We start from the raw sequence: 57,671 nt of genomic DNA, 5'->3' as shown, positions 1-57,671 counted from the left end.
AATGCTTTCGAAAAGAAAAAATCCTTTATCAACTTTGCTCAAAACATTGTACCTATTGATGTTTTTGATCTTACTCCTACCTTTATAGACAATCTTTTAAAAAATATACAAAAAGGAAAAGGTAATATATGTTTGTTAGGGTATGTATCTGCTTTTGAAAAAATATGCAAACATTTGGATAGAACAAATCCAAACTTTCGTTCTAATGCTGTAAAATCCACCATTACGATTTCGGAAAAACTCAACGAATACACAAAAGAATCCATACATAAATATTTCCGCATAATACCAATTTCCAGATATTCTAATATCGAAAATGGGATTATCGCACAACAACCCAAGGGTAAAGACTATTTTGTAATTAATGAAGCTAGTTATTATATCGAAATCCTAAATATGGAAAATGACGAGCAACAACAAAAGGGAGTACTTGGAAGAATTATAATTACAGATCTTTTTAACCAATATAATCCAATGATTCGTTATGACACTGGAGACTTAGGAATGATAGAAGAGATTAACAACAAAAAAGTACTTACCCAGATAACCGGAAGAAAAATTGATGCAATTACCAATACAAATGGCAAAATCATCACATTTAATATTGTACTCATTGTAAACAAGTATTTACAATTAGCACAATGTCAATTAATTCAAACAAACCACAAGCACTACACATTAAAGCTAAATGCACTACAATATTTTGAAAAAGAAAATGAACTTATCGCAGATTTCAAAAAGTATTTAGGTAATGATGCGGTTATAAAAGTGGAATATGTTTCTGAGATTCCCCTCTTAGCATCTGGAAAAAGAAGAGTAATGGTTAATCAAATGATACAATAACATCAGCACTAAAAAGCTTAAAAAAAGAATTTCTAATATTTTGACATAAATACTCCTCGATTTAAAAACAGCAAAGCTTAGCTTACGGCAACCAATTTTCACAATAAAAGTATTTAATATCTATCAAAGGTTTACTTCTTTATTTATAATATATTTGTTTAAACTGTATTTAAATTAGGATATTAGAATATTTAAAATACTATGCATGCATAGTATTTTAAATATAAATTGTAACTTCCACCAAAATAAAGACATTATAAGATATAACATATGAGCTATACTGATAAAATGCTTCGAGACGGAGCACTTGAAGGAAAAAACATTGTAGTTACCGGAGGAGGTAGCGGACTTGGAAAGTCTATGACCAAGTATTTTATGGAGCTTGGAGCAAAGGTGGCAATAACTTCACGTAATCTTGAAAAATTACAAGGTACGGCTAAGGAGTTGGAGTCAGAAACTGGAGGTACTTGTCTTCCACTTCAATGCGATGTAAGACATTATGATCAAGTAGAAGCTATGAGAGATCAGGTTTTAGAGGCATTTGGAACCGTAGATATACTATTAAATAATGCCGCTGGAAACTTTATTTCACCTACAGAACGTTTATCCGCTAATGCTTTTGATACGATTATTGACATTGTATTAAAAGGAACAAAAAATTGTACACTAGCATTTGGTAAACATTGGATAGATACAAAATATCAAAACACTAATGTTCTAAATATAGTAACTACATATGCCTGGACAGGTTCTGCTTATGTAGTGCCAAGTGCAACTGCAAAAGCTGGTGTGCTGGCTATGACTAGATCTCTTGCTGTAGAATGGGCTAAATACGGGATGCGTTTTAATGCCATTGCTCCTGGACCTTTTCCTACTAAAGGAGCTTGGGACAGACTTTTACCGGGTGATATGAAAGAAAAGTTTGATCTTGCTAAAAAAGTACCTCTTAAGCGTGTCGGTGATCATCAAGAACTAGCTAATCTGGCAGCATATCTTGTATCCGATTTTTCTGCATATGTCAATGGAGAGGTAATCACGTTAGATGGTGGAGAGTGGTTAAAAGGAGCTGGGCAATTTAATTTACTTGATCAAGTTCCGGAGCAAATGTGGGACATGCTAGAAGCTGCTATTAGAGCTAAAAAGAATAAATAAAGAGTCTTATTTAAAATATTATTCCAACTGAATATCAGATTTTCTGGTATTCAGTTTTTTTATTTTAAAAAATAGAGTAACAAATCTACTCTTTCATACACATACATATAGCATATTTAATTTTGAAGTCTTTTCAGGTTTATAAGGAATTATATATTTTAAAAAGATTACGCTTACAGAACTTCTATACAACAGAAAACTCATCAAAATCAAATATTCAACTAAAAAAATAGTTCAATAATAAAAAGTTTAACTACTTTTAAAAAATAATCAAGGAACAAATTCACACTAACCATAATATGTCATCGATGATTAAAAAAACAATTTTTAATACATTTATTGGAGCTTTTTTATGTAGTATCCCATTTTCCGGAATAGCTCAATCTAGCGATACTAAAGAGTTAAACGCAGCATCTAATGTAAAAAATGAAGATAAAATACCCGTAGATCCTAATGTAAAGATTGGGAAATTAAAAAATGGTCTCACCTATTATATACGTAATAATGGAAAACCTGAAGACAAGGTCGAATTAAGATTAGTTGTAAACGCAGGTTCTATTTTAGAGGACGAAAACCAATTAGGTTTGGCTCATTTTATGGAACATATGAACTTTAATGGAACTAAGAACTTTAAAAAGAATGATCTTGTAGATTACCTACAAACCATTGGAGTTAAATTTGGAGCGGACCTTAACGCATATACTAGTTTTGATCAAACAGTTTATATTCTCCCTATTCCAAGTGATGATCCAGAAAAGCTAGAAAAAGGATTTCAAATCATTGAAGATTGGGCGCATAACGCAGAATTAACCGAAGAAGCTATCGATGGAGAAAGAGGTGTCGTACTAGAAGAATACCGTTTAGGTAAAGGTGCTAATGAGCGTATGCTACAAGAGTATTTACCTATTATAGCATATAACTCTAGATATTCGGAACGTTTACCTATAGGGACTAAAAAAATATTAGAAAACTTCAAATATGAAGATGTAAGGAGTTTTTACAAAGACTGGTATCGTCCTGATTTAATGTCCGTAGTAGCAGTAGGTGATCTTGATGTAGCTACCTTGGAGCAAAAAATTAAAGATCACTTTAGTGGCTTACAAATGCCGTTAAACCCTAAGAAAAGAGAAACTTACGACACCCCTAATCATAAAGAAACGCTTATTGCTGTTGTATCGGATAAAGAAGCCTCAAACTCTGTTGTTAGACTTATGTATAAAGACAGAGAGGTTTCAGAACCAATGACTACAGTAGGAGATTACAGGAAGGCCATTGTAGAAAGAGTATTTACCCAAATGATGAATAGCCGTTTAAACGAATTACGTAATAAACCTAATCCACCATTTGTATTCGCAGGAAGTAGTCATAGTGGAACTTTTGCCCGTAATAGGGAAGCATATCAATCCTTCGCCTTAACCTCAGAAACAGGTCAGTTAATCGCTTTAAAAACAATACTTCAAGAAAACAAAAGAGTTCAAAAACATGGATTTAAAGCTAGTGAATTAGAGCGTGCAAAGAAGCAAATTTCTGCTAATTGGGAAAAGCAATTTAAAGATAAAGACAAAAGAGAATCTGCTCGTATTATCGGTGAGTATATTAACAACTATCTAGAACAAGAACCAATTCCAGGGATCGAATGGGAATATCAATACACAATGTCACAACTACCAACCATTACTCTTGAAGAGGTTAATGGACTGATTAAAGATTTTTTACACGATGACAATCGAGCTGTAGTTATGACTGGACCAGAAAAAAATGGTTTAAAACAAGTAACAAAAGAAGAAATCCTTGCATTACTAAAAGAAATAGAAACAGCAGATATTGAGGATTACAAAGATGAGAAAGTTCGTGAAAATTTAATTGAAAAAATGCCAAGTCCTGGTACAGTGGTATCATCTAAAAAAGACGAAAAACTTGATGTTACTATCTTAGAATTAAGTAACGGAGCCAAAATCACATATAAGAAAACTGATTTTAAAAATGATGAAATCTTATTTTCTGCGTATAGCTATGGAGGAAGCTCTTTATTTTCATTAGAAGATTACAAGCAAGTAAGTTTTGGATTGGGGAGTATTGCTCAAACCGGACTCGGAGGATTATCTCTTAACGACATGAATAAAGTAATGGCTGGGAAAATTGCTAGAGTTCGTCCGTATATAAATAATTTATCCGAAGGATTTAATGGGTCTGCTACTCCCAAAGATTTAGAAGTGCTATTTCAACAAATACACCTTTACTTTACGAGTCTTAATAAAGATGAAAAAGCGTTTAGGTCAGATCAAGAAAAAACAAAAGGTTTTTTAGCAAACTATCTATCCAATCCACAAAGTTATTTTAGAGAAGAGTTTAACAAATTTCAATTTGAAAAAAATCCAAGGTATACTGGTTTTCCTACGCCGGAGAAATTAGATGCGGTTAATTATGATTTAGCCTATGAGAAATATAAAGAAAGATTTGCCGGAGTTGGAGGTTTTAATTTCTATTTTGTGGGTAACATTGACGAATCTAAACTAAAACAATACGCAGAAACATATATTGCTAGCTTGCCAGATACTGGTAAAGATGAGACCTATAAAGTTTCTGATTTCAGACCATTATCCGGTGCTCATGAAAAAACAGTGTATAGAGGTAAAGATCCAAAAAGTTCTGTAAACATTATTTGGAGAGGAGAAACAACCTATAATAAATCAGAAAAATTAGCAATCGAAGCTTTAGGAGAAATTCTAAGTATCAAGCTTATTGAAAAACTTAGAGAAGAAGAAGGTGGTGTATATGGTGTTGGAGCTAGAGGTAATATGTACAAGATAGGACCATCTGGCGGTTATAGTGGATATCGTTTTTCAATCTCGTTCCCTTGTGGACCAGAAAATGTAAAAAAACTGACTGATGCTGCTATTGCAGAAGTAAAAACAATTATAACCGAAGGGCCAACTGATAAGGATTTGGCTAAAATAAAAGAATCCAGATTATTAGATTATAAAGAACAAAGTAAGCAAAATTCATTCTGGTTAGGTAATCTTCAAAATGCAGATTATAATCAGATCAAATTAGAAATCGGAGATACATATGCAGAAACTATTCAAAAATTATCTAAACAAGATATTCAAAAAATAGCTCAAAAATATGTAGATACTGGTTATATTTTAGGTGTATTAATGCCAGAAAAAGAATAAATAAAACATAATATTCACTCCGAAGGCCGTCTGTTTAGTAGACGGCCTTTTTTATTTATGAACCTAAATAAAATTAAAAAAATATCCCATTCTATACAGTAACATTTATTCATTTAATGACACTATAATATATAAATAAATAGCAAAAATGAAGAATACAATTATTTTACTAATCGCATTATTAATAAGCACAATAACTTCTGCTCAAAATGAATTTGAACCAGGAACTATCCATTTAAAAGACGGATCAAAACAAGAAGGATTGATTCAATTTTTTAATAAAAAAAATTACAAATCAATTCTATTTAAAAAACTAGAAGAGAGTGAGGTAAAAACGTTTACAACTAATCAAATTGATTATTATGCTTTTGATAATGTTGATAAAAAAGTAATTACCGAGTTAATCAACCTCTCTCCTGTTTTTCTTGAAGTAATTATTGAAGGAAAAGCAAGTCTCCTTTTATACAATGATAAAAATGGTGACAAAAGATATTTTCTGAAATCCAAAAAATCAGGTTTGAAAGAACTGGATATTATTACAAAAAACAAAGGGGACTTGAGTAAAGGACAATTCAAGTTAAAACGATATGTTGGAATTTTAAATCTTGAATTTAATGATTGTGAAAACTTAAAAATCCGAGCAAATAATATTAAACTAACACTAACCAGTTTATCTAAAGCCTTTTTAGAATATAACAATTGTTCAGGAAGTACCTCTTTTAGTTCCGAACGATTAAAAAGAGAAGATATACATGACCTTGTAATACTAGCAGGTTTATATTCTACAAAAATTAAAGAAAAAGGAGACGGAATAAGAGGAATGGGGTTTGAAAACTCTTTAACGCCATCAATAGAAATCCATTATATATATACTCCTACTCTATTCAACTCTAAAACTTCACTTTCGATTGGAGCTTCCTATAATGAGATAAACTCAGAAACAGACTACTTTAGAAACGTCCCTGTTTTAATAGGAGATTATGTCACAACCAAAGTAAATCCTAAAACTTTAAATCTTAGGTTTGGTATTTATTATAACTTTAGTCAATCAAAGAAAAAATTAAATAGCAACTTAGGGATATTTTATATAAATAGTCGGTTACTTAATTCAGATAAAACATATCTAAGGATTGATACTGATGGAAATGAAGAATATTTTTATGAAGATTTTAATGTTCCAATATTAAAGTCTTCTTCGGGATTTGCGATAGAGCTAGGTTTTAATTACGATGTTTATAAAAATAATGACATAATAGCTAAGGTAGGGTATGAAAGAATAGGAGATTTTTTAGATTTTGTAGGAGCTACATATGCAAGTAATACATTCACTCTAAAATTAGGTTATAGTTTTAATTTATAACTTTTATATAATAATAACATCTTCTCAGAGACCGTCAACACTGATGGTCTCTTTTTTATTAAGCACTGTTAATATTTTTCATTTTTATAATGTATAATTAATTGTATTTTTATCGCTTAAAATCCAAATCTCCCCCTATGGGTAAAATAATAGCGATTGCCAATCAAAAGGGTGGTGTTGGTAAAACAACCACCTCTGTAAATTTAGCTGCTTCTCTAGGAGTATTAGAGAAAAAAGTATTATTAATAGATGCTGATCCACAAGCCAACGCGACTTCTGGATTAGGATTAGATGTAGAAAGTGTCGAAAAAGGAACGTATCAGATTCTAGAACACACCATCAATCCTAAAGAAGCAATATTAGAAACTACTTCTCCTAATGTAGATATTATACCAGCACATATCGATCTTGTTGCTATCGAAATCGAATTAGTAGATAAAGACGAACGCGAGTATATGCTAAAAAAAGCAATCGATGATCTTAGATCAGCGTATGATTACATACTGATTGATTGCGCACCTTCATTAGGTTTATTAACGTTAAATGCATTAACCGCATCTGATTCTGTTATTATACCTATCCAATGTGAATATTTTGCTTTAGAAGGGTTGGGGAAATTACTTAACACTATCAAAAGTGTTCAGAAAATCCATAATCAACAATTGGATATAGAAGGATTATTACTTACCATGTATGATTCTAGATTACGATTATCGAATCAAGTGGTAGAAGAAGTGCAAAAACATTTTAATGAAATGGTTTTTAAAACAATCATTCAGAGAAATATACGTTTAAGTGAAGCTCCTAGTTATGGTGAGAGCATAATTAATTATGATGCTTCTAGTAAAGGTGCCAGCAATTACTTAAGTTTGGCACACGAGATTATAAAGAAAAATAGTTAAGGATTCATGGCGAAGGCAACCAAAAAACAAGCATTAGGTAGAGGTTTATCAGCTTTGCTGAAAGACCCGGAAAATGATATAAAATCAGCTGATGATAAAAATGCTGATAAGGTAGTTGGTAATATTATAGAATTAGATCTTAATAGTATTGAGGTTAATCCTTTTCAACCAAGGACCAGTTTTAATGACGAAACACTTCAAGAGCTTGCTACTTCAATAAAAGAAATAGGTGTGATACAACCTATAACTGTTCGTAAGTTAGATTTTGATAAATATCAATTAGTTAGTGGAGAAAGACGTTTTCGTGCATCTAAATTAGTTGGCTTAAAAACGATTCCTGCATACATCCGTATTGCCGATGATCAAGAATCGTTAACTATGGCTTTGGTAGAAAATATCCAACGTCAAGATTTAGATCCAATAGAGATTTCTCTATCATACCAGCGATTGATCGATGAGATTAAGTTAACTCAAGAACAATTAAGTGATCGTGTTGGTAAAAAAAGATCTACTATTGCGAATTATCTAAGACTATTAAAATTAGACCCTATTGTACAAACAGGTATTAGAGATGGTTTTATCTCTATGGGGCATGGAAGAGCATTGATTAATATCGACGATCAACAACAGCAACTCGATATTTATGAAAAAATTATAGGAGATTCTTTATCTGTCCGTAACACTGAAAAATTAGTTAGGTCTTTAAACAATAAAGAAGAAAAAACCGATACTGAAAAAACGGAAAATAAGGCTCCTCAATATATTTTGAAAGGAATTAAAGATTTCTCAGAATATTTTGGAGCTAAGATTGATGTTAAAGTTTCCAGTAATGGACGAGGGAAATTAATAATCCCGTTTTCTTCTGAAGAAGATTTTAAACGCCTAAAGAAACTTATTGATAGTGAAAACTAAGTCATTTTATATTATTTTATTTTTATGCTTTTTTGTTCATAATGCTTTTTCTCAAGAAGAAAATGAGAATAAAGAGAATGATGAATTAAAAGTAGTTACAGAAAAAGTAGCAGTTAAAAAGAAAAAGAAGAAAAGAAATAAAAAAATTAGACCCTATGAGCCTTTGGCGCCAGCTCGTGCTGCTTTTTACTCTGCTATACTTCCCGGTTTAGGTCAAGCATATACAGGGAAATACTGGAAAATACCAATTGTTTATGGAGCGTTAGGTGCAGGAGTATACTTTTATTTGGACAACAACAGGATTTACAACGAACTAAGAGATGCTTACAAAGGTAGATTAGCTGGGATAGATCCAAATGATTTAGATTTTCCTGATTTTAGTGATGAACAATTAATTGATTTACAAAGACGTTTTAGAAGAGATCAAGAGTTATCTTTATTGATTACTGCTGGCTTGTATGTTCTTAACATTATAGATGCTAATGTTACTGCTCATTTACAACAATTTAATGTCTCAAAAGACCTTTCTTTTAAACCCAAAATAAAATTCAACGAATTTGATGCCAGACCTAGTTATGTTATGTCATTAAATTATAGTTTTTAGATTTTATAACCAATAACCAACAACCACCAAAAAATATGAATATTGCTCTTTTAGGATATGGCAGAATGGGTAAAACCATAGAAAAAATTGCAACAGAGAGAGGTCATTCCATTGTTCTTATTGTTGATAAGGATGATAAGGATTATGATGTATCTATAGCTGATGTAGCTATTGATTTCAGCATCCCGTCTGCAGCGGTAAACAATATCACGAACTGCTTCAATGCTGGAGTACCGATTATATCTGGCACTACAGGTTGGTTAGATCATTATGATCATATCATATCTTTATGTAAGGAGAAAAAAGGAGGTTTTATTTATGCTTCAAACTATAGCTTAGGTGTTAACTTGTTCTTTGAACTAAATAAAAAATTAGCAAAAATGATGCATCCTATTGAAGGATATGACATCAAAATGGAAGAAATTCATCATACGAAAAAATTAGATGCTCCAAGTGGAACCGCTATTACTTTAGCCGAAGGAGTTATCGAAAATAGTAGTAAAGATGGATGGCTTTTAGATCAAGGAAATGAGACAACAATACCTATTGTTGCAAAAAGAATTGAAAATATTCCTGGAACTCATACCGTTACCTATACTTCTGCTGTAGATGATATAGAAATCAAGCATACTGCACATAACCGACAAGGTTTTGCGTTGGGAGCTGTTGTGGCTGCAGAATGGTTATCTGGTAAAACAGGTGTTTATGGAATGAAAGACGTTTTAGGCTTATAACTAAAAAACAAAAAGTGTAACACTTTTGATGTTACTTACACTTATATTAAAAACATATACAGAATGACACTATCAGAATGGTTTATTTTTTTCCTGGCAGTACAAGTAATACATTTCTTGGGAACTTGGAAACTATACGTTAAAGCAGGAAGGAAAGCTTGGGAAGCAGCAGTACCTGTATACAATGCAGTTGTTTTAATGAAAATAATTAACCGTCCATGGTGGTGGGTTATATTACTGTTTATTCCGGTAATCAATGTGATTATGCTTCCGGTTGTATGGGTAGAAACCATTAGAAGTTTTGGGAAAAATACAACAACTGATACCATACTAGTAATTGTAACATTAGGTTTCTACATCTATTATGTAAACTATATGTTAGATGTAAAGCACATAGAGGATAGGGATCTAAAACCCAAAACAAGCACTGGAGAATGGATCAGCTCTATTCTTTTTGCAGTAGTCGCTGCAACATTGGTTCACACATATTTTATGCAACCATATACTATACCAACAGGATCTTTAGAAAGAACACTTTTGGTTGGTGATTTCTTATTTGTAAGTAAATTTCATTATGGGGCGAGAACACCAATGACATCAGTTTCTTTTCCTATGGTTCACGATACCATTCCTTTAGTAAAGACTAAATCATACAATAGTGACATCCAATATCCATATTTTAGACTACCAGGTTTTCAAAAAATAAAACGTAATGATATTGTAGTATTTAGCTGGCCTGTGGATACGGTTCGATTTTTTAGAGACCCTTCTGGAATCAACGTTTACAAACCAATTGATAAAAAATCAAATTATGTAAAACGATGCGTAGGTATTCCTGGTGACTCTTTATCTGTAGTTGATGGATATGTATATATTAACGGAAAACAAACCGAGTTACCTGATAGAGCGCAATTACAATTTTCTTATACAGGAAGCACTAAGGGAAAAGGGTTTAATATGCAGAACCTATACAATCGATATAAAATTAAACCAAACGAATTTGGTTACAACAATGAATTCTTCCAATCAGGAGGTCTAACAAATGAAGCTGCTAATAAATTCAAAAATCATCCTAATGTAGCTAGTATTCAAAGAAGCATCACTCCAAAAGGAGTAAAAGGTTCTGGTATTTTTCCTAACAACGGAAAGGTTAACTGGAATATTGATAATTTCGGTGCAATTTATATTCCTGAAGCTGGTAAAACAGTAAAAATGGATCTAAAGAGTTTTTCTTTGTACAGAAGAATCATAGAAGTTTATGAAGGTTCAGAAATGGGAATAGATAATAAATTATCCGTAAATGGAACTCAAATCCTACTAAATGGAAACCCTATCGATAGTTACACCTTTAAGCAAGATTATTACTGGATGATGGGAGATAATCGACATAATAGTGAAGACAGTCGTGCCTGGGGATATGTACCAGCGAATCATATTGTAGGTAAGCCTGTTTTTATCTGGATGAGCTGGGACACTAATGCTAAAGGTTTATTTAATAAAATACGATGGGAACGCCTGTTTACAACCGTTGGTGGTAATGGTAAACCTGTATCTTATTTCTATTATTTCTTAATTGCATTAGCAGGGTGGATAGTTTTCAGTAAATACCGCAAGAAAAAGAAAGCTGCGTAATACTATATATTTGTCCGTATATCCATCAAGCTTATTATCGTAATAAAACAAGTAATACAATTTTAGATTGAAAAACGTCCTACTTCATCCCATGTATTTTGGGTCTATTTCTCAGTATGCAGTAATAGCGCAATCTGATTCGATTATTTTTGAAAATGAGGACAACTATCAAAAACAAACGTATCGCAGCAGAAACTATATTTATGGCGCAAATGGAAAGCTATTATTAACCATCCCAATAAAACATACTGGAGATAAACAAAATAATAAGCAATTATATAAGGATGTTAAAATAGAAAACGAATTTAAGTGGCAGTTACTCCATTGGAAATCTATCGAATCTGCATATCGAACTTCTCCGTTTTTTGAATATTATGAAGATGAGATGATACATCTTTTTGAAAAAAGAAAAAATTTCTTATTAGACTTTAATTATGAATGTATGGAGGTTATTCAGGATTGCCTGCAACTAGATATTTCGTATACGAAAACATTAACTTATCAAAAAGAAGTCGAAACTGTAATTGATCTTAGAACATTGGTAAATGCCAAAAAAGAGAAACAATACGAGCTATCGTCTTATATCCAGGTGTTTTCGGATAAGTACGGTTTCATTCCTAACCTTTCTATTTTAGACCTCTTATTTAATGAGGGAACGAACGCACTTACTTACTTAGAAGAACAACAAATTTTTTAATGTTTCGCACATTAGTACATTACGGATTTCATTTTCTTATACCTCTGGGTATTGCTTTGATACTATTCCCTAAACAATGGAAAAAAGTATATCTTATTTTTTTAGGAGCAATGTTAATTGATTTAGATCATTTAATAGCAAATCCTATTTTCGATCCAAACAGGTGTAGTATTGGGTTTCATTTCTTACATAGCTTACCCGCAATTACTTTGTACTTTTTAACACTAATTCCTAAAAAGACAAGAATTATTGGAATGGCATTGCTTTGGCACATTCTTACTGACTCTATTGATTGTTTAATGATATAGATCTACTATTTAGAAAATATTTTTTAAATTTAGTACATAAATAAGCCCCCTAACGTTATTTATAAACCATATATCTATGAATAAACTTCTACTTTCTATCGTTATTCTTACATTTTTTTCTTGTGGTAAACAAACCAAAGATCCCAAAGAAGATTCTAATGCGCAAACAAAAAAAATTAACGCATTACCAATAGAAAAACACGCTACAATACCTGTAGACACTGCATTAGCTAGAAAACTTACCAAAAAAGAAATGAACGCCGTTTTCTCTAACAGAAGACAGATTCAATTAGGCCTTTCCTATCCATTATATCAAGCATATAATTATAAAGATGATTCTGGTGAATATTACCTACTACTTACGGATCATAAAAAAATAATAAACGAAGAAAAAGATACTTTATATGACAATATATATGGAGTAAACTTACGAGTAGAAAAAAATCAATTCAAAAAAAGATCAACTATCAAAGGCGAAATAGATAAAGATTGGGAGGCATCAGTTGGTTTCTGGAATCAATATTCGCGACTATCAGATTTTGATGGAGATGGTGTAATAGATCCTATAATCGTTTATGGTACAATTACTCCTAGCAAATATGAAGATGGTAGGGTAAGAATCATAGCTTATAATAAAAAAAGCAGAGTGACTATTAAACACCAGAATAGCGAAATTGCTGATGGGAGAATTACCAAAATAAATAAAAAGTTCTATAATTTCCCGCCACAAATACAAGAAGCTGTTAAAACAATAATGAAATCAATGATTGAAAATGGTCATGCTGTTTTTGCAGACGATTGGGAAAAAAAGATGGCCAATAACGCTATAAGATTAGAAAATCAATAGATCAAAGCTTGATTCTAGAAGATATTGGATAATGATCCGAAAGCTCCACATCATAGCTCTTAAAACTAATTACTTCTGTATCATCTGGAACTAAAATAAAATCAATTCTAGCTGGAAATAACTCAAAATTAAAGGTTTTCCCAAAGCCTTTACCTGCTTCTTTAAAAGTATCTTGCAAATCTTCTGACTTTATTTTATCATAGATATAAGAATATGCAGTATTATTAAAATCACCCATTACAATATTTTTATATGGTGATGACTTCATATGATCAATTAGTTGCTCTGCTTGACTTTGTTGTTTTTTAAAAGAAGTCTGGATACGTTTTAATAACTTTTGAGAATCCGCTTTTGCCAGATCATCTGTTTTAGTGCTAATGCCGTGTGACTGCAAATGCACATTATAGACTCTTACTGTATCCATATCAGTAACAATATCAGCAAAAATGACATTATTAGCGGTTTTTTCAAAACTTAATGACCCCTTGTTTATAAAAGGGAATTTAGAAAATATAACTAATGCTAGTTCTTTACTGCGATGATGAAAATAATCATATTTATAATCATATTGTGTAAAATCTATATCAGGGTTATTATAAAATTCCTGCGCACAGAAAATGTCAGGATTTTCGGTTTTTACTAATTCCGAAATCTCTTTTGGTATTTCGTCTGAATCAATCCATTTAAATCGATTAAATGCATGAACATTATAACTAAGTAATGAAAGTGTTTTATCTGTATTATCTGACGATTTCCCACTTAACTTATATAAGGATGTTATATGAGATATACCCAATACTAGTACAATTAACGATAATAACATTTTACGCTTAAGAAGGACTGCCCAATACAATAAAAATAATGCATTAACAACAATCAATATAGGAACAGCAAGACTTAAGACAGATAATAAAGGAAATGTTTGAGGAGAGACATAGGGTAATAAATAAGATATCAATAAGGCAAAAGCTACCAATGAATTGATAAAGAACACTATCTTATTTATCAGCTTTCTCATACCTAATCTTTGCCCGCCTTAAACAAAAAGTCTTTTTCCTGCTTGGTTAGGCTATCATAACCACTTTTACTTATTTTATCCAAGATAGCGTCTATTTCTGCTTGATTGGGGTTCTTAATTTTGGGTGCACCAGGCTTTTTAGAAACAGCATTTTTAGATTTCTTAGCTTTATGAACTGTTTTTAAAGGACTCTTCTTTTTAGGTTTAAACATACTTACCGTAGCATCCATAAACTTCTCAAAACCACTTCCAATATCATTTCCTTTTTTAAGTTGCACAGCGTACAAATAACCAAATAAAGCTCCTCCCAAATGTGCTATATGTCCACCTGCATTCCCAGAAGGTATTTGAATAACATCTAATATCACAAAAAAAGTTGCAATCCACCAGAACTTAACACTCCCAATAAACATTAACCTAACCGACATATGCGGTATATAAGCCGCGGTAGCTATTAGAATAGCCATTACAGAAGCAGAAGCTCCAAGTAATACGGAACTACCTACTTTAGAGAATGCTGGAAATAAATTATATGACAACATATAAAATATTGCTCCCATAATTGCTCCTAAAAAATAAACAGTTAACACCCGTTTTCCGGTAAGATAAGAAACAAAATATTTCCCAGAAAAGTATAAGATAATCATGTTAGAAGCAATATGCCAAAACCCACTATGTAGAAAAGCATACGTAACGACTGACCAAGGTTTCGTTAAAAACTCTCCTAGCTCTTTCGGAAAAGTGAACCAATCCGTTATAAATCCGCTGGAAGAATCAAATAAGTATGCAAATGTATTTATAAAATAAAATGCTATAAATACCACCACATTAACCGTAATTAGTTTTTCTATGATCGAAAAACTCTTGAACTTCAATTTTAAATCGTCCATCTGTGACATTAATTCCAACGATTTTGATTAAACGAATTCTTTTTCCAGTACCACATGGTAATAAACCCTATAACTGCTCCACCGATATGCGCCCAATGAGCAACATTCGTTGCCCCATAAATACTTTGACCAGTTATTCCTCCAAACAAGTCTAAAGCAAAGTATCCCGCAACCATATACTTAGCCTTTATCGGCACTGGAATAAACATTAGATATAATGGCAAATTAGGGTATAACACAGCAAAAGCAACTATAACTCCAGAAATAGCTCCAGAAGCACCCACCATAGGAGTTAAGTATGAACCAATCATTTGTTCAGTTACTTCTTGCGATATATTTGGATATACCGTATACTTCCCTGTTGCCAATGTGTTATTCAAAAATTCTTTTATCTCTAAAACAGTAAATCCTGCCTCCTGATACGCTTGATATCCTGGTAAAAACTGGAAATAAGTAAACAAAATTTGCAAACCTGCTGCGCCTAGCCCAGAAGAAAAATATAAAAACAAAAACTTTTTCTGTCCAACCGAATTTTCTAAATGACTTCCAAACATATATAACATAAACATATTAAAAAGAATATGCGTAAATGTTGACTGGCTATGCATAAACATATGCGTAACAATCTGCCATATTTGAAAATTATCATTTTTCGGGAACCACAATGCAAATAATCTAAAAGCTGTATCTCCGAGAGTTAATGCACCTATAAAAAAGATTACATTAATTATTAATAAAGTTTTTACTGTATCTGTAATTCTCCCCATGTACTTTTAAAATTTTTTATCTATATCATCTACTGTTAACGTGATGAATGTTGGCTTATTATCTGGTGTTACTGTTGGTTCTGTGCAAGCAAAAAGACTATTTACTATATGCTGCAATTGCTCTTTCCCTAAATTAACACCAGTTCTTACTGCAATACTTCCTGAAATAGATCTTGCTAAAAGATCAGTTAAAGAGAATCCACTATCTGGAACTTCTTGTTCGATATCACTAATTAATTTTTCTAACAGTACCGAAACTTCACTTTCTGTTGTAACTGTAGGTATACCTGATATCGAAACCTCTCCATCTGTAATTTCTCCAAAAACAAACCCTGTATTTTCTAACTGCTCCTGAACCTCCTTTAATAATTGTATTTCTTGTTTAGAAAAAGACAATTTTAATGGAAACAGCAATTGCTGACTAACAGCACTCGCCATAGTAATATTACGTAGTACCTCTTCATAAAGTACTCGCTGATGTGCTCTATTTTGGTGTATTATTACCATTCCACTTTTAATTGTAGTAATAATATACTTCTTTCTCAACTGGTATGTAGTATTATGCTCTAATTCTGTCTGCTGATCTCCATCAAATAACGAACCTGTTACTTCGGAACTCTCAAATTGAATGGAAGAAAACTCACTCTCTGTTTGTTTAGAGTGTATTTCGGTTGTATCCAAACCAGCATATAAATTTTCCCAACTACCTGCTGATTCTTTTTTTAAATTATTATAGTTCTTTGTAGATGAAAAAGATGAATCTTCTTTTTTATCCTCCTTAAAAGGGTTAAAACTTCTGTCTACCTCTATAGTGGGTGTTTGGGCCATTTTACTTTTATACTCATATGGAGTATCCATGGAAGAATCTCTATTAAAATCTAAAACAGGAGCTACATTAAATTGCCCTAAACTATGTTTAATTGTAGAACGTAACATTGCATATAATGCGTGCTCATCATCAAACTTAATTTCAGTTTTTGTCGGATGAATATTAATATCTATAGAGGTTGGATCTACTGTGAGATAAATAAAATAACTTGGATGTGTTTTTTCTTTTAACAATCCTTCAAAAGCTGAATTTACTCCATGGTTAAGATATGCACTTTTAATAAATCTATTATTTACAAAAAAGAATTGTTCACCTCTAGTTCTTTTTGCATATTCAGGTTTACAGACAAACCCGGTAATACTTACTAAATCAGTTTCCTCATCAATCGGAACCAATTTCTCATTCGTTTTTCCTCCAAAAATATGTACTATTCTCTGGCGATGATTTGCTGCCGGTAGACTAAAAACCTCACTTCCATTATGATACATATCAAACTTAATATCTGGATGTACCATAGCTACTCGATGAAATTCATCAATTATATGTCGAAGTTCTACAGTATTTGATTTTAAAAAATTTCGTCTTGCCGGAATATTATAAAACAAGTTCTTAACACATATAGAAGTTCCTTTCGGAGTAACACAAACTTCCTGAGAAGTCACTTCACTCCCTTCTATCTTTATTTCAGTTCCAACCTCATCATTTTCCTGCTTAGTCTTTAACTCGACATGAGCAATAGCTGCAATTGAAGCAAGTGCCTCTCCCCTAAATCCTTTTGTATTTAATTGGAAAAGGTCTTCTGCTGATTTTATTTTAGAAGTGGCATGACGCTCAAAACTAAGTCGCGCATCTGTAACACTCATCCCTACTCCATCATCAATTACTTGAATAAGTGTTTTTCCAGCCTCTTTAATTATTAATTTGATATGCTCAGCCTTAGCATCAATTGCATTTTCTAATAGTTCTTTTACTACAGAAGCAGGTCTCTGCACTACCTCTCCGGCAGCTATTTGATTGGCTACGTGATCCGGTAATAGTTGTATGATATCTGACATTTATTGTCGGGCAGTAAATATGGATAAATCAAAATCAATTAAATATAAAAAAATGAAGATTAACACAAATGCGACATAAATGACTCTTTTATTTATTTCTCGATTGCCTCTATTTCTACTAGCTTTTCGATCCTCACTCCATTGAGAGCCAAAGTCAATTGCATTTCTAGTATCGCGATATTTAGTAATTCTATTTTCGAAATCATAGATATTACCATCACTCTTTCCCTTATAATATCGGGGAGTGTAGTTATACCTGCGATTAGTTTTTCTTTTAGGGATACTTAATTTCACGTGATGCTCCTTTCTTTTTATATTATTCAAATATACTTAAAATGCATAGTAATCTAAAGCTTTTAGCATTACAATAACATTGAAAATATGAACAGCAAGTATGATGCCGTTTTTGAATTAAGAAAAGAATATAATGATATAAGCTAGTATACTCAAGATCAATTAAAACTTTGCATCTTTGCGCAACTGAGCCATTTTTATAGCAGCGATAGCTGCTTCTGTTCCTTTATTACCGTGTTTACCTCCAGATCTATCAATAGATTGTTGGATATTATTATCTGTAAGTACACAAAATATAACAGGAATATCATTTTGGATATTTAGGTCTTTAATTCCTTGAGTAACTCCATCGCATACAAAATCAAAATGCTTAGTTTCTCCCTGAATTACACTCCCGATTGCAATTACGGCATCTAACATATCATACGATTCTTGCATTTTCTTGCACCCATAGATAAGTTCAAAACTACCAGGAACATTCCATCGCACAATATTATCCTTGATAGCTCCACAATCTATTAACGCGTCAAATGCGCCTTGAAAAAGTCCTTCGGTAATGGTATCATTCCATTCCGAAACAACAATCCCAAACCGAAAATTTTTCGAATTTGGGATTGTTGTTTTATCGTATTGAGATAAATTTTTATTTTCTGTAGCCATTTTATTTAATGGTTTATTGTTGAAAAGTTGATAGTGCCTACTGTAAATTAATACTACCGCAAAAACTATGACCGAACAACTATGAATACTACTTAAGCATTCCTTGAGCTCTTCCTAAATGTACATCCGCTTGGTTAGCCTCAACACTTTTAGAAAACTCTTCTTTAATTCTTTCTAAATAAGTAACTGCTAATTCCGGTTTCCCTAATGATATTGCAGTTACAGCAGATTTTAATAAAAACTTAGGAGTCGTAAATTCGTTGCTCTTAGCTTTTGCGGCTCTTTCATAATACGATAAAGCTTCTCCCGTCTGATCTAATTGAGCAAAAGCATCACCTATTCCTCCTAGTGCTAGCGGTCCTAACATTTCGTCATCACTCTTAAATTTATCAAGATGATCAATAGCTTCTTGATATTTTTTCATATTTAAATAAGAGAATCCTGCATAATAATTAGCAAGATTAGCTGCCTTAGTACCACCATAATTTTCAATGATCTCTAAGAATCCGTATTTCCCTTCTCCTCCGTTAAGAGCTAATGTATATAAAGAATCACTAACAGTGGTGTTTCCATTTACTGCATTATCAAAATATTGTTGCGCTTTGAACATTTCATTAGAAGCTTCTAATTCTTTAGGCTCCTGAACATATTTCTGATATCCAAGATATCCTAATACTACAGCGGCAATAGCACCAACAATGATAAATATATACTTTTGATTAGCAGCAACCCATTCTTCAGTTCGGGAAGCACCTTCATCCAAAGTATTAAATACCTCAGCAGTTGTAGAATTGTCTTCTAATTGCTCTACCTCTTCTGCTTTATTTTTTGGTTTGTATCCTCGTTTCTTATAAGTTGCCATAAATTATATTTAATGAACGGCAAAAATAAAATTTTTATTCATAATTAAAAGCGAAAATATTTGTTATTTTTCAATATTTTGCACTTCTTATTTGAGAATTTCTAAAAAGTCGCTACTTGCTGACGATCAGTAATTTATGATTCTAAAATCACTTTCTTTAATCAATTACAAAAATTTTGAATCGGAGAATTTCGATTTTGATGTTAAGATTAATTGCCTTGTTGGACACAATGGAGTAGGAAAAACTAATATTCTGGATGCTATCTATCATTTATCTTTTGGAAAAAGTTATTTTAATCCTATTACCGGTCAAAATATTAAACATGGTACTGATTTTTTCGTGGTAGAAGGACGCTATGAAAAATCTGATCGTGAAGAAAAAGTAATTGTAAGTGCTAAACGCGGACAGAAGAAAGTAATTAAACGAAATGGTAAGGCGTATGATACTTTTAGTGAACATATAGGTTTTCTTCCTCTAGTGATTATTTCTCCAGCCGATAGAGATCTTATAACCGATGGAAGTGATACTCGTCGTAAGTTTATAGATGGTGTGATTTCTCAGAGTGATACAGCATATCTATCCACATTATTAAAATATTCTAAAGTAGTTTCTCAACGAAATTCACTTTTGAAGTATTTTGCTGCTAATAACACCTTTGACACTACTACTTTAGAAATATACAATCAACAATTAAATGAACTTGGTAATTCCATATTTCAAAAAAGAACTGCTTTTCTTGAAACATTCATCCCAATATTCATAGAACGTTATGAGGCTATTAGCTCAGGTAAAGAATCCGTATCATTACGTTATCAAAGTAAATTATCTGAAAATAATCTATTAACATTATTGGAACAAAACCTCTCAAAAGATAGAATGTTACAATATACAAGTGTTGGTGTTCATAAAGATGACCTATCTTTTGAAATTGAAGGATATCCTATAAAAAAATTTGGAAGTCAGGGGCAGCAAAAATCATTTTTAATTGCTTTAAAACTGGCACAATTTGATTTTATTAAAAAACAAAGTAAGGTAAATCCTTTATTACTATTAGATGATATTTTTGATAAGTTAGATGAAAAACGTGTAGAACATATTATACAACTAGTAGATGATCAAAACTTTGGACAACTTTTTATTAGTGATACGCACCCTGATCGAACGGAAAGTGTTGTAAAAAAGATATCACAATCCTATAAGATTATTAAACTAGATTCCTAATTAAATAAAAAACGATCTTTATGCTAAAAAATGGTCTATTCATATTCATCCTTATAATAACTTCTTGTTCCAAACCTAATCCCGAAACGTTTACAAAACATATCTCAGGTTATTGGGAAATAGAAAAGGTAATTACATATGACGGCATCGAAAAACAATATAATTTTAATCAAAGTATTGATTATTTCGAAGTGAAAGATAAAAAAGGGATTCGTAAAAAAGTACAACCTCAATTAGATGGTAATTTTATAACTACGAAAGATAGAGAATTTTTTACATTGGAGATAGAGAATGATAGTCTAAGGATATATTACACGACTCCATTATCAAAATGGAAAGAAACACTTGTCTCTGCAAAAGAAAACCAATTAATTATAAAGAATGAAGCTGGAAATCTATACTTTTACAAACCATATAAAAAGCTTGAATTATAAATGGCAAAAAGGCAAAATGATCACCTAAGTATTAGTGATGTGCTCAAAGAATTCGTAAATGAAAACAAACTCCAGAAAGGGCTGGATAAAGTAGAAGTGCGTGATGTTTGGGAACAAATCATGGGACCTGCCATAAACAAATACACAAGAAATATCAAACTTGATCGTGAAACCTTATATATAGAACTTACCTCTTCTGTTCTTAGAGAAGAATTAAGCTACGGTAAAGAAAAGATTATTACCAATCTAAATGAAGCTTTAGGACGTTCACTCATTAAAAAGATTGTTCTTAGATAGCGAACACTACTTTCGTGCAAATCTTTTGTTAAAATACTACTTTTTCCCTCCTTTTACCTAGTAACATATTCTTCTTTAATGTTATTAATACTTAGTATAAATCATTCAAATCATTTCATTATGTTAAAAGACATGCTAAATTTAGAAGGAATTACATTATTAAAAAAAGATCAGAAAAAAGTGATTAGTGGAGGTATTAATTATGAAAACTGCGATAAACCAGAAACTTGGTTTTATGATATGTCTTCTGAATGTGAAGCTTATTATGGTAATTAATTAAACAACTAAAAAACAGAAGTTATCTAAGAAAGGTAACTTCTGTTTAGTCAAATTACATCCTAATACTAAAAAGTATTAGTTTTGAGCTAGCCTATCTCTTACAAATTCTATTTTGGTCTTACCGTGCGGTGTAGGTTTACCACTCTCGTTAAGATTAACCATCGTAATCTTTTCAACTTTAATGATTGTTTTACGAGTTAACTTATTCCTAACCTCGCAAGTCAATACTAAGGATGAACTTCCAAATTTAACAACATCCATTCCTATCTCTACAATATCACCTTGTACAGCTGAGCTTACAAAATTAATTTCGGACATAAACTTGGTAACAACTTTCTTACTTTCTAACTGAATAACTGCATATAGTGCTGCTTCTTCGTCAATCCATTCCAACAATCTCCCTCCAAATAATGTCTCATTAGGATTTAAATCTCCCGGTTTTACAATCTTCCTAGTGTGGTATCTCATATTCCTTTACTTTATTACAAAATTACTGAAACACCGGGTGTTTTCTATAAATTTAGCACTTACGCGGAAAGAATTATCTAATCCAAAAAATCATCAAAGGATTACTATCAAATTGAAAAAATAGAATATAAAATATTATTACTTATGCACTTTTGAATCTTTAAAAAATGCGATTTACTCGATCACTAACTGTTCACAAAATTCAGTTCCATCTGGACAAGTATCAGTTGTGGTCCTAATACAGATCTCATATGACCCAGGATCGAATTGAAAAAAGAATATATTATCTCCACTTTGTCCACCATCTTGTTCTATAACATCCCCATCTATTTCCCATTGATATGTTATTGTGTCAATATTTCCAAATTCTGCAGTAAAATTATAGCTTGTTGTATTTCCTTCTTGTTCTAAAGTGAAAAATAAATTAGGACAGATTGGTTCTACAGTTATTTCTTTACAATACTCAGTTCCATTAGGACAAGAAGGAGTTTCTGTTCTTATACACACCTCACGTACTCCAGGTGATAAATTAGAAGACAATATATTATCTCCATTAGCTCCTCCATCTTCTTCTATAAGCTGGTCATCTATATACCATTGATAACCTAATTCTTCTATCCCAGAAAAACTTGATGTAAAAGTATACGCTAGTGTTCCTTGTTCTTGTTCAAAATCAAAAAATAATTCTGGACAAACCTCAGCAACATCGATCTGCTTACAAAACTCTATTCCTTCTGGACAATTAGGAGTTTCTGCTTTTATACAAACCTCATAAGTTCCAGATGATCCAAAATCACGCATCAATAAATTATCGCCTTGATTATTTGGGCCATCACTCTCAATAAATTGGCCATCTACAAACCAATCATACGTTCCTACTACTTCTATATCCGGAAAATCAGCAGTAAATTGATATCCCAAATTAAATTGGTCTGTTAACTCGAAGGAAAAACTAAGGTTTGGACATCTACTTTCACAAGATTCTATTAATCTATAGAACCCAAAATACGTCTCTATTTCAGTACTTTCAAAATTTGGCGACACTAATACATTTAATGGAAATTTAAAACTAGGCTGATAAGCTATTCCTTGCTCTTGATAAAAAGTCTGAAATGTATCATCCGTTGTAATTTCAGTTTCTTCTCCAGCATTATTAAATAAAGTTACCGGATAATCAAACGTAAAGCATCCATCAAAAAATTGATCAAAATCATCTCTGATTGTGTCAAACTCACATTCACTTAAAACATTTAATAAAGCTATTTCATTTATAATGGATATAGTGACATCTGTATTCTTAAAAATTATATTAATCGGAAATTCTAATCCAGTAACATTAAAATTAGCACCTTGACTTGAAATGACATCTACTAATCCATCATAACTCTCTACTCTAATAGTAGAATCCGTATTATAACCAAGTGTAATCGGATATACAAACCTAAAGCACTGCTCGTTCTCTGTAGGGAAATTAGCGACACTATCAAAATTATTAAGAACCGTAACCAAAGCGGTACTTGATATTACATTACCGGTGTTTTCTTCAGGAAGAAACGAATCATCATTTACACAACTACTAAAGAATGAAATCATTATTAGCAATGCATATAATCGTATATAAGTATTGAAATTCTTCAAAATAATTTGCATTTATATAAGTAAAACGTCTGAAAATCAGTCTACCCTACCCTTAATTAAAATAAATTATTCGTTTATTTTAGGTTACAATCTAACATATCTTATGCGTATAAACAAAATTCCCTGAAAGAATGACAATGCTTCCAGGGAATCAACCTAATTAATCTAACCTAACTAACTGTACTATTCTATGACTAATGTTTTACAAAATGTTACACCATTTGGACAATCCGGTGTTTCTGTTATAATACAGATCTCATATGTTCCGGTTCCAAATTGATAGTATAGATAATTATCTCTATCATTACTGTTCATTGTTTCAGAATCTACGACATCACCATTGATCAACCATTCGTAGCTAACATTACTCATTCCTTCGAATTCTGCCCAAAAATTATATCCTGGAGTATTGCCTTCTTGTTCAATACTAAAAAATAAATCAGGGCAATCATTTCCTGATCCTTCTATTTCAATTACTTTACAAAATGTTACTCCTTCTGGACATTCTGGAGTTTCTACAGAAAGACACACCTCAAAACTACCTGTACCAAATTGATAATAAAAAGGATCGTTATGACCAGAACTTGCTCCTACATAATCCCCATTAACGGACCATTCTAGTGTTACATCGTCGATACCTTCAAAAGCGTTTGGGTAAAAGTAATATGCTGGATTATCTCCATCTTGTTCTGCTTCAAAGAACAATTCTGGACAAACACTAGTATCACCTTCAATTTCAATAATTTTACAATAAGAAGTTCCTTCTGGACATTCTGGAGTTTCTGTTTTTAAACATACTTCATATCTTCCTGGAGCAAATTGATAATAGAATCTATTGTTATCTCCATTATTTGAATCTTCTACAAACTCTCCATCAATATACCATCCTAACCATTCTACTTGATCAGCTCCTTCAAACTCTACTTGAAAATAATATGCTGGATTATCTCCATCTTGTTCTGCAATAAAAAATAACTCAGGACATTCTTCGTCTATATCTGTCTCTTCTATTTCAATAGTCTTGCAATAAGAAGTTCCATTAGGACAATCTGGAGTTTCTGTTTTAATACATACTTCATAACTACCAGGTTCATTAAATTCCCAAAATAAATAGTTATCATCATTCTGATTATCATTATCCACCACTTCTCCATTGATAAACCACTCATAACGAACATCTTCAATCCCTGGGAAATCTGCAATAAACTTATACTTATTTGGTCTTTCGTACTGTCTTGCTTCAAAAAACAAATCCGGACAAGGATCAGTTTCATCAACATCGACTTCAATTTCTTTACACACTTCTATAGGACAAGTATCGCTTGCTACTTTTACGCAAACAGTATATGTTCCTTCTTCAAACTGATATTCAAAAATCTGATTTGCTATATCGCTTAAGTTACCAGTATCTATTTCTTCACCATCAATAGACCAAGTAAGTCTTACATCTTCGATACCATCAAATTGAGCTGCAAATCGATAAACTGCGCTTCCAGAAACATTGTCTACATTAATAGTAACATCTGGACAATTTTCTAATTCTTCAATCTCTTCACAAGAAATAATTCCTAACAGTAATGCAAAAATCATTACATACCAAATACTAAGTTTTTTCATCATTATAATTTTTAGGGGTTGTCAATAATTAATTGTTTAGAACCTTTTTTATCAGCCCTACAATTATGAAACGCAGCTAAAAAAGAATACCCTACCCCTTCCTTCAAAAAAAATGTTAAAAGTCATTTTTAGAATAAAAAAATGAGGTTGTATATCAATACAACCTCATTCTTTAAAATTATGAACTATGATCTATTAAGAACATTTATTATTCATATTACAATCCTTGAAAATCAACTTCGATACACTCTTGTAGTGCTCCACATTCAGTTGACTCCGCCTTATAGCAAATCTCATACTTTCCTGCTTGACTAAGGTGATTTTTTAATATGATAAAATGTCCTGTTGTAGTTGTAGGATTAATTTGAGTTCCATCAATTTCCCACACTACAGAATTACCCTCTAATCCAAATAGAATAACTCCATTAGCATTTACAAATTCAGCTCCATTTGTTGCTATATATTCCAGCTTAAATACTGAACAATCTACTGGCTGTGGTTCTGGAATTACTACATCTCTACAAAATTCTGTGCCATTAGGACATTCGTTAGTTTCTGCTTTGATACAAACTGTATAAGTTCCAGGATTATACGATGATAAATCAAGTTTATTATCTCTATCCTGACTCTGTAAACTTTCGGTTTCTACCAATACTCCGTCCACAAACCATTCATACACGTCCAATTGGTCTATTCCAGAAAAATTAGCAAACATTAATGTTCCCTCTTCAATGAATGATAAATCTGGACAGTCATCACCACTATTATTATCATCTGTTACCTGAGCTGATACGCAAGCTTCGATTCCTTGAGAGCAATCATTAGAATTAAATTTCACACAAACTTCATAAGAACCTGGATTGTAATCACTAAGATCTAATGTTACAACTCCACCTTGAATCTGTAACTCATCTGATCCAATAAGTTGATTGTTTACATACCATTTAAATAAATCGATATTATCGGTACCATTAATAGTAGCAATAACGATACCTCCTTCTGAGCTAACCGAAAGATCTGGACAAGAATCCTGTCCGTCACCATCTATAGTTATTTCTTCGCAATATTCTGTACTAGTACAAGTAGGACTTTCTGAAATTAAACAGACAGTGTATGTCCCTTCTTCTAAATTAGCAAGTGAGAATTTATTATCTCCTTGGTTATCGGTTCCTTCATTTTCTATGATAGTTTCATTACCCAGAGTTTCCCCTGAAATCTGCCAAGCATAAAATTCTAATGTATCGATACCTTCAAAATCTGCAATTAGATATTCTCCATCTCTGGTAAATTTTAGTTCTGGGCAACCTTCCATGTCTTCTCCAACAACTATTTCTTTACAAAATTCTACTCCATTAGGACAATCTGGAGTCTCTGCCTTTATACAAACAGTATAAGTTCCAGGATTATATTCCGAAATATCTAATATATTATCACGTTGATTTTCTAAACTTTCGGTTTCTACCAATTCATCGTTTACAAACCACTCGTAAACATCCAAACTGTTTATTTCTTCAAAATTTGCAATTAATTTCCCACCATCTCTTTCAAAAGATAATTCAGGACAATCGGTGGTTGAATCACCATCATCAGTTTCTTCACAAGAAGTAAATGTTAGCACAAGCCCTAGCATAAGTAGGCTAAGAATTTTAAGATTTTTCATTTTAATTTTTTAATTAAAGATTAAGTAAAACTCAATTGAGATATTCTGTGTGTTATAACACTAGTAAAACGCTAATCAATCATCCTACCCCACCCCAGCTTTTATTTTTTTTATGATTTATTTTTTTTGGTATCAGAAAAAAATCTAGTTTTGGCACTAAATAAATCCCCCAAATGTCTGATAGTAAAAACACTACTTGTGACGAACAAGTCTTTAATGAATTTTTCAAAAGTCATGCTAAACTTTTGAGGAATTATCTATACTATAAGTTTGGAGATCTTGATCAAGCAGAAGATATCGTACAAGATTCTTTTATTAAACTATGGAATAATTGTGCAAAGGTTTCTTTAGACAAAGCAAAAAGTTACGTCTATACGATTGCTACTAATTTGGGAATTAGTAATGCTAGACATCAACAGGTAAAGTTTAAACATCAAAATTATATTACAAAAAGAAAAAGTGATGTGACTAATGAATCTCCAGAATTTGTTATGCTCGAAAAAGAATATATGGAGAAATTAAAAAATGCTATAGCTGATTTACCTGACAGGCAACGAGAAGTTTTTTTACTTAGTAGAATCGATAAAAAAACATATAGAGAAATTGCTGAATTATCTAATGTATCAGTAAAGGCAATTGAAAAATTAATGCATAAGGCATTGGTAACACTAAGAAAAAAAATTGGAAATATTTGATTTATAATTGTTTTCTGGTAGTAAACCACTAGATCGTTTTGAAAAAAAATAAATATAGGGGTAGGGTTATTAGATAATAAAACGTTTCTATTATATACAGACAAGTTATGTTGGACGATAAAAAAGATGATATATTCTTATCCAGATGGATTAATGGAGAGCTTTCTCCAGAGGAACTTCGTGAGTTTCAATCTCATCCGGAATATGATCATTACGCTAAGATTATGGCTGGTGCAGACACTCTGGAATTAATACCGTATGATTTAGATACCGCATTAAATAATATTAAATCTAACAAACAAACTTCTTTAAAGCAGCATAAGAAACCGGTTATTAAACTATGGCCAGCTATGGCTGTTGCAGCCTCAATTGCTATACTATTTGGTTTTTTCTTTTTTAAATCAAGCAACTCTTTTACCACTTCATATGGAGAACAATTAGCTGTTACATTACCAGATGGTTCGGAAATGATATTGAATGCGAAATCAGAAGCTACTTTTAACAAAAATGATTGGGAAAACAATAGAATAATATCCTTAGAAGGAGAAGCGTATTTTAAAGTAAAAAAAGGAAGCAAATTTACGGTTACTACCACAAATGGAGATGTTACCGTACTTGGTACAGAATTTAACGTACAATCGCTATCTTCTTATTTCGAAGCGGTATGCTATGAAGGTAAAGTTAATGTTACTCGAGGAGATGAAAACACTATACTTACAGCGGGGAAAGGTTATAGAAAAATTGCTAAAATCGCTTCTGAGAACTGGGTGTTAGAAGCTTTAGAACCTTCTTGGATTAGTAATACCAGTTCATTTAAAAGTGTACCATTAAAATATGTATTTATAGAATTGGAAGATCAGTATAATATCTCTATCGATACGAATGGAATTGACACCAAAACAATCTATACAGGAACTTTTCCTAATAATGATATAGAAGTTGCTCTTAAAACAGTTTTTAGTACCTTAGGTTTACAATACAAATTATTGCAAGACCAAAAAACAGTGGTATTAGATAAATAAGAGAATGACAAGATTTTTATGTGTTTGCATACTTTTCTGGGGAATGTCTGTTTTTTCGCAAGAAGAAACAACTATTATCAATGCAAAAAATGAAGCGCTATCCCAAATAATCCCTTCTATCGAAAAACAATTTAAAATCAAATTTTCTTATATAGATGCTACGATTATAAATAAACCAATTTCTTTACAGACAAGTGTAAAAACTACTTTAGAAGAAGTAATTGATTTACTGCAAAAACAAACGCAGCTAAAATTTGAAATTACTGGAAAAAATTTCATCACCATTAGAAAATATTCTAAAACAGATACTATTTCAATTTGTGGTTATATTTATAATGAAAGTAATGAACCTTTAGAGAGAATAAGAGTATTCTTTAAAGGGTCTAGAACAAATACTACTACTAATGATCAAGGTTATTTTGAAAACCAAGAAGTACCCTTTAATACTCCTATTCTAATAAGTGCACCAGGATTTAGACAAAAAGTTTTAAACTCATCCGAATTTACCAATACCAAATGTACCAATATATACTTAATTAATGCTATTGAAACCCTTGATGAAGTTGTTATACAAGAGTATCTTACCAAGGGAATTACTCAAAATAAGCGTGTAGTTAATATAAATCTAGAAGATATAGAAATACTTCCTGGTCTTACGGAGCCAGATATTTTACAAAGTATTCAATTAACTCCTGGTGTCAACAGCCCTTTCGAAACAGCATCAGGGTTATATGTTAGAGGTAGTGCTCCTAATCAAAACTTAGTACTCTGGAATGGTATTAAAACATATCATCAAGGACATCTTTTTGGCATGATATCAGCTTTTAACCCCTATGTGGTAAAAGAAGTAGATTTTTCTAAAAGTGGAGTAAGCGCTCAATATGGAGATCGGATTTCTGGAATAATCGATATCAAGACTGAAGATAAAATTGCTAATCGGTTTTCTGGAGGAGCCGGTTTTAATTTGATTAATTCAGACGCAGTTATTCATACTCCAATTATCAAAGACAAGGTCTCATTACAAATATCTGGTAGAAGATCATACACCGATATTCTAGAAACTTTTACATATAAACAGTTTGCTGATCGAGTTTTTCAAAATACTACAATTGCAGAAACTATCGAACTTAATGATGCAAAAAATGATTTTTTCTATGAAGACTATAATGCCAACCTAATCGCGAAAATTTCTGATTTTGATAAAATAGAAGCCAATGCGCTTTACAGTAAAAATGATCTTGATTTTAAACGAAGTGATAACCTAATGTCTTTTAATGATAATTTAATTACGGAGAATGAAGGATATAACCTTAGCTGGAAACATCAATCGAATAATGGCTTTAACCTTAAAACCAGTGGATATTATACGAGGTATCTATTAAATTATCAATTTATTACAGGTGAGTCTGGAAACATTATAGAAACAGAAAGTAAGAAGAACAGTGTAAAAGACTTAGGAGCTGCTATTGATGTAACATATTCTTTATCTCAATATCATACAATTTTAGGCGGGTATCAATTCTCTAATAACACTATTAAATATGCATTTGTTACAACAACACCAACATATGAATTGATTCTGGATCAAGACAATCGCCTTCTTAATACACACTCCATATACGGTGAGTATAAATATGAAATACCAAAAAACTTATACCTTTCTATGGGCGTAAGATTTAATAATTATGCAGAACTGAATCAATCATTTATAGAACCTAGAATCTTTATACAAAAAAACCTCTCTAAATCTTGGGAAATTAATGCTACAGGAGAATACAGAAGTCAAGCTGTTAGCCAAATAAGAGAATCCGTGGTAAGTGATCTATCTCTAGAGAATCAGGTTTGGACCTTATCCAACAAAGAGCAATTTCCTGTAATAACCAGCTACCAATTTACTTTGGGAAGTAGCTTTAAAAAACACAAATGGTATTTTGACATAGATACTTATTACAAGCAGATAGATGATATAACTTCCCTAACCGCAGGATTTATAAACCCAATTGATAACACCTATCACACCGGTGAAAGTAGAGTTTATGGAGTTGATCTTTTCCTAAAGAAACGATTTAACAATTATAAAACCTGGGTGAGTTACTCCTACATTAACACTAAAAACAAATTTGAAGACATTAATAACAATCAATCTTTTCCTGGTAATTGGAACATAGAACATACTGTTAAATGGTCTCACTTTTATAAAGTTAATAACTTTCAATTCTCATTAGGCTGGTTATGGCATACTGGTAAAGCGTTTACTAATGTAGATGGCGTAGATGAAAATGGAAATTTGGTAGTACTGGATTTTGGAGAAATCAATGGAAATAACTTGCCAATATACCATCGTCTTGATTTTTCTGCAATATATGATTTTAAAATTGGAGCTAATCCTAATACTAAATATCGATTAGGACTTTCTGTATTGAATCTATATGATAGAGAAAACCTTCTAAATCGAGAATTTAGAACAACCAACTCTTTAGACAATCGATTTATAAACTCTGATATTGTAGCATTGGGCATTACTCCTAATATTAGTTTTAGGATTTTTTGGTAACCTCTTATTCCTGAAAAAAGAATATAAATAAGTTTATTTTACAAAAAAAGAGGTGCTGAATTCAACACCTCTTTTTTAAACATTATATAATGTAATTTTCTTAGAATTGCTCTCTTCCTGAAAAATGGAAAGCTCCTTCTATAGCAGCATTATCATCACTATCACTTCCGTGTACAGCATTTTCGCTAATAGAAGTAGCAAATTTCTTACGGATAGTTCCTTCAGCAGCTTCTTCTGGATTCGTAGCTCCAATTAAAGTTCTAAAATCTTCAACAGCATTCTCTTTTTCAAGAATTGCTGCTACTATTGGACCACTAGTCATATATTCTACTAACTCTCCATAAAAAGGACGCTCACTATGCACCGCATAAAAAGCTTTAGCATCATCAGTAGTTAACTGTGTTAATTTCATTGCTACAATTCTAAAACCTGAAGCAGTTATCTGTTCAAGGATTGCACCGATGTATCCTTTTCTTACCGCATCCGGCTTAAGCATTGTAAAAGTTCTATTTGTTGCCATTTTTAAAGTTTGGTTTTTATCCTATCTCCTAGTTAAGGAAATTGATTTTTAATTATCTTTTTGACTATTAATGTCAAATGCAAAATTTTGTGCAAAAGTATATATAAAAGCATCAAAAACAATAAAAATCCTAAGAAAGTACTGTCTTTTATAAAATCGAATTTAATTATTCTATTTTTTTAAATACTCTTGCTTTATTTCTTGTAGTAAGGCGTTACTAGTTCCTCGCATTTGCATGGTTACTAATTTCCTGTCAAAATCAAATTTTAAGATACCAAAACTTGGAATAGCAATCACTTTTCCAGTTCTATATTGATTAGGTTCTCCACTATATTTAGAATATGCATGCGTTAACCCGCTAGAAGTAAAATCAATTAAAGGGTAAGGAATAGTAGATATATTCTTTTTTGAAAATTCTGAAATATGACGATCACCACTTAAGATCACACAATTCTTAGCCTCTGTTTTTGATATTAATTCTTCTAATTTTAATACTTCATTCGGAAAATTAGCCCAACTTTCCCATCCGTGTTCTCCGGATAAAAACTGAATACTACTAACAAGGACATTAAAATCTGCTTGACTAGATTTTAATTCTTTCTCTAACCATATCCATTGCTTTTTACCCAGTATTGTTCTCTTCAGGTTATCATTAGGTACATAACGTTTTTTTCCTGTAATATCTTTACGAAGTGAATCTCTAAAATATCGAGTATCTAATATCATCACCTTAATGCTACCTTTAGAAGTTTCAAAAAAATGAGATGTATATATTCCTTCCTGCTGTCTTCTTTGATCATCTTTATCAACGCCCATAAAATCAAGAAATAATTGTTGACTTTCTTTTTTCTTATGCCATTCTGCACCTACATCATTTTTGCCATAATCGTGATCATCCCAGGTGGCCATTACGGGAACTTTACTTTTTAATTTTTGATATCCCAAATTATTATTCTGAATTTTATAATCATCAGCAATTTTAGACATATCATCAGAATCACCATAAATATTATCTCCTCCCCAAATAAAAACATCGGGTCCGTTCTTTAGAATTTCTTCCCAAAATGGTTGAGGACTATTTTGTTTATTGCAACTTCCAAAAGCTATTGTAAAATCAGTATTTCCTTTTTGAGAAATTTCTTGAGCAGACACAAAATTTAAGATACATAGTATAAAAAAGAAAATAGATACTGGGGTTTTCATTTTTCGAAACAATTAGATATTGGTAAAAGTAATCATTCCAGTATTACCATATTATTAATTAATAGTATCTTCGCTGACCTATGAATACAAGTGAGTTTAAAGAAATAAAAGTGCTTTTAAGCACTCAAAAAAACATTGTAATTATTCCTCATAAAAATCCGGATGGTGATGCTATAGGATCTACTCTAGCCCTACATCATTATTTATCAAGTTTAGGACATACATCTACAGTTATAACGCCTAATGATTATCCAAGTTTTCTAAAATGGATTCCAGGTGAATCTTCTATCATTAAATATGATAGTGATACCGAATTAGCAGTTAAAAAAATTAGAGAAGCAGATATAATTTTCACATTAGATTTTAATCATTTTTCCAGAACTGGAAATATGGAAAGCGTGTTAGAGCATACAAACACCACTTTCATTATGATTGATCATCATCAACAACCTGATAATTATGCTACCTATACCTATAGTGATGTCGGCATGAGTTCAACTTGTCAGATGATTTATCATTTTATTGAAAATCTAGATGATTTGGATAAAATCACAGCAGATATAGCTACTTGTATATATGTTGGTATTATGACAGATACAGGTTCGTTTAGATTTCGATCCACGACAAATATTACGCATAAAGTGATCGCTGACCTAATTGAACGTGGAGCTAACAACACTGCTATTCACGAAAATATTTATGACAACAACACCTATTCTAGATTACAATTACAAGGTGTAGCACTTAAGAATTTAAAAGTACTTCCAGAATACAAAACTGCTTACATCACATTGTCTCAAAAAGAATTGGATGATCATAATTTCAAAAAAGGTGATACCGAAGGATTTGTTAATATGGGATTATCTGTAGAAGGAATTGTTTTTGCACTCATTTTTATAGAAAACAAAGGCGAAAATATTATAAAAATATCACTACGCTCTAAAGGTGAATTTTCGGTGAATGAATTTTCTAGAAATCACTTCGAAGGAGGAGGACATCATAATGCTGCTGGAGGAAAAAGTAATCTTTCTCTAGGCGAAACTGTTGAAAAATTTATTAGTATCTTACCGTCTTATAAAAATGCCCTGAATTCATGAGATATTTTCTCCTATTAATAAGTTTCCTAACGCTATTTTTCTCTTGTAAAGCTCCAGAAGCAAGAAAACCTGTAAGTATTTCGTCAGGATCATTTATTAATGAATCTATTAATCGAAATAAAGAACTTAGCGCACGAGAAGAGGCTAGGATACAAAAAATAATACAGCAAGATTCTTCTAATAATTACATCACTTCTGAAGGGGGGTTTTGGTATTATTATGAAAAAAAAGACACTTTAACTTCTGGTACTGCCAAATTTGGTGATATTGTTAATTTCAATTATGACATCAAAGATCTTAACGGAGATACTATATATAGTGAAAAAGAGTTAGACACTGTAAACTACGCTATTGACCAAGAAGATCTATTTTTTGGTTTGAGAGAAGGATTAAAAATAATGAAAGAAGGAGAAATAGTAACATTTCTATTCCCTTCTTATCAAGCATACGGATATTATGGAGACAATCATAAGATTGGAACAAATATTCCGTTAATATCTAGAGTAAAACTCAATAAAATCACAAAACAATCAACAAAAGAAAATTAAATCTTAACTAAAAAAATGAAAAAATTAAGTCTTTTATTTTTAGCACTTATCACCCTTACATTTACTAATTGCGAGGAAAAGTACCCAGAACTTGGAGATGGAATCTATGCAGAAATCATTACCAATAAAGGAACTGCTATAGCTGAATTACATTACAAAGAAACTCCAATGACAGTGGCAAATTTTGTTTCTCTAGCAGAAGGAACGAACACTATGGTAGATAGTTTATATAAAGGAAAGAAGTATTACAACGGAATTATTTTCCATAGAGTTATCAAAGATTTTATGATCCAAACTGGTGATCCTCTAGGAACAGGAACAGGTGACCCTGGTTACAAATTTCCGGATGAAATCGTAGACTCATTAACGCATAAGTCTAAAGGTATTTTATCTATGGCTAACTCTGGTCCAGCTACCAACGGAAGTCAATTCTTTATTACATTAAAAGAAACTCCTTGGTTAAACGGTAAACATACTGTTTTTGGAGAAATCGTTTCTGGTCAGGATATCGTGGATAGTATTGGTGTCACTGAAACTAAACCTGGAGACAAACCTGTATCTGAAATAAGAATGGAACAAGTTAATATCATTCGTAAAGGAAAAGATGCTAAAGCATTTGATTCTAAAGCGGCTTTTGAAGATAAACTAAAAGCGCTAGAAGAAGAGAAATTAGAGAAAGAACGTATTGAAAAGGAAAGACAAGCTGAGATAGCTAAAAAGTTTCCTGCTATTGCTGCAGAATTCGCTGAATTAAGAAAAAAGGCGACTAAGTTAGAAAGTGGGTTAGAGATTCTATTTTTAGAACAAGGAAATGGAGAACAACCTAAGCAAAGTGATATGGTACAAGTAAACTATCAAGGATCCTTTACTGATGGAAAAATGTTTGACACAAACCTTGTAGAAAAAGCAAGAGAAATGGGACTTTTTGATCAGCGTCGTGCTGACCATCCAAAAGGATATGTTCCTTTAGAAATTCCTTATTCTCCAGAAGCTAAAATGATTCCTGGTTTTAAAGAAGGAGTTCAACAAATGAAAGTAGGAGATAAAGCGATTATCTTTGTCCCTCCTCATTTAGGGTATGGAGAAAGAGGTAGAGCTCCAATTCCACCAAATACAGAAATGGTTTTCGAACTAGAATTAGTTGGGATCTTAGGAAAACAATAAACCTATCTATTAATAATATAAAAAAGGCATCTCAAGTTTTATTTGAGATGCCTTTTCTTTTAGTATAAATTAAAAAACTATTTATTAGGAATATTTTCTAATATTTCTTTGACAAATCCCCAATACTTCTGAGCAGAAGAAATACTAGCTCTCTCATCTGGAGAATGTGCTCCTAAAATCGTAGGACCAAAAGATATCATATCCATATCTGGGTAATTCTGTCCCAGAATACCACATTCTAAACCGGCGTGGCAAGCGGCAATATGAGCTTTTTCTCCATTTATTTTTTGATACAAACTATCTAATACTTTTAATATTGCAGAATCCATATTTGGTGCCCAACCTGGATAATCGCCATCCGTTGTTACTTCGCATCCTATCAATTCAAAAGTAGCTCGTAACTTATTAACTAAATCTAATTTGGTAGAATCTACACTACTTCTAGTTAAGCATTCAATCTTAATATTTCCGTTGCCAATCGTTACTTTTGCTATATTATTAGATGTTTCCACTAAATCAGAGATCGATAAACTCATAACGTATACACCATTATGAGCGGCATATAAAGATTTTAAAACACCCTCTTGAACACCCAATTCCATTACTTTACTCGGTAGTTCAACCTGCTTCAATTCTATTGATAGGCTTGGATCTACCAAAGAAAGTTCTTTTTTTACTGTAGAGATCAATTCCGAAGTTTCAAATTCAAAAGCTTCAGATTGTATCGTATCAACAACAACTGTTGCAAAACTCTCTCTAGGAATAGCATTTCGTAAACTCCCACCTTTAATCTCATGAATTCTAAGTCCAAAATTCTCAAAACCATCAAATAACAATCTATTCATTATTTTATTAGCATTACCTAAACCTTTATGAATATCCATTCCAGAATGGCCTCCATTAAGACCAGTCACAGAAATTTGATATGCTGTTTTACCTTCCGGCATATCTTCCTGACTGTAAGTCCTCTCTGCAGTTACATCTACACCACCTGCACATCCAACTCCAATTTCATCATCTTCTTCTGTATCTAAGTTAAGTAGAATATCTCCTTGTAACCAATTTGGTTTTAATCCCATTGCTCCGGTCATTCCAGTTTCTTCATCAATAGTAAACAATGCTTCGATTGCAGGATGTGATAATTCACTAGATTCTAGAATAGCCATAATAGTAGCTACACCTAATCCATTATCAGCTCCTAAAGTAGTTCCTTTAGCACGCACCCAATCACCATCTACATACATTTCTATTCCCTGAGTATCAAAATCAAAAACCGTATCAGCATTTTTTTGATGTACCATATCTAGATGAGATTGCATCACTACAGTCTTTCTATTCTCCATGCCAGAAGTAGCAGGTTTTCTTATCAAAACGTTCCCTACTTCATCTACTTCTACCGGTAACCCAAGAGACGTACCAAAATCTTTCATAAAAGCAATTACTCGCTCTTCTTTTTTAGAAGGCCTTGGTACAGCGTTCAAATCCGCAAATTTATTCCAAAGTTTCTTAGGCTCTAGGTTTCTTATTTCTGAATTCATATATGTATTGTGTTTTTGGCAAATGTACATTATGATAATCTTAATTCAAATCATATATTAAATGTTGTAGATTTACAATCTGATATATTTCATTACATGCAATCTAAAACAAAACTATACCTTACTTTTCTTTTACCAGTTCAGTTTATAATTATCAAAATTCTTTCTTTCTTTCCAGAATTTATAGATCGTTTTTATAGTAATGGAGTTTTTGTTTACACCTCTAAAGCCTTGCGATATGTATTTGGTTGGATTCCTTTTTCTTTTGGTGATATAGGGTATAGTATTTTAATTATTCTTTTGATTCGTTTTTTATTTAAGAAAGTATTTCGAAAAAAAGTTCAATGGAAAAAAATATTGTTAGATGTAGGTGCTACCATATCTATAGTATATGCCGCTTTTCATTTGTTATGGGGAATGAACTATTATAGATTACCAATGCACGAAATATTAGAAATTGAAGATCAATACAGTGAAGCTGAACTTTTAATGGTCTCTGAAAAACTTATTAAACGCGCTAATTCTATACATGAAAGTTTAGAATCCGATGACTCTCTATCAATAGTAATGCCTTATGACAAAGAGGAAATATTCGAAAAAACAATACCAGCCTACGAACAAATTAATGAAGTAATTCCTAATCTTCGATATTCTCCAAAAAGTATTAAAAAATCTTTACTGAGTATTCCCTTAACATATATGGGGTTTAGTGGATATTTAAATCCTATTACCAATGAAGCCCAAGTAAATGGATTAATTCTTAATTATAAAGCTCCGACCACTAGTTGCCATGAAGAAGCACACCAATTAGGATTTGCAAAAGAAAATGAAGCTAATTTTATCGCGGCTTTAACCACTATGAATTTTAATGATCCTTATTTCAACTATAGTGGAACCACTTTTGCTCTTAAATTCTGTCTTAATGACCTCTACCTTAGAGACGAGCAAAAAGCATTTTGCTTGATCGAAAAACTAAGACCCGGAATATTAAAAAATTACAAAGAAGTGAATGACTTTTGGATGAGTTATCAAAATCCACTAGAACCTATTTTTAAAAGTACATACGACAGCTATCTTAAGGCTAATAATCAACCAAAAGGTATGGAAACGTATAGCTATGTAGTTGCATTACTAGTAAACTATTATAAGGATAAGTTATAATGTATCTGTAATTGTAGAATTCAAAATTTCCTGTTCCTTGTTAAAAAATTACTAATTTGTAAGGTCTTTCTGTAGCAAAAGTTATCTTTAAAACCAATTCATTTTTTACACTAACTCTTATGAAAAAACTATTTTTATCACTTGCTGTGATATTTATGGGATTTAATTTTTATGCTCAAGAATATTTCCCAAAAAATGACGGTGTTAAGACGTCTAATTCTAATTATACTGTTTTTACGAATGCTGTCATTCACACATCTCCTGGAACAGAGATTACTAATGGCACATTAATTATACAAAAAGGTAAAATTCAACAAGTAGGTACTGGATTATCCATTCCTAAAAATAGTATTGTAATTGATCTGCAAGGGAAACACATATATGCTTCCTTCATTGATCCTTTTACTAGCTTCGGAATTAAAAAGCCTAAAAGACAAGGAGGTTCTTTTAGAAGCAATCCTCAATATGATGCTTCTAGAGAAGGATATTATTGGAATGACCATATCCGTCCAGAAACAAATTCATTAGATGATTTTACTTATGACAAGAAAAAGGCTGATGAATTTATCAAAGCTGGATTTGGAACATTAAATACTCATATGCCTGATGGAATTATGAGAGGAACCGGTTTATTAGTCGCTCTTAATAATGATGGCACCAAAGGTGATCGTTTATTAAGTGATGCATCATCACAATTACTTTCTTTTTCAAAAAGCAATAAAAGCAAACAAATGTACCCTACATCACTAATGGGTTCGATGGCACTGCTAAGACAAGTATATTTAGATGCCAAATGGTACACCACTAATGATACAGATTATAAAGATCTATCTATAGAAGCTTTGAATAAAAACAAAAACTTACCTCAAATTTTTGAAGCAGGAAGTAGAATTAATGGTTTTAGAGCCGATAAAGTAGGTGACGAATTTAATATTCAATACATCATCGTTGGTGGTGGTGACGAATATGCTAGAATCAATAAAGTAAAAGCTACCAATGCCAAATATATAATTCCGCTTGATTTTCCCGAAGCTTATGATGTATCTGACCCGTATATGGCTAACCTAGTAAGCTTAGGTGATATGCGCCATTGGAACCAAGCACCGACAAACCCATCTATTTTGGCTAAAAATGGAGTTCAATTTTCACTAACTACACACAAGCTAAAAAAGATTGCTGATCTCAATGCAAGAATCGAAAAAGCAATCAAGCACGGATTAGACAAAAAAACTGCATTAGAAGCGTTGACTACAGTTCCTGCTCAGATCTTAGGAAAAAGTGATGTACTAGGAACTCTTAAAAAAGGGGCATATGCTAATTTTTTAATTACTAGTCAAGAGTTATTTTCCAAGGATAATATTATCTATGAAAATTGGGTACAGGGACATAAGAACATTGTTAATGATATGAATACCACGGATATCAATGGTGCATATGAACTAACACTTGCCGGAAAAACGTATGATGTATCCATTTCGGGAAAACCTGCTAAACCAAAGGCCGAAGTAAAACTTGGAGAAACTAAATTAGGAAGTAAAATGACATACACTAATGATTGGGTATCCCTTACTTTTACGGACGCTGATACTACAAAAACTCAATATACTAGAATAGTAACTGCAATTAATAAAAACCCTAAATTTTGGAGCGGAAAGGCGATTTTGCCAAACGGATCAGAGACAACTTTTACGGCAAAACAAAAGCCAAAAGATGCTGCTAAAAAAGATGGAAAAAAAACTGAGGACAAAAAGGAGACCCCAAAGGTACTGCCAGTAACCTATCCAAATATCGCCTACGGAAATAGTAAACTTCCTAAATCTGAAAACATATTATTCAAAAATGCCACTGTATGGACAAACGAAGTTGATGGAATTCTGACAGAAACTGATGTCTTAATCAAAAATGGAAAAATTGCCGGGATCGGAAAAAATCTAAATGCTGGAAATGCTAGAATTGTAGACGCTACTGGAAAACATTTAACTAGCGGTATTATTGATGAGCATTCTCATATCGCAGCAGCAGCAATTAATGAAGCTGGCCATAATTCAACTGCAGAAGTAACAATAGAGGATGTGGTCTCACCAGATGACATCAATATGTATAGAAACCTTGCGGGTGGAGTAACTTCTATCCAAATCTTACACGGATCGGCTAACCCTATTGGCGGTAGATCAGCAATCCTAAAATTAAAATGGGGAGAAAGTGCAGAAAATCTTATTTTCAATAACTCACCTAAGTTTATCAAATTTGCCTTAGGAGAAAATGTGAAACAAAGTAATTGGGGAGATGCAGAAAGAATACGTTTCCCACAGACTCGTATGGGTGTAGAACAATTGTATGTAGATTATTTTACACGTGCTAAGCGATATGAAAAACTAAAAAATAGTGGAAAGCCATATCGAAAAGATATAGAAATGGAAACCTTAGTTGAAATCCTCAATGGCAAACGTTTTATAAGCTGTCACTCTTATGTGCAGAGTGAAATTAATATGCTGATGAAAGTGGCTGAAAAATTCAACTTTAGAATCAACACGTTTACCCACATTCTTGAAGGATATAAGGTTGCAGACAAAATGGCTAAACACGGTGTAGCTGGATCTACTTTTTCTGACTGGTGGGCTTATAAATATGAAGTAAATGATGCCATTCCTTATAACGCTACCATTATGCATAATCAAGGAGTACTTGTTGCTATTAATAGTGATGATGGTGAGATGTCTCGACGATTAAATCAAGAGGCTGCAAAATCCGTGAAATATGGAGGAATTAGTGAAGAAGAAGCTTGGAAATTTGTTACGCTAAACCCAGCAAAAATGTTACACATTGATGATCGTGTAGGGAGTATTAAAGTAGGAAAAGATGCAGATGTTGTTTTATGGACAGATCACCCTCTTTCTATATATGCCAAAGCAGAAAAAACGTTGATTGATGGAGCTACTTATTTTGATTTAGAAAAAGACAAAGCTATGCGAAAATCAATTGCTGATGAAAGAAACGAGCTGTCTACCATGTTATTAAAGGCAAAAAATAGTGGATTAAAAACACAGCCGCCTAAGAAAAAAGAAAAACAACATTTTCACTGCGATACTGTAGAACACATTCACTAAACACCGATTACAAAATGAAAAAAATATCATATATACTATTGTTGCTAATGGTTACATTCGGAAGTGTAATTGCACAACAAACTCCGGCAAAAAGCCAGACTGAAGCAATTACTATTACCGGAGCTACTGCTCATATCGGTAATGGAGAAGTGATTGCCAACAGCATTATTATTTTCGAAAATGGTAAAATTACTACTGTTGGTACCAATGGTACTGTTGCTACCAAAGGAAAAGCAATTGATGCAACTGGAAAACATATATACCCAGGATTTATAGCACCTAATTCTACCTTAGGGTTGGTTGAAATCGGAGCCGTAAGAGCTACCGATGATGACAGTGAAATTGGAGGTTTTAATCCACACATCCGAAGTATTATAGCATACAATGCAGAAAGTAAAATTGTAGAAAGTATGCGTCCAAATGGTGTATTGATTGCGCAAACCACACCACGTGGCGGATGGATTTCTGGCACTTCTTCTATTGTACAATTAGATGCTTGGAATTGGGAAGATGCGGCCATCAAAACCGATGATGGGATCCATATGAATTGGCCAAGTCCTTTTACTAGAGGTAGATGGTGGCTAGGAGAAGATCCTGGATTTAAACCAAATAAAAAATACCAGGAACAGGTAACTGCTCTAGCAGATTATATGAATCAAGCCAAAGCTACTATGCAATCGAACACTAGTAACGAAAACTTACCTCATGTAGCAATGCAAAAAGTTTTTGATGGTACACAGACCTTATTTGTTCATGTTGGAGCGGAAAAAGCTATTTTGGATGTATTGCGTTTTGCTAAAGAACAACAACTTAAAAAAGTAGTATTGGTAGGAGCTGATGAAGCTTATAAAGTAGCCGAACAGCTTAAACAACAAAACATTCCTGTACTACTTACAAGAACACACTCTACACCAAATTATGAAGATGATGATTATGATTTGCCATATAAAAATGCAAAGTTATTGGTAGATGCAGGTGTGTTAGTAGCATTACAAAACAGCGGTCAGATGGAACGCGCCAATGCGCGTAACCTCCCTTTCCAAGCTGGAACTGTGGCTGCTCACGGATTAGATAAAGAAAAGGCTGTACAGCTAATTACTGGTAATAGTGCTAAAATTTTAGGCATTGATAATATCGTAGGCACCTTAGAAGTTGGTAAAGATGCTACTTTATTTATAAGTATTGGAGATGCTTTAGACATGAGAACCAATCAGTTAGAAAAAGCCTTTATCCAAGGAAGAGATATCAGCTTAGAAAGTCACCAAACAAAACTATGGAAACGCTATAGCGATAAGTATACAAAATAAAAAAGCTTTATTTCATTAAAAAGAAAGAGGCACTTCATAGAAGTGCCTCTTTCTTTTTAAATTCCCAATTTACTCATCTGATGTTTACTTTTATATTTAAGCGCGACTGTAGCTCTTACGGATTCATATATTTCATCCTCTCCTCTTGATCTCCAGAAAGCTTTCACACCTTCTTTTACTAACCAAGACATTGATGGAGTATACGTAGGTCTTGGGACTAAATGCATTGCAGCAGAAGCCTCTAATGCTTCTGCATACATTTCTGCCGCCAAATCACCTAATTGATCTGATACATCATGTTCTGAGATTGTATTCTTAGGATAAAAAAAGTTTAAAATTTCTACTACCATTTGGTCATTACTAATAGAACTCATTGAATAAGGTTTTAAGAGATTAAAAAATGTGTGAACTAATTTATTTACACAAAAATCAAGAAAATCAACCTTAAATCACACCCTGTTTTCAGTGAAACTCTATACACTACAATTGATATATCAGCTTTTAAATTCTTTCATATCTTGCAATGCACTAACCAACATATTTACGTGATTATGTGTACAGCTCTCCCCCATAATTCCTATTCTCCATATCTTTCCTGCGAAAGCGCCTAAACCACCTCCTACTTCAATATTATATTTAGTTAGTAACTTTTTACGCAATATTGCTTCATCATTTCCTTCTGGTAAAAAAACTGCATTTAAATTGGGTAATCGATATTGCTCTTCTACTAAATATCTAAATCCTAAAGATTCTAGTTTTGTTTTTAAAACCTCGTGTACTTCTTGATGTCTTTTCCATCTGTTTTCTAAACCTTCCTCTAATACGATTCTTAGCGATTCTCTTAAAGCGTATACCGAAGAAACTGGTGCAGTATGATGATAAGCACGTTTAGCACCTCCCCAGTAGTTTTTAACTAAACTTAAATCTAAAAACCAACTTTGCACCTTTGTTTTTCTATTCTCTAGTGCTTTTAGCGCATTATCAGAAAAACTTACAGGTGATAAACCTGGAGGGGCACTTAAATTCTTTTGTGTACCAGTGTATATTGCATCTATATTCCAATCATCCACTTTTAGTTCCATACCACAATAAGAAGTTACAGCATCTACCATTAATAATCCACCAGCGTTATGAACCAGATCACTAATTTCTTTTAAAGGTTGTAAAGCTCCGGTAGAAGTTTCTGCATGTACAAGTGCTACTAATTTTGGTTTTTTGCATATGTCCAAGGCCTTTTTTATATCTTCTGGAGTGATCACTGTTCCCCAAGCTACCTCAACTTTATGTACTTTAGCACCACATCTTTCGGCTATATCCGCCATTCTACCACCAAAAACTCCATTGATACAAATAATAGCTTCGTCTCCAGGTTCTAATAAATTAACCAAACAAGTTTCCATACCAGCACTACCGGGGGCAGAAACTACAAAAGTCATATGATTGTTAGTCATAAAAGTATCTTGTACCATCGTTTTAACCTCATCCATAATGGTAACAAATTCTGGATCTAAATGCCCAATTAATGGTGTAGACATTGCTTTAAGTACTCTAGGATGTGCATCTGATGGTCCAGGTCCCATCAAAATCCTATTACTCGTTGTTAGTTCTTTATACATAAAATTATTTTTGTGTGTGTTACTATATCGTTTTCGTAAATAGAATTAGATAAAGGATATAAAATTAATTAATTCTAAAAATGTACTTGAATAGACTTTAAGGTATTCTTATTTAAAAGTGCACCACTTATGATTTTTTCGCAATAAACAAAGAGTATTCTCTTATACAATTATCAAATACTAAAAATCACACCTATATTTTTATCAAAAAAAGTTTTCGCTTTCTGAAAAAACAAAGAGCTCCATTAGACAAAAACTAACAGAGCTCTTTTTAATATCTTATAATTTATAGAAGACCTATTTCACATCTTTCGGCTTACTAAATATAAAAGCATCCATTTTTTCTTTACTCGCAGAGGCATTTACGAAGTTTCTCTCACTTTTAACTTCTCCTACAATTCCATCTTTATAAGATCTCCATTTTAAGGTTTTTGGCAACAATAACCCGTCAATATCATTCCAATCTGAATATTCTATAAGGCTAATTTTCTCACTACTTTCTTTACTAAAAAATGTTACTGTGTATCCTAAAAATTTCATCTTATATGATTCTGAATCATAGTATACAAAGTAATTATCCTTTGGAGAATCACCAATTGCTTCTCCATAAGATATTTTATAACCAGGATATGATACTTCTCCCACTTTTAAATCGTCCACTTTTTCATAAGAAATACCATCATCTCCCAATACGAAAGGCATTGCATAAAAATAGAACATCAAGTTATGATAAAAACGTGGGTTCCCTTTAAAATAAGTTGAATCTTGCTCAATCCATGCTTCTTTCCCATCAAAACCTAATTGAAACTTGTCTGTTTCGATACGTGCATGTCTAGTTTTAAGATCCGTAGTATGCTTTTCATTACCTTCTGGGTTAGAAAGTTCAAAAACCAAGGAATTCTTTTCATCAAAAGATTGAATCCCACCGTGAGCTTTAAAAACAGCAGCTATATCTTTTGGGAAATCACTAGAGCGATCAGGAATAATTATTTCTTCTTTCTCTTCTACAACAATTTCTTTTTCTTCTTTAAGTGTTTCTTTACAAGAAAATAAAACACTGAGAATTAGTACGGATACTATTATTTTTTTCATTTTTGGATGTAAGGTTATTGTTTAAGTTTACAATAGTCGTCTTTTATTTACAACCTTACAAAAATCAAAATTTACTTTTTACTTTTTACAATTTCACCAACTTCGTAAATGTGATTTTTATCCGAAAAAGTATAAGTATTCTTATTATATCTAAACGTATTTGTGTCTGCCCCATCGATTATCTTTCCATTAAAAAAGACGTAATTTTTATCTTTTGTGTACCCATGCTCTAGTTCTTTAAAAGTAGTAACATCTACTTCTTCTATTGCCTCTCCTTGATAAAATATCTTATCGTCTATTCTCACTAATCCATTATCCTCAAAAAAATTAATAGCGTTACTATTTTTAAAAGGAATAGTAATAACTTCATCTAGGCTTTCTGAATTTTGATATCCCACATAAAAATACACATTATTATCGTCTCGAATATAGTAGTCTGTCAAAGAAACAATTCCTGAGATATTAGCTTCTTCAATCTTACGAGGAGGGTTTCCATAAGAATAATAATACACTCCTTTTTGATCTTTACAAAAGTGACTATTGATCTCATCAAAAGATGCAACATCTAGGGAATCATTTCTTTTATAATTTTGATATACAAAATTCTTGTCTTTAGCAAAATCGAAACTTATCTGAGTAAAAGTTTTTGCATCTGCTCCTTCTAGAATTTTTAGTGCTTTTATATCTTTTGTACCTATATGATAATAATTATCGTTTAATTCATATACGTGATTTTTATCTATAGGTGTATACCCTAACAGCACTTCGAATGATGCAAGATCTATTTCATTATTAATTGCTCTTGATTTAAAATAAGCTTGATCTTTATCTTTAGCATAATCCCTTGCTAGAACCTGAAATGTTTGCATATCAACTTCCATTTCATCTTTTCCTAATTCAAACCAATTACCCATTGGACTATAAATAATGCCTTCTTTATCTCTTGTATAATAATAAGAATCGGATAACTCTTTATTTACTTCTTTTCCAAAAGGGTTAAAAAAACGATACAATCCATAAATACACAAGGCACCTATTGATATAAATAAAATAACAACTATCATTATGATTTTTTTTACCATAGGATCAAAACTACAAAATGTTCAATACTCAAATCACCCTATAAACAGTGATTTAACTCATAGAAACAAAATCAAAACAATCAAGTTTTCTGTTTTTTCTTTTTGGCAGCAGGAAAGAGAACATTGTTAAGAATCAAACGATATCCAGGAGAATTAGGATGCAATTCTAGCTCAGTTTTTGGATCTCCTACTCTATGCTGATAATCTTCTGGATCATGACCTCCATAAAAGGTAAAGAAACCTTTTCCTTTAATTCCATGAATATATCTAGCTTCGTTGTTAGTTCTATTTTCTCCAAGAACTAATACATTAGATTTAATTTCAGTAGGGTCATATGCTGTGGTCTGCCCCATAAAACCTTTTACCAATGCGGTATGATTCTGACAAAGCATCGTAGGAATCGGATCCCATTTCGCAGAAAAATCCATTAGCGTAAAATAATCTGTAGTTTTAGAAATACGACGTTTTCTAGTCATATCTATAGAAGAAAACTCATATACATTTGGACTACGTTCGAGCGTAAAATCTTTAAACGCAAATGTTTTATTATAATCGATTTTAGACTGATAACCTGGTTCACTTGGATCTCCGTCAAACATTGGCTCGCAAATATCCACTCCTTCTGCAGCTATAGCTATTTCAAAACTATCTGTAGCACTACACATAGCGAACATAAACCCACCACCTACTACATAATCTCGAATCTTAAGTGCTACTGCAAGTTTTTCTTGAGAAACCTTTTCATAACCTAGTTCAAATGCCAATTTCTCTGCATTGGCTTTTTCTTGTATATACCAAGGTGCCGCTCTATAAGATGCATAAAACTTACCATATTGTCCAGTAAAATCTTCATGATGTAAGTGTAACCAGTCGTATAAAATAAGATTATCTTCTAAAACTTCTTTATCATATACAGTCTCGTACGGGATTTCGGCAAACGTTAAAACCATTGTTACCGCATCATCCCAAGGTTGATTCCCTTTTGGAGAATACACCGCTATTTTAGGTGCTTTTTCTAAAATAACAGCTTCCATATTTTTAGAGGGACTACTTATATCCTCTAAAATTTCTTCTGTTTTAGCGTTGCTCAGAACTTCATAAGAAACCCCACGAATCGTACATTCTTTTTTAATGTCATCCGTATCAGGTAATAAAAAAGAACCTCCTCTATAATTAAGTAGCCATTTAACTTTTAGATCTTTGCTAAGTGTCCAATATGTAATTCCATAGGCTTTTAAATGGTTTTGCTGACCTTCGGCATCCATAGGAATTAACACATACGAAGCGTATGATTGAAAAGTAAAGAAAAATAATAGTGCGTAAATCAAAAATTTACACTTCATTTTAGAAAGGAACGTCATCATCATCATTAGAGTCATTTATGCTACTCCCAAAGGCTTCATCGGCACTAGGAAGATGGCTTGTACTAAAAGGATCATCTTCTTCTTTACCATCATTCATCTTAGAATGAAACTCAAAAGGAGTACTAAAGTCATCTAAGTTATCAAATTTACCTAAGTGACCAATAAATTTTAACCTAATATTTTCTAAACCACCATTACGGTGTTTGGCAACAATAAACTCTCCTTGTCCTTGAGTAGGTGATCTTTCTTCATCATCCCACTCATCTATCTTGTAATATTCTGGTCTAAATATAAATGCTACAATATCCGCATCCTGCTCAATCGCTCCAGATTCCCTCAAGTCACTCAATAACGGTCTCTTACTACCTCCACGAGTTTCTACAGCACGTGATAACTGTGATAATGCAATAACAGGAATATTCAATTCTTTTGCTAATGCCTTAAGGTTACGAGAAATTGTCGAAATCTCTTGTTCACGGTTTCCATTCTTACCACTACCACCTGCTGTCATTAATTGTAAATAATCTATAACAATCATTCTTATACCATGCTGAGAAGAAAGACGTCTTGCTTTTGCTCGTAAATCAAAAATGGAAAGAGAAGGAGTATCATCTATAAAAAGAGGAGCTTTCTCTAAGTCTTTTACTTTTACATTAAGTTGTTCCCATTCGTGTTTTTCTAACTTACCAGTACGTAATTTCTCTGAAGAAAGACCCGTTTCTGAAGATATTAAACGTGTAATCAGCTGTACTGATGACATCTCTAATGAGAAGAATGCAACAGGAATATTAGCTCCAACTGCCATATTTCTAGCCATAGACAATGTCAAAGCAGTTTTACCCATACCAGGACGTGCTGCAACAATAATCAAGTCACTTGGTTGCCAACCAGAGGTCAGCTTATCTAATTTATCAAAACCAGAAGGAACTCCACTCATTCCTTCTTTATTCGATATTTCCTGAATTTTTTTCTTTGCTTGAATTACTAAACTTTGAGCAGTCTCTGTGGATCTTTTTATATTTCCTTGAGTTACCTCATATAATCTAGATTCTGCCATGTCCAAAAGATCGAAGACATCTGCGGTCTCATCGTATGATTCTTCGATAATCTCATTCGATATTTTTATCAGACTACGCTGTATATATTTCTGCAAAATTATACGAGCATGAAATTCGATATGTGCTGAAGATGCTACCTTTTGGGTAAGTTGAATTAGATAAAATTCCCCACCTGCTAATTCAAGTTTTGCATCTTTCTTAAGTTGACTCGAAACCGTTAATAAGTCAATCGGCTCTGAGTTTTCGAACAACTTATATATAGCGTCAAAAATATATTTATGAGATTCTTTGTAAAAAACATCGGGATTAAGAATGTCGATAATTTCATCGACTCCTTTTTTATCTATCATCATCGCCCCAAGCACAACTTCCTCTAAATCAGTTGCTTGAGGAGGTATTTTTCCTTTTTCCAGCGAAATTACGTTCCCCCGACCATAATTAGATTGCTGAGCTTGCTGTACTTTTTCCATAACTACGAATGTAAAAAAATTGTAAAGAGGTGGACCTTATACAAAGGTAATCAATGTCCACCAGTCTTCAACAAATGAACTGTTGATAACTTAATTATATTGTTAATAAGCATAAAAAAATCCGAAGTCAAAAACTTCAGATTTTTGTGTCAAGTGATTTATTAGGGGTTAGCCTTTGAAGACCCCCATATTTGCATATTTATCCATACGCTTTTCTACCAATTCTTCTGGTGATAAGTTTTTCATCTCTTCAAAAGATGACAAAATTTTATCTCGAACAGCTTTAAATGTTTTTTCACGATCACTATGAGCTCCACCAAGCGGTTCTCTTACGATTTCATCCACAACTTTAAGTTTAGCACTATCTTTTGCAGTTAATTTCAATGCTTCGGCTGCAATTTCCTTTTGCTCCCAACTTCTCCATAGAATAGAAGAGCAGTTTTCAGGAGAGATTACAGAATACCAAGAATTTTCTAGCATCAATACTTTATCACCTACTCCTATTCCTAATGCACCTCCACTGGCACCTTCTCCAATAATAATAACAGTAATAGGAACTTTAAGACGTGTCATTTCTAGGATATTTCTAGCAATAGCTTCTCCTTGTCCTCTTTCCTCAGCTTCTAAACCTGGATATGCTCCTGGAGTATCAACAAAACAAACTACAGGAATATTGAATTTTTCAGCACTCTTCATCAAACGAAGTGCTTTTCTATATCCCTCAGGATTAGCCATCCCAAAGTTTCTATATTGTCTTGTCTTTGTATTGTATCCTTTTTGTTGACCAATGAACATAAAACTTTGATCACCAATTTTACCTAAACCTCCAATCATCGCTTTGTCATCTTTAACATTACGATCTCCATGTAATTCTAAAAAAGAATCTCCGCATATAGCATTTATATAATCTAATGTATATGGCCTAGATGGATGTCTAGATAATTGTACTCGCTGCCAAGCAGTCAAGTTCTTATAAATCTCCTTTTTAGTCTCATTTAATTTTTTTTCAATTTGCTTACAGGTATCCGTGACATCAACATCACTTTCAGCTCCTATTGCGCAAGCTTTTTCAAATTGTTCTTCGAGTTCTTTTATGGGGAGTTCAAATTCTAAATATTCCATATCAAGAATATATTTTGTTTTTTTTAACTAGGGTTAGCAGACAAATATAAAACAATACTTGTTAAACTAGTATTAAGACCTTTGTCTTTTTATTTTTTTAATATTTTTAAATATACCATTCAACACTACTGTGCTAAGTATAATAAGGGCTCCGTAATAAAATCCTGGGTTCATTTTTTCTGAATCTCCAAAAATTAAAAATGCTAATACAATTCCATAAACAGGCTCTAAATTTATCGTTAACATTACTGTATATGGACTTAAGTATTTCATAACCTGAACTGAACCTATAAAAGCATAAGCCGTGCAAAATGAAGCAAGTATTATTAAAAATATCCAATCCGAGGTTGATAACTGAAAGAAACCAATTGTAAAACCGTCATTTTCTGCTCCTAAAAAAGACATTCCTGTCAAGTAAATTGTCACAAAACCCACTCCAGTTAATAATTCATAAAAAGAAATCATTGAAGGAGAATATTGTTGAGCAATCTTACCATTAATTAATGAAAAAACAGATGATAAAAAAGCTGAGCATAGTGCATATACAATTCCTAAAAAATAATCACCTTCTACATTAAAAATAATATAAAGACCTACAATTACCATCAAACCAAATACAACCTCATACCAAATAAGTTTTCGCTTATAAAAAATCGGCTCTAAAATTGAAGTGAAAAATGCACCCGTAGACAAAATAGCAAGCGTTATAGAAACGTTAGAAACTTTTATTGCCGCAAAAAAAGTAATCCAATGTAATGCAATAATCCCACCGGCAATACATAATGTAAACAAAAGCTTTTTAGATACCTTTAAAGAAATTTTTCTAATTAGAATATAAAGGTAAATAAATCCTGAAGCCATTAACATTCTATACCATACTAAAGGTAGTGCTTCAATAGAGATTAGCTCTCCAAGTATTGCAGTAAACCCCCATATAAATACTATAAAATGAAAATGAAGATAATTCTGGAGCTTAACGTTTGGCATTATAAAGAAGATAAATTGCTAATATCCCAAAAGAAAAATTAGGAAACCACACTGCTACTAAAGGTGGAAAATCAGATTGATTGGCCAACGTACCTAAAACTTTATCAAAAAAGATAAAAACGAAGGCTAAAGAGATACCGACAGCTAGATTTATACCCATTCCTCCTCTTCTTTTCATTGAAGAAACTGCTACACCTATAACGGTAAGTATAAATGCTGAAACAGGAATACTCCATCTCTTATAAGCTACCACTTTATATCTGTTTATATCTGAAGAACCTCTTTTACTTTCCTTTTCTATAAACTTACTTAATTCCATATAATTTAGTGTCTCTGCTACATAAGTCACAGGAGTAAACTCATCTATATCAAAAGGTAAAATCGTGTCTTTTTTCCTTGCTTTCTCTATGATATCTCTGTCTTCTAAAACTGTACGTTTCACAAAGTCTCTTAATTCATAAATACTATCTTTCTCTATAAAGGTTATCGTTCTAGCTGAAATTTTTGTAACTAATTTATTTCCATCAAAATATTCCAATGTGAAATTTGTCGCCTTTTTCTTAAGTGGCTTAAAATCACTGGCATATAAAAATATACTATCATTTAATTGACGGTATACATTTCTGGTTTCTTGAACTTTCTTCCCCTTTTTTAAGTAGGTATATTTAAACTCATTAAATCCTTGACTTGCTTTAGGTGCTAAAAATAACCCCATTGCAAGAGCTCCTACACAAATTAAAATCGCTCCAATCATATACGGTCTAAGAAATCTCCAAAATGAAACACCTGAGCTTAAAAAGGCTATAATTTCTGTCTTATTAGCTAATTTAGAAGTAAACCAAATCACAGAAAGAAATACAAATAATGGAAATAGTAAATTTGCAAAGTAGATGGTAAAATCCAAATAATAAGAAACAACGGCTCCAAAGGGCGCTTCATGCTCTAATATATTATCTATTTTCTCAGAAAGATCAACGATAATTCCTATTGGAATAAACATGAGAATCATTGCGAAAAATGTTCCCAAATAACGTTTAAGTATATACCAGTCTAATATTTTCAAATTACAATCTTTTATCCATTTGTTTTACCATCATATTTTTCCAAGAATAAAAATCCCCAGCTAAGATATGTTTTCTTGCTTCACGAACCAACCATAAATAAAAACCTAAATTATGGATCGTTGCTATCTGTCTTCCAAGCATTTCATTCACCGAAAAAAGATGCTTTAAATATGCTTTAGAATACTCAGTATCTACATAGGTAATAGCCATTTCATCAATCGGAGAAAAATCATCCTCCCACTTTTTATTCTTAATATTTATAGTTCCGTGTGCCGTAAATAACATCCCATTTCTCCCATTTCTAGTCGGCATTACACAATCAAACATATCAATACCTAATGCAATATTTTCTAAAATATTAATTGGTGTACCCACACCCATCAAATATCTAGGTTTATCCTCTGGCAATATTTCTGTCACTACTTCAGTCATTGCATACATCTCTTCTGCTGGTTCTCCTACTGACAAACCTCCGATTGCATTTCCTTCTGCTCCCGCATTAGCAATATATTCTGCAGACTGTCTTCTTAGATCTTTATAAGTACTTCCTTGTACTATTGGAAAAAAAGTCTGATCATATCCATATTTAACTGGAACTTTTTCGAGATGTTGCATACATCTATCTAACCATCTGTGAGTCATATGCATACTTCTCTTTGCATATCTGTAATCACAAGGGTATGGAGTACATTCATCAAAAGCCATGATGATATCTGCACCAATTGTACGTTGAATCTCCATTACATTTTCTGGCGTAAACACGTGATATGATCCATCAATATGAGACTTAAACTTCACACCTTCTTCCTTAATCTTACGATTTGCTGATAGAGAATATACTTGATAACCTCCGCTATCTGTAAGAATATTTCTATCCCAATTCATAAATTTATGTAACCCACCTGCTTTTTCTAAAATTGGTGTTTGCGGTCTTAGATATAAATGATAAGTGTTTCCTAATATAATATCAGGATTAATATCATTTTTCAACTCTCTTTGATGTACACCTTTTACAGTTGCTACAGTACCAACAGGCATAAAAATTGGAGTTTCAATAACTCCATGATCAGTTGTTACTTTTCCGGCTCTGGCCTTACTCTGAGGGTCCGTAGATAATAGGTCGAATTGCATATTTTTTATTTCGTAGAGCGCAAAGATAACTAACTAAAACTACTTTAATAAAGTCTAGTTTCCGAAAACTTTTCGTTATTAACAATGGTATCTTAATTAAAAGGTGTAAAGACATTTTGCCACGGTAATCAAAACCTGTATTTTTGCGCCTTAATCATTAAGCCAATTAGCATAGCAATGCCAAAAACACAACAATTAGAAGATTTTGTAACTCAAGTTCGTAGAGATATTCTACGACAGGTTCACAAAGTAAACTCAGGGCATCCAGGTGGTTCTCTAGGGTGCACAGAATTTTTTGTAGCTCTTTATCAAGAAATTTTAGAAAGAAAAGATGGTTTCGATATGGACGGAAAAGAAGAAGACCTTTTCTTCTTATCTAACGGACATATTTCTCCGGTTTTTTACAGTGTATTAGCAAGAAGCGGATATTTTCCTGTAGAAGAATTAAATACATTTAGACTAATTAACAGTAGACTTCAAGGACACCCAACGACTCACGAAGGTCTTCCTGGTATTAGAATTGCTTCTGGATCTCTTGGTCAAGGAATGTCTGTAGCTATTGGTGCTGCGCAAGCAAAAAAACTGAATAATGATAACCATATTGTATACAGTCTTCATGGAGACGGAGAATTACAAGAAGGTCAGATTTGGGAAGCAGCTATGTATGCATCCGGAAAAAAAGTAGATAATCTTATTTCTACAATAGATCTTAATGGACAACAAATCGATGGATCCACTGATGATGTATTATCATTAGGTAGTCTTAGAGCTAAATTCGAAGCTTTTGGTTGGGATGTTATGGAAATCAAAGAAGGAAATAATATTACAGCTGTAATAGAAGGATTACAGGAAGCTAAAAGCAGAACTGGAAAAGGTAAACCAGTTTGTGTATTAATGCATACTGTAATGGGTAATGGAGTAGATTTTATGATGCATACTCATGCTTGGCACGGTAAAGCTCCAAATGATGAGCAATTAGAAATAGGTTTAGCACAAAATCCTGAGACTTTAGGAGACTATTAAGGCATACATAAAAGAGGTTTCTGTGAAAACAGAAATGACTTAAAAAAAATATTCATGAAAAAATATATAGATACAGGAAAAAAAGATACTCGTTCTGGTTTTGGAGCAGGTCTTGAAGTACTTGGAAAAACAAATGAGAATGTTGTAGCACTTTGTGCTGATCTTATCGGTTCTCTAAAAATGGATGCATTTATTGCGAACAATCCAGATCGTTTTTTTCAAATAGGAATTGCCGAAGCTAATATGATGGGAATCGCAGCTGGGTTAACTATTGGTGGTAAAATACCTTTTACTGGAACTTTTGCTAATTTTTCTACTGGTCGAGTTTATGATCAAATTCGTCAATCCATTGCCTACAGTGGTAAAAATGTAAAAATCTGTGCTTCCCATGCTGGTTTAACACTTGGAGAAGATGGTGCAACACATCAAATTTTAGAAGATATTGGGTTAATGAAAATGTTACCAGGTATGGTAGTAATTAACCCATGTGATTATAATCAAACTAAAGCAGCTACAATTGCAATTGCTGATTATGAAGGTCCAGTTTACTTGCGTTTTGGAAGACCAAAGGTTGCAAACTTTACACCAGAAGATCAAAAATTCGAAATAGGAAAAGCTCTTCATTTACAGGATGGTACTGATGTTACTATTGTAGCTACAGGCCACCTAGTATGGGAAGCATTACAAGCTGCTGAAGCATTGCAAGAAAAAGGAATTAGTGCGGAAGTGATTAATATACACACCATAAAACCACTTGATAATGAAGCTATCTTAAACTCCGTTAAAAAGACTGGTTGTATTGTTACGGCAGAAGAGCATAACTTCTTAGGAGGTTTAGGAGAAAGTGTATCTAGAGTATTAACTCAAAATCACCCTGTCCCACAAGAATTCATTGCTACTAATGACACATTTGGAGAAAGTGGAACTCCTGATCAACTTATGGAAAAATATGGATTAAATGCTGATGCTATCATAAATGCGGCGGAAAAAGTTATCAAAAGAAAATAACATCAGTATTATATTATTTATCAAAGTATATTTTAAAAGTCTTCTGTTTTTACAGAGGACTTTTTTATTAACTATTAGAATAATCCCACCCTATTTTCGTTATAAAAGAAACACTGACCACAACCAAAAATTACAATTAATTATTTATTCATCTTTTAAAACTCATTTAAAATGAAAAACGTAGTAGTGTTTTTAATTCTTTTTAGCTCTTGTGCAATCATATCACAAGAAAAAGGAATAAACTTTGGTGTAAAAGCTGGTCTGAACTATGGGGACAATGGCAAAATAGAATTTAGTGATGTAACCAATGCTGGTGACAATTTACTTTCTGAGAATGCTGATGATCGTGTAGGATATCATATCGGAGTATTTTTAAGAGGAGATATCACTGACAACTTTTATCTTAAACCAGAATTACAGTATACACAAAACAGTAGTTCTTATTCATTTGATAATCGAAAATTAAATTACAATGTAAAGAAACTAGATCTTCCTATTTTAGCAGGGATCTATTTATTAGGCCCTTTACACGTATTTGGAGGACCTTCTTTACAATATATTGTAGATAATGATCTAGAAGATGTTCGACTAAGTGAAGTTAAAAATGAATTCACTGTAGGAGTTCAATTTGGTGTGGGGTTACAGATAAGACGACTAAACATAGATCTTAGGTATGAAAGAGGAATTACCGAAAACCAGGCTCAAACTATTGATGCAAATACAGGACAAACAATTAGGGTTGATTCTAGACCTAATCAATTTATTCTAAGTTTAGCATTGGACTTATAATTTCATTTATAAAAAAAACTCCGGTAAAATTACCGGAGTTTTTTTTATAAATTAATCATCTCTAGATGCTGTATCATCAGTATCGAGATAGTTCGGAATTCCATCTCCATCAGTATCATCATTTGTTGGATCTCCATCTCCAATATCATTTGTTGGATCTCCATCTCCATCTCTATCTACAGTTAAATCTGTATCTGGTTCTAAATCTTCATCTATTGTTAATGTTCCATCTCCATCATCATCTGGATCTAAATAATCAGGAAAACCATTACCATCTGTATCATCATCCGTATCAAAAACCAACCTATCTCCATCAATATCTTCCAAATATGAAGGAACGCCATCATTGTCGTGATCTGCTTCTACACTTCCGTACAACTGAACACTAAATATTAAAGGTGCATATTGTGGTATTCCATTTTGCGGTTCTGCAAAATACCCTAAACCAGATGGCATAAAAACTGTAAAATTACCAAAATCCATATTATAACTAACAGTACCATCACTGTTCTCCATAAATCCCGATGCTCCTTTGAAATCTACCACTGCTTCTCTAAAACCTTCTACAACGTTTACTAAATCAAACCATACTGGAGTTACTGCGCTATCAAACACTCTTCTCCTAGGATTATTATTATCTACAGGATCATTTTCATCTATTACACCATCACCATCAGAATCTGAAGAAGTTGGATTATTATCAATATCACTATCATCAGCAATACCATCGCCGTCACTATCTGTTTTAGTAACAGAATCATCTACCGTATCAGGTTCTCCATCTCCATCTGC

Annotated in this window: 53 protein-coding genes (2 of these 53 only partly in view); 28 read left to right on the top strand and 25 right to left on the bottom strand. The window is 32.4% G+C overall.

What is annotated here, in order from left to right; genetic code table 11:
• From J8L88_RS13885 to J8L88_RS13830, 12 genes are all read left to right on the top strand, one after another.
• On the top strand, positions 1 to 843 hold the 3' portion of the coding sequence (locus tag J8L88_RS13885; protein WP_211061002.1) for a CoF synthetase. 441 nt of this gene lie to the left of the window's left edge; the window shows 843 of its 1,284 coding nt (coding positions 442-1,284); its start codon lies beyond the left edge, outside the window; its stop codon occupies positions 841 to 843.
• Positions 844 to 1,113: 270 nt separating this feature from the next.
• Positions 1,114 to 1,995, top strand: coding sequence for an SDR family oxidoreductase (locus J8L88_RS13880; protein WP_211061001.1), 882 nt, complete (start codon positions 1,114 to 1,116; stop codon positions 1,993 to 1,995).
• 308 nt (positions 1,996 to 2,303) lie between these two features.
• Complete coding sequence (locus tag J8L88_RS13875; RefSeq protein WP_247666481.1) at positions 2,304 to 5,171, top strand: pitrilysin family protein; 2,868 nt, start codon at positions 2,304 to 2,306, stop codon at positions 5,169 to 5,171.
• Positions 5,172 to 5,319: 148 nt separating this feature from the next.
• A complete protein-coding gene (locus J8L88_RS13870; protein WP_211060999.1) occupies positions 5,320 to 6,531 on the top strand; it encodes a hypothetical protein in 1,212 nt (403 codons plus the stop codon).
• Between the two features lie 137 nt (positions 6,532 to 6,668).
• Positions 6,669 to 7,433, top strand: coding sequence for a ParA family protein (locus J8L88_RS13865; protein ID WP_027395653.1), 765 nt, complete (start codon positions 6,669 to 6,671; stop codon positions 7,431 to 7,433).
• 6 nt (positions 7,434 to 7,439) lie between these two features.
• Positions 7,440 to 8,345 carry a ParB/RepB/Spo0J family partition protein gene (locus tag J8L88_RS13860; protein ID WP_027395652.1) on the top strand — a complete coding sequence of 302 codons (906 nt, stop codon included), beginning with the start codon at positions 7,440 to 7,442 and terminating at the stop codon, positions 8,343 to 8,345.
• On the top strand, positions 8,335 to 8,949 hold the full coding sequence (locus J8L88_RS13855; protein WP_118386742.1) for a DUF5683 domain-containing protein: 615 nt from the start codon (positions 8,335 to 8,337) through the stop codon (positions 8,947 to 8,949). Before J8L88_RS13860 ends, J8L88_RS13855 begins: the two co-directional genes overlap by 11 nt.
• A gap of 35 nt (positions 8,950 to 8,984) precedes the next feature.
• Positions 8,985 to 9,683: a 4-hydroxy-tetrahydrodipicolinate reductase gene (dapB, locus tag J8L88_RS13850; RefSeq protein WP_211060998.1), complete on the top strand. Its 699-nt coding sequence runs from the start codon at positions 8,985 to 8,987 to the stop codon at positions 9,681 to 9,683.
• Between the two features lie 63 nt (positions 9,684 to 9,746).
• Positions 9,747 to 11,315, top strand: coding sequence for a signal peptidase I (gene lepB, locus J8L88_RS13845; protein ID WP_118386744.1), 1,569 nt, complete (start codon positions 9,747 to 9,749; stop codon positions 11,313 to 11,315).
• Between the two features lie 67 nt (positions 11,316 to 11,382).
• Positions 11,383 to 12,012, top strand: a complete 630-nt coding sequence (locus tag J8L88_RS13840; protein ID WP_211060997.1) for a WbqC family protein — start codon at positions 11,383 to 11,385, stop codon at positions 12,010 to 12,012.
• Complete coding sequence (locus tag J8L88_RS13835; RefSeq protein WP_211060996.1) at positions 12,012 to 12,320, top strand: DUF6122 family protein; 309 nt, start codon at positions 12,012 to 12,014, stop codon at positions 12,318 to 12,320. Before J8L88_RS13840 ends, J8L88_RS13835 begins: the two co-directional genes overlap by 1 nt.
• A gap of 76 nt (positions 12,321 to 12,396) precedes the next feature.
• Complete coding sequence (locus tag J8L88_RS13830) at positions 12,397 to 13,167, top strand: M949_RS01915 family surface polysaccharide biosynthesis protein (protein WP_211060995.1); 771 nt, start codon at positions 12,397 to 12,399, stop codon at positions 13,165 to 13,167.
• Position 13,168: 1 nt separating this feature from the next.
• Here the strand turns inward: J8L88_RS13830 and J8L88_RS13825 are convergent, their stop codons facing one another.
• The 7 genes from J8L88_RS13825 to J8L88_RS13795 form a co-directional block, all read right to left on the bottom strand.
• Positions 13,169 to 14,185, bottom strand: coding sequence for an endonuclease/exonuclease/phosphatase family protein (locus J8L88_RS13825; protein WP_211060994.1), 1,017 nt, complete (start codon positions 14,183 to 14,185; stop codon positions 13,169 to 13,171).
• 2 nt (positions 14,186 to 14,187) lie between these two features.
• Positions 14,188 to 15,084, bottom strand: coding sequence for a rhomboid family intramembrane serine protease (locus J8L88_RS13820; RefSeq protein ID WP_027395644.1), 897 nt, complete (start codon positions 15,082 to 15,084; stop codon positions 14,188 to 14,190).
• Positions 15,084 to 15,842: a rhomboid family intramembrane serine protease gene (locus J8L88_RS13815; protein ID WP_027395643.1), complete on the bottom strand. Its 759-nt coding sequence runs from the start codon at positions 15,840 to 15,842 to the stop codon at positions 15,084 to 15,086. The genes J8L88_RS13820 and J8L88_RS13815 overlap by 1 nt, the downstream gene beginning before the upstream one ends.
• Positions 15,843 to 15,848: 6 nt before the next feature.
• Positions 15,849 to 17,726 carry a DNA mismatch repair endonuclease MutL gene (mutL, locus tag J8L88_RS13810; RefSeq protein WP_211060993.1) on the bottom strand — a complete coding sequence of 626 codons (1,878 nt, stop codon included), beginning with the start codon at positions 17,724 to 17,726 and terminating at the stop codon, positions 15,849 to 15,851.
• A complete protein-coding gene (locus J8L88_RS13805) occupies positions 17,727 to 18,020 on the bottom strand; it encodes a hypothetical protein (RefSeq protein WP_027395641.1) in 294 nt (97 codons plus the stop codon).
• A 162-nt stretch (positions 18,021 to 18,182) separates the two neighbouring features.
• Complete coding sequence (ribH, locus tag J8L88_RS13800; protein ID WP_118386751.1) at positions 18,183 to 18,680, bottom strand: 6,7-dimethyl-8-ribityllumazine synthase; 498 nt, start codon at positions 18,678 to 18,680, stop codon at positions 18,183 to 18,185.
• 88 nt (positions 18,681 to 18,768) lie between these two features.
• Complete coding sequence (locus J8L88_RS13795; protein WP_027395639.1) at positions 18,769 to 19,542, bottom strand: tetratricopeptide repeat protein; 774 nt, start codon at positions 19,540 to 19,542, stop codon at positions 18,769 to 18,771.
• A 136-nt stretch (positions 19,543 to 19,678) separates the two neighbouring features.
• Between J8L88_RS13795 and J8L88_RS13790 the strand changes: the two genes are divergently transcribed.
• The 4 genes from J8L88_RS13790 to J8L88_RS13775 all read left to right on the top strand — a co-directional run bounded on the left by J8L88_RS13790 (position 19,679) and on the right by J8L88_RS13775 (position 21,771).
• Positions 19,679 to 20,764, top strand: a complete 1,086-nt coding sequence (locus tag J8L88_RS13790; RefSeq protein ID WP_211060992.1) for a DNA replication/repair protein RecF — start codon at positions 19,679 to 19,681, stop codon at positions 20,762 to 20,764.
• A gap of 20 nt (positions 20,765 to 20,784) precedes the next feature.
• Positions 20,785 to 21,198: a lipocalin family protein gene (locus J8L88_RS13785; protein ID WP_211060991.1), complete on the top strand. Its 414-nt coding sequence runs from the start codon at positions 20,785 to 20,787 to the stop codon at positions 21,196 to 21,198.
• Positions 21,199 to 21,495, top strand: a complete 297-nt coding sequence (locus J8L88_RS13780) for a DUF721 domain-containing protein (RefSeq protein ID WP_027395636.1) — start codon at positions 21,199 to 21,201, stop codon at positions 21,493 to 21,495. It begins immediately after the preceding gene.
• A 120-nt stretch (positions 21,496 to 21,615) separates the two neighbouring features.
• Positions 21,616 to 21,771 (top strand): hypothetical protein, encoded by a 156-nt coding sequence (locus J8L88_RS13775; protein WP_155839791.1) that lies wholly within the window; start codon positions 21,616 to 21,618, stop codon positions 21,769 to 21,771.
• Between the two features lie 78 nt (positions 21,772 to 21,849).
• Here J8L88_RS13775 and J8L88_RS13770 read toward each other — a convergent pair whose 3' ends face one another.
• From J8L88_RS13770 to J8L88_RS13755, 4 genes are all read right to left on the bottom strand, one after another.
• Positions 21,850 to 22,242, bottom strand: a complete 393-nt coding sequence (locus tag J8L88_RS13770) for an acyl-CoA thioesterase (protein ID WP_027395635.1) — start codon at positions 22,240 to 22,242, stop codon at positions 21,850 to 21,852.
• 174 nt (positions 22,243 to 22,416) lie between these two features.
• Positions 22,417 to 23,880, bottom strand: coding sequence for a hypothetical protein (locus tag J8L88_RS13765; RefSeq protein WP_211060990.1), 1,464 nt, complete (start codon positions 23,878 to 23,880; stop codon positions 22,417 to 22,419).
• Positions 23,881 to 24,063: 183 nt separating this feature from the next.
• Positions 24,064 to 25,497: a hypothetical protein gene (locus J8L88_RS13760; RefSeq protein WP_211060989.1), complete on the bottom strand. Its 1,434-nt coding sequence runs from the start codon at positions 25,495 to 25,497 to the stop codon at positions 24,064 to 24,066.
• A 217-nt stretch (positions 25,498 to 25,714) separates the two neighbouring features.
• A complete protein-coding gene (locus J8L88_RS13755) occupies positions 25,715 to 27,157 on the bottom strand; it encodes a hypothetical protein (RefSeq protein WP_118386755.1) in 1,443 nt (480 codons plus the stop codon).
• Between the two features lie 173 nt (positions 27,158 to 27,330).
• On the opposite strand from J8L88_RS13755, the gene J8L88_RS13750 reads away from it, so the two are divergent.
• The 3 genes from J8L88_RS13750 to J8L88_RS13740 all read left to right on the top strand — a co-directional run bounded on the left by J8L88_RS13750 (position 27,331) and on the right by J8L88_RS13740 (position 31,428).
• The gene (locus tag J8L88_RS13750) at positions 27,331 to 27,852 is read left to right on the top strand and encodes an RNA polymerase sigma factor (RefSeq protein ID WP_027395631.1); all 522 of its coding nucleotides are present in this window, start codon (positions 27,331 to 27,333) and stop codon (positions 27,850 to 27,852) included.
• 107 nt (positions 27,853 to 27,959) lie between these two features.
• The gene (locus tag J8L88_RS13745; protein ID WP_118386756.1) at positions 27,960 to 28,874 is read left to right on the top strand and encodes a FecR family protein; all 915 of its coding nucleotides are present in this window, start codon (positions 27,960 to 27,962) and stop codon (positions 28,872 to 28,874) included.
• Between the two features lie 4 nt (positions 28,875 to 28,878).
• On the top strand, positions 28,879 to 31,428 hold the full coding sequence (locus J8L88_RS13740; RefSeq protein WP_211060988.1) for a TonB-dependent receptor domain-containing protein: 2,550 nt from the start codon (positions 28,879 to 28,881) through the stop codon (positions 31,426 to 31,428).
• A 100-nt stretch (positions 31,429 to 31,528) separates the two neighbouring features.
• Here the strand turns inward: J8L88_RS13740 and J8L88_RS13735 are convergent, their stop codons facing one another.
• Together J8L88_RS13735 and J8L88_RS13730 are read right to left on the bottom strand one after the other, a co-directional pair.
• Positions 31,529 to 31,948, bottom strand: coding sequence for a nucleoside-diphosphate kinase (locus J8L88_RS13735; RefSeq protein ID WP_027395629.1), 420 nt, complete (start codon positions 31,946 to 31,948; stop codon positions 31,529 to 31,531).
• Between the two features lie 171 nt (positions 31,949 to 32,119).
• Entirely contained in the window at positions 32,120 to 33,151 is a 1,032-nt protein-coding gene (locus J8L88_RS13730) for an alkaline phosphatase D family protein (RefSeq protein ID WP_211060987.1), read from the bottom strand.
• An 80-nt stretch (positions 33,152 to 33,231) separates the two neighbouring features.
• Between J8L88_RS13730 and J8L88_RS13725 the strand changes: the two genes are divergently transcribed.
• Genes J8L88_RS13725 through J8L88_RS13715 form a run of 3 tightly spaced genes read left to right on the top strand, consistent with a single transcriptional unit; the run spans position 33,232 to position 35,960 of the window.
• Positions 33,232 to 34,248 (top strand): bifunctional oligoribonuclease/PAP phosphatase NrnA, encoded by a 1,017-nt coding sequence (locus J8L88_RS13725; RefSeq protein ID WP_211060986.1) that lies wholly within the window; start codon positions 33,232 to 33,234, stop codon positions 34,246 to 34,248.
• Positions 34,245 to 34,796 (top strand): gliding motility-associated peptidyl-prolyl isomerase GldI, encoded by a 552-nt coding sequence (gene gldI, locus J8L88_RS13720; protein WP_211060985.1) that lies wholly within the window; start codon positions 34,245 to 34,247, stop codon positions 34,794 to 34,796. The genes J8L88_RS13725 and gldI overlap by 4 nt, the downstream gene beginning before the upstream one ends.
• Positions 34,797 to 34,811: 15 nt before the next feature.
• Positions 34,812 to 35,960: a peptidylprolyl isomerase gene (locus tag J8L88_RS13715; RefSeq protein WP_027395625.1), complete on the top strand. Its 1,149-nt coding sequence runs from the start codon at positions 34,812 to 34,814 to the stop codon at positions 35,958 to 35,960.
• A 77-nt stretch (positions 35,961 to 36,037) separates the two neighbouring features.
• Here J8L88_RS13715 and J8L88_RS13710 read toward each other — a convergent pair whose 3' ends face one another.
• Positions 36,038 to 37,498, bottom strand: a complete 1,461-nt coding sequence (locus J8L88_RS13710) for an aminoacyl-histidine dipeptidase (protein WP_027395624.1) — start codon at positions 37,496 to 37,498, stop codon at positions 36,038 to 36,040.
• Between the two features lie 96 nt (positions 37,499 to 37,594).
• On the opposite strand from J8L88_RS13710, the gene J8L88_RS13705 reads away from it, so the two are divergent.
• The 3 genes from J8L88_RS13705 (at position 37,595) to J8L88_RS13695 (ending at position 43,073) form a co-directional block, all read left to right on the top strand.
• Positions 37,595 to 38,659 (top strand): DUF3810 domain-containing protein, encoded by a 1,065-nt coding sequence (locus J8L88_RS13705; protein WP_027395623.1) that lies wholly within the window; start codon positions 37,595 to 37,597, stop codon positions 38,657 to 38,659.
• A 119-nt stretch (positions 38,660 to 38,778) separates the two neighbouring features.
• Positions 38,779 to 41,766: an amidohydrolase family protein gene (locus tag J8L88_RS13700; protein ID WP_211060984.1), complete on the top strand. Its 2,988-nt coding sequence runs from the start codon at positions 38,779 to 38,781 to the stop codon at positions 41,764 to 41,766.
• A gap of 14 nt (positions 41,767 to 41,780) precedes the next feature.
• Entirely contained in the window at positions 41,781 to 43,073 is a 1,293-nt protein-coding gene (locus J8L88_RS13695) for an amidohydrolase family protein (protein WP_211060983.1), read from the top strand.
• Between the two features lie 56 nt (positions 43,074 to 43,129).
• Here J8L88_RS13695 and J8L88_RS13690 read toward each other — a convergent pair whose 3' ends face one another.
• The 10 genes from J8L88_RS13690 to tgt form a co-directional block, all read right to left on the bottom strand.
• Positions 43,130 to 43,447 (bottom strand): hypothetical protein, encoded by a 318-nt coding sequence (locus tag J8L88_RS13690; protein WP_027395620.1) that lies wholly within the window; start codon positions 43,445 to 43,447, stop codon positions 43,130 to 43,132.
• A 120-nt stretch (positions 43,448 to 43,567) separates the two neighbouring features.
• Positions 43,568 to 44,689 carry an alanine--glyoxylate aminotransferase family protein gene (locus J8L88_RS13685; protein ID WP_027395619.1) on the bottom strand — a complete coding sequence of 374 codons (1,122 nt, stop codon included), beginning with the start codon at positions 44,687 to 44,689 and terminating at the stop codon, positions 43,568 to 43,570.
• A 297-nt stretch (positions 44,690 to 44,986) separates the two neighbouring features.
• Positions 44,987 to 45,781, bottom strand: a complete 795-nt coding sequence (locus tag J8L88_RS13680; RefSeq protein WP_211060982.1) for a DUF6503 family protein — start codon at positions 45,779 to 45,781, stop codon at positions 44,987 to 44,989.
• Positions 45,782 to 45,852: 71 nt separating this feature from the next.
• Positions 45,853 to 46,845: a DKNYY domain-containing protein gene (locus tag J8L88_RS13675; RefSeq protein WP_211060981.1), complete on the bottom strand. Its 993-nt coding sequence runs from the start codon at positions 46,843 to 46,845 to the stop codon at positions 45,853 to 45,855.
• A gap of 98 nt (positions 46,846 to 46,943) precedes the next feature.
• The gene (locus J8L88_RS13670) at positions 46,944 to 48,191 is read right to left on the bottom strand and encodes an asparagine synthetase B (RefSeq protein WP_371813666.1); all 1,248 of its coding nucleotides are present in this window, start codon (positions 48,189 to 48,191) and stop codon (positions 46,944 to 46,946) included.
• Between the two features lie 16 nt (positions 48,192 to 48,207).
• On the bottom strand, positions 48,208 to 49,755 hold the full coding sequence (gene dnaB / locus J8L88_RS13665; RefSeq protein ID WP_027395616.1) for a replicative DNA helicase: 1,548 nt from the start codon (positions 49,753 to 49,755) through the stop codon (positions 48,208 to 48,210).
• 168 nt (positions 49,756 to 49,923) lie between these two features.
• On the bottom strand, positions 49,924 to 50,877 hold the full coding sequence (locus tag J8L88_RS13660) for an acetyl-CoA carboxylase carboxyltransferase subunit alpha (protein ID WP_027395615.1): 954 nt from the start codon (positions 50,875 to 50,877) through the stop codon (positions 49,924 to 49,926).
• Between the two features lie 72 nt (positions 50,878 to 50,949).
• Positions 50,950 to 51,864, bottom strand: coding sequence for a DMT family transporter (locus J8L88_RS13655; protein ID WP_118386765.1), 915 nt, complete (start codon positions 51,862 to 51,864; stop codon positions 50,950 to 50,952).
• Entirely contained in the window at positions 51,851 to 52,927 is a 1,077-nt protein-coding gene (locus J8L88_RS13650; RefSeq protein WP_027395613.1) for an LptF/LptG family permease, read from the bottom strand. The genes J8L88_RS13655 and J8L88_RS13650 overlap by 14 nt, the downstream gene beginning before the upstream one ends.
• A gap of 1 nt (position 52,928) precedes the next feature.
• On the bottom strand, positions 52,929 to 54,059 hold the full coding sequence (gene tgt, locus J8L88_RS13645) for a tRNA guanosine(34) transglycosylase Tgt (RefSeq protein ID WP_027395612.1): 1,131 nt from the start codon (positions 54,057 to 54,059) through the stop codon (positions 52,929 to 52,931).
• A gap of 177 nt (positions 54,060 to 54,236) precedes the next feature.
• On the opposite strand from tgt, the gene J8L88_RS13640 reads away from it, so the two are divergent.
• From J8L88_RS13640 to J8L88_RS13630, 3 genes are all read left to right on the top strand, one after another.
• Positions 54,237 to 55,082, top strand: coding sequence for a transketolase (locus J8L88_RS13640; RefSeq protein ID WP_118386767.1), 846 nt, complete (start codon positions 54,237 to 54,239; stop codon positions 55,080 to 55,082).
• A 54-nt stretch (positions 55,083 to 55,136) separates the two neighbouring features.
• Positions 55,137 to 56,090 (top strand): transketolase family protein, encoded by a 954-nt coding sequence (locus tag J8L88_RS13635; protein ID WP_118386768.1) that lies wholly within the window; start codon positions 55,137 to 55,139, stop codon positions 56,088 to 56,090.
• A 171-nt stretch (positions 56,091 to 56,261) separates the two neighbouring features.
• Entirely contained in the window at positions 56,262 to 56,879 is a 618-nt protein-coding gene (locus J8L88_RS13630; protein WP_027395609.1) for a porin family protein, read from the top strand.
• A 51-nt stretch (positions 56,880 to 56,930) separates the two neighbouring features.
• On the opposite strand, the gene J8L88_RS13625 is transcribed toward J8L88_RS13630, so the two are convergent.
• Positions 56,931 to 57,671, bottom strand: partial view of an FKBP-type peptidyl-prolyl cis-trans isomerase gene (locus J8L88_RS13625; RefSeq protein WP_211060979.1) — the 3' portion only. The gene runs 465 nt beyond the window's last position; the window shows 741 of its 1,206 coding nt (coding positions 466-1,206); its start codon lies off the right edge, out of view; its stop codon occupies positions 56,931 to 56,933.

The organism is Aquimarina sp. MMG015, assembly GCF_018100855.1.
GTDB lineage: Bacteria > Bacteroidota > Bacteroidia > Flavobacteriales > Flavobacteriaceae > Aquimarina > Aquimarina latercula.
This window is presented reverse-complemented; position numbering and strand designations above follow the sequence as displayed.

Coding starts and splice junctions, on each gene's coding strand:
- J8L88_RS13775 (WP_155839791.1), top strand. CDS start 21,616: ATGTTAAAAGACATGCTAAATTTAGAAGGAATTACATTATTAAAAAAA.
- J8L88_RS13760 (WP_211060989.1), bottom strand. CDS start 25,497: ATGAAAAAACTTAGTATTTGGTATGTAATGATTTTTGCATTACTGTTA.
- J8L88_RS13705 (WP_027395623.1), top strand. CDS start 37,595: ATGCAATCTAAAACAAAACTATACCTTACTTTTCTTTTACCAGTTCAG.
- J8L88_RS13770 (WP_027395635.1), bottom strand. CDS start 22,242: ATGAGATACCACACTAGGAAGATTGTAAAACCGGGAGATTTAAATCCT.
- J8L88_RS13725 (WP_211060986.1), top strand. CDS start 33,232: ATGAATACAAGTGAGTTTAAAGAAATAAAAGTGCTTTTAAGCACTCAA.
- J8L88_RS13825 (WP_211060994.1), bottom strand. CDS start 14,185: ATGAGAAAGCTGATAAATAAGATAGTGTTCTTTATCAATTCATTGGTA.
- J8L88_RS13755 (WP_118386755.1), bottom strand. CDS start 27,157: ATGAAAAATCTTAAAATTCTTAGCCTACTTATGCTAGGGCTTGTGCTA.
- J8L88_RS13785 (WP_211060991.1), top strand. CDS start 20,785: ATGCTAAAAAATGGTCTATTCATATTCATCCTTATAATAACTTCTTGT.
- J8L88_RS13875 (WP_247666481.1), top strand. CDS start 2,304: ATGATTAAAAAAACAATTTTTAATACATTTATTGGAGCTTTTTTATGT.
- J8L88_RS13870 (WP_211060999.1), top strand. CDS start 5,320: ATGAAGAATACAATTATTTTACTAATCGCATTATTAATAAGCACAATA.
- J8L88_RS13685 (WP_027395619.1), bottom strand. CDS start 44,689: ATGTATAAAGAACTAACAACGAGTAATAGGATTTTGATGGGACCTGGA.
- J8L88_RS13880 (WP_211061001.1), top strand. CDS start 1,114: ATGAGCTATACTGATAAAATGCTTCGAGACGGAGCACTTGAAGGAAAA.
- J8L88_RS13830 (WP_211060995.1), top strand. CDS start 12,397: ATGAATAAACTTCTACTTTCTATCGTTATTCTTACATTTTTTTCTTGT.
- dnaB (WP_027395616.1), bottom strand. CDS start 49,755: ATGGAAAAAGTACAGCAAGCTCAGCAATCTAATTATGGTCGGGGGAAC.
- J8L88_RS13660 (WP_027395615.1), bottom strand. CDS start 50,877: ATGGAATATTTAGAATTTGAACTCCCCATAAAAGAACTCGAAGAACAA.
- J8L88_RS13860 (WP_027395652.1), top strand. CDS start 7,440: ATGGCGAAGGCAACCAAAAAACAAGCATTAGGTAGAGGTTTATCAGCT.
- J8L88_RS13730 (WP_211060987.1), bottom strand. CDS start 33,151: ATGAAAACCCCAGTATCTATTTTCTTTTTTATACTATGTATCTTAAAT.
- J8L88_RS13740 (WP_211060988.1), top strand. CDS start 28,879: ATGACAAGATTTTTATGTGTTTGCATACTTTTCTGGGGAATGTCTGTT.
- tgt (WP_027395612.1), bottom strand. CDS start 54,059: ATGCAATTCGACCTATTATCTACGGACCCTCAGAGTAAGGCCAGAGCC.
- J8L88_RS13655 (WP_118386765.1), bottom strand. CDS start 51,864: ATGCCAAACGTTAAGCTCCAGAATTATCTTCATTTTCATTTTATAGTA.
- J8L88_RS13750 (WP_027395631.1), top strand. CDS start 27,331: ATGTCTGATAGTAAAAACACTACTTGTGACGAACAAGTCTTTAATGAA.
- J8L88_RS13635 (WP_118386768.1), top strand. CDS start 55,137: ATGAAAAAATATATAGATACAGGAAAAAAAGATACTCGTTCTGGTTTT.
- J8L88_RS13700 (WP_211060984.1), top strand. CDS start 38,779: ATGAAAAAACTATTTTTATCACTTGCTGTGATATTTATGGGATTTAAT.
- J8L88_RS13820 (WP_027395644.1), bottom strand. CDS start 15,084: ATGTCACAGATGGACGATTTAAAATTGAAGTTCAAGAGTTTTTCGATC.
- ribH (WP_118386751.1), bottom strand. CDS start 18,680: ATGGCTACAGAAAATAAAAATTTATCTCAATACGATAAAACAACAATC.
- J8L88_RS13865 (WP_027395653.1), top strand. CDS start 6,669: ATGGGTAAAATAATAGCGATTGCCAATCAAAAGGGTGGTGTTGGTAAA.
- J8L88_RS13795 (WP_027395639.1), bottom strand. CDS start 19,542: ATGGCAACTTATAAGAAACGAGGATACAAACCAAAAAATAAAGCAGAA.
- J8L88_RS13675 (WP_211060981.1), bottom strand. CDS start 46,845: ATGATAGTTGTTATTTTATTTATATCAATAGGTGCCTTGTGTATTTAT.
- gldI (WP_211060985.1), top strand. CDS start 34,245: ATGAGATATTTTCTCCTATTAATAAGTTTCCTAACGCTATTTTTCTCT.
- J8L88_RS13835 (WP_211060996.1), top strand. CDS start 12,012: ATGTTTCGCACATTAGTACATTACGGATTTCATTTTCTTATACCTCTG.
- J8L88_RS13710 (WP_027395624.1), bottom strand. CDS start 37,498: ATGAATTCAGAAATAAGAAACCTAGAGCCTAAGAAACTTTGGAATAAA.
- J8L88_RS13780 (WP_027395636.1), top strand. CDS start 21,199: ATGGCAAAAAGGCAAAATGATCACCTAAGTATTAGTGATGTGCTCAAA.
- J8L88_RS13690 (WP_027395620.1), bottom strand. CDS start 43,447: ATGAGTTCTATTAGTAATGACCAAATGGTAGTAGAAATTTTAAACTTT.
- lepB (WP_118386744.1), top strand. CDS start 9,747: ATGACACTATCAGAATGGTTTATTTTTTTCCTGGCAGTACAAGTAATA.
- J8L88_RS13695 (WP_211060983.1), top strand. CDS start 41,781: ATGAAAAAAATATCATATATACTATTGTTGCTAATGGTTACATTCGGA.
- J8L88_RS13735 (WP_027395629.1), bottom strand. CDS start 31,948: ATGGCAACAAATAGAACTTTTACAATGCTTAAGCCGGATGCGGTAAGA.
- J8L88_RS13640 (WP_118386767.1), top strand. CDS start 54,237: ATGCCAAAAACACAACAATTAGAAGATTTTGTAACTCAAGTTCGTAGA.
- J8L88_RS13815 (WP_027395643.1), bottom strand. CDS start 15,842: ATGGGGAGAATTACAGATACAGTAAAAACTTTATTAATAATTAATGTA.
- J8L88_RS13715 (WP_027395625.1), top strand. CDS start 34,812: ATGAAAAAATTAAGTCTTTTATTTTTAGCACTTATCACCCTTACATTT.
- J8L88_RS13630 (WP_027395609.1), top strand. CDS start 56,262: ATGAAAAACGTAGTAGTGTTTTTAATTCTTTTTAGCTCTTGTGCAATC.
- J8L88_RS13745 (WP_118386756.1), top strand. CDS start 27,960: ATGTTGGACGATAAAAAAGATGATATATTCTTATCCAGATGGATTAAT.
- dapB (WP_211060998.1), top strand. CDS start 8,985: ATGAATATTGCTCTTTTAGGATATGGCAGAATGGGTAAAACCATAGAA.
- mutL (WP_211060993.1), bottom strand. CDS start 17,726: ATGTCAGATATCATACAACTATTACCGGATCACGTAGCCAATCAAATA.
- J8L88_RS13790 (WP_211060992.1), top strand. CDS start 19,679: ATGATTCTAAAATCACTTTCTTTAATCAATTACAAAAATTTTGAATCG.
- J8L88_RS13680 (WP_211060982.1), bottom strand. CDS start 45,781: ATGAAAAAAATAATAGTATCCGTACTAATTCTCAGTGTTTTATTTTCT.